This window comes from Enterobacter sp. 18A13 (assembly GCF_007035975.1).
GTDB lineage: Bacteria > Pseudomonadota > Gammaproteobacteria > Enterobacterales > Enterobacteriaceae > Enterobacter > Enterobacter vonholyi.
Genome location: NZ_AP019634.1, coordinates 1999853 through 2057523, shown reverse-complemented (window position 1 = coordinate 2057523; position 57671 = coordinate 1999853). Strand labels below are relative to the sequence as shown.

The 57671-nt window shown below is 57.1% G+C and carries 54 protein-coding genes (2 of these 54 running past the window's edge); 36 read left to right on the top strand and 18 right to left on the bottom strand.

Features of this window, described 5'->3' with window-relative positions; translation table 11 throughout:
* A protein-coding gene (locus FOY93_RS10140) for an LLM class flavin-dependent oxidoreductase (RefSeq protein ID WP_133294286.1) crosses the window boundary here: on the bottom strand, positions 1–681 show its 5' portion. Its footprint begins 345 nt before the window's first position; only the first 681 of its 1026 coding nucleotides appear in the window; the start codon lies at positions 679–681; its stop codon lies off the left edge, out of view.
* Positions 682–859: 178 nt separating this feature from the next.
* Between FOY93_RS10140 and yajD the strand changes: the two genes are divergently transcribed.
* Positions 860–1207 carry an HNH nuclease YajD gene (gene yajD / locus FOY93_RS10135; protein WP_023617218.1) on the top strand — a complete coding sequence of 116 codons (348 nt, stop codon included), beginning with the start codon at positions 860–862 and terminating at the stop codon, positions 1205–1207.
* Between the two features lie 37 nt (positions 1208–1244).
* Here the strand turns inward: yajD and FOY93_RS10130 are convergent, their stop codons facing one another.
* Positions 1245–2030: a MipA/OmpV family protein gene (locus FOY93_RS10130; RefSeq protein ID WP_133294285.1), complete on the bottom strand. Its 786-nt coding sequence runs from the start codon at positions 2028–2030 to the stop codon at positions 1245–1247.
* Between the two features lie 124 nt (positions 2031–2154).
* On the opposite strand from FOY93_RS10130, the gene FOY93_RS10125 reads away from it, so the two are divergent.
* From FOY93_RS10125 to FOY93_RS10110, 4 genes are all read left to right on the top strand, one after another.
* Complete coding sequence (locus tag FOY93_RS10125; protein ID WP_133294284.1) at positions 2155–2850, top strand: response regulator; 696 nt, start codon at positions 2155–2157, stop codon at positions 2848–2850.
* Positions 2847–4043: a sensor histidine kinase gene (locus FOY93_RS10120; RefSeq protein ID WP_133294283.1), complete on the top strand. Its 1197-nt coding sequence runs from the start codon at positions 2847–2849 to the stop codon at positions 4041–4043. The genes FOY93_RS10125 and FOY93_RS10120 overlap by 4 nt, the downstream gene beginning before the upstream one ends.
* 78 nt (positions 4044–4121) lie before the next feature.
* Complete coding sequence (locus FOY93_RS10115; protein ID WP_136194762.1) at positions 4122–5270, top strand: efflux RND transporter periplasmic adaptor subunit; 1149 nt, start codon at positions 4122–4124, stop codon at positions 5268–5270.
* Positions 5267–8344, top strand: a complete 3078-nt coding sequence (locus tag FOY93_RS10110) for an efflux RND transporter permease subunit (RefSeq protein ID WP_143345027.1) — start codon at positions 5267–5269, stop codon at positions 8342–8344. Before FOY93_RS10115 ends, FOY93_RS10110 begins: the two co-directional genes overlap by 4 nt.
* 22 nt (positions 8345–8366) lie before the next feature.
* Here the strand turns inward: FOY93_RS10110 and FOY93_RS10105 are convergent, their stop codons facing one another.
* The gene (locus FOY93_RS10105; protein WP_133294280.1) at positions 8367–9134 is read right to left on the bottom strand and encodes an arylamine N-acetyltransferase family protein; all 768 of its coding nucleotides are present in this window, start codon (positions 9132–9134) and stop codon (positions 8367–8369) included.
* 96 nt (positions 9135–9230) lie between these two features.
* Between FOY93_RS10105 and FOY93_RS10100 the strand changes: the two genes are divergently transcribed.
* Positions 9231–10685, top strand: coding sequence for an aminotransferase-like domain-containing protein (locus FOY93_RS10100; RefSeq protein WP_133294279.1), 1455 nt, complete (start codon positions 9231–9233; stop codon positions 10683–10685).
* On the opposite strand, the gene FOY93_RS10095 is transcribed toward FOY93_RS10100, so the two are convergent.
* Entirely contained in the window at positions 10657–11541 is an 885-nt protein-coding gene (locus tag FOY93_RS10095; protein WP_133294278.1) for a LysR family transcriptional regulator, read from the bottom strand. The two genes, FOY93_RS10100 and FOY93_RS10095, sit on opposite strands and share 29 nt — an antisense overlap.
* Positions 11542–11676: 135 nt before the next feature.
* On the opposite strand from FOY93_RS10095, the gene FOY93_RS10090 reads away from it, so the two are divergent.
* Entirely contained in the window at positions 11677–12657 is a 981-nt protein-coding gene (locus tag FOY93_RS10090; protein WP_133294277.1) for an NAD(P)H-dependent flavin oxidoreductase, read from the top strand.
* A gap of 40 nt (positions 12658–12697) precedes the next feature.
* On the opposite strand, the gene FOY93_RS10085 is transcribed toward FOY93_RS10090, so the two are convergent.
* Complete coding sequence (locus FOY93_RS10085; RefSeq protein ID WP_133294276.1) at positions 12698–13753, bottom strand: SDR family oxidoreductase; 1056 nt, start codon at positions 13751–13753, stop codon at positions 12698–12700.
* A gap of 97 nt (positions 13754–13850) precedes the next feature.
* Between FOY93_RS10085 and FOY93_RS10080 the strand changes: the two genes are divergently transcribed.
* Positions 13851–14738 carry a LysR family transcriptional regulator gene (locus FOY93_RS10080; RefSeq protein WP_136194758.1) on the top strand — a complete coding sequence of 296 codons (888 nt, stop codon included), beginning with the start codon at positions 13851–13853 and terminating at the stop codon, positions 14736–14738.
* Between the two features lie 83 nt (positions 14739–14821).
* Positions 14822–15091: a hypothetical protein gene (locus FOY93_RS10075; protein WP_126303207.1), complete on the top strand. Its 270-nt coding sequence runs from the start codon at positions 14822–14824 to the stop codon at positions 15089–15091.
* Between the two features lie 12 nt (positions 15092–15103).
* Here the strand turns inward: FOY93_RS10075 and umuC are convergent, their stop codons facing one another.
* The 3 genes from umuC to FOY93_RS10060 form a co-directional block, all read right to left on the bottom strand.
* Positions 15104–16366 carry a translesion error-prone DNA polymerase V subunit UmuC gene (gene umuC / locus FOY93_RS10070; RefSeq protein ID WP_136194757.1) on the bottom strand — a complete coding sequence of 421 codons (1263 nt, stop codon included), beginning with the start codon at positions 16364–16366 and terminating at the stop codon, positions 15104–15106.
* Positions 16350–16784, bottom strand: a complete 435-nt coding sequence (gene umuD, locus FOY93_RS10065) for a translesion error-prone DNA polymerase V autoproteolytic subunit (RefSeq protein ID WP_133294273.1) — start codon at positions 16782–16784, stop codon at positions 16350–16352. The genes umuC and umuD overlap by 17 nt, the downstream gene beginning before the upstream one ends.
* A gap of 159 nt (positions 16785–16943) precedes the next feature.
* Complete coding sequence (locus FOY93_RS10060) at positions 16944–17810, bottom strand: aldo/keto reductase family oxidoreductase (protein ID WP_136194756.1); 867 nt, start codon at positions 17808–17810, stop codon at positions 16944–16946.
* A gap of 144 nt (positions 17811–17954) precedes the next feature.
* On the opposite strand from FOY93_RS10060, the gene tcp reads away from it, so the two are divergent.
* A complete protein-coding gene (gene tcp / locus FOY93_RS10055) occupies positions 17955–19616 on the top strand; it encodes a methyl-accepting chemotaxis citrate transducer (protein ID WP_136194755.1) in 1662 nt (553 codons plus the stop codon).
* A gap of 27 nt (positions 19617–19643) precedes the next feature.
* Here tcp and smrA read toward each other — a convergent pair whose 3' ends face one another.
* Together smrA and FOY93_RS10045 are read right to left on the bottom strand one after the other, a co-directional pair.
* Positions 19644–20207, bottom strand: coding sequence for a DNA endonuclease SmrA (smrA, locus tag FOY93_RS10050; RefSeq protein WP_032640096.1), 564 nt, complete (start codon positions 20205–20207; stop codon positions 19644–19646).
* 354 nt (positions 20208–20561) lie between these two features.
* A complete protein-coding gene (locus FOY93_RS10045) occupies positions 20562–21473 on the bottom strand; it encodes a LysR family transcriptional regulator (protein WP_136194753.1) in 912 nt (303 codons plus the stop codon).
* Between the two features lie 175 nt (positions 21474–21648).
* Here FOY93_RS10045 and FOY93_RS10040 point away from each other — a divergent pair, with 175 nt between their 5' ends.
* The 7 genes from FOY93_RS10040 to uspE all read left to right on the top strand — a co-directional run bounded on the left by FOY93_RS10040 (position 21649) and on the right by uspE (position 28819).
* Entirely contained in the window at positions 21649–22959 is a 1311-nt protein-coding gene (locus FOY93_RS10040; protein ID WP_136194752.1) for a M20 family metallo-hydrolase, read from the top strand.
* On the top strand, positions 22959–24404 hold the full coding sequence (locus tag FOY93_RS10035; protein WP_143345026.1) for a M20 family metallopeptidase: 1446 nt from the start codon (positions 22959–22961) through the stop codon (positions 24402–24404). The genes FOY93_RS10040 and FOY93_RS10035 overlap by 1 nt, the downstream gene beginning before the upstream one ends.
* A gap of 36 nt (positions 24405–24440) precedes the next feature.
* Entirely contained in the window at positions 24441–25967 is a 1527-nt protein-coding gene (abgT, locus tag FOY93_RS10030) for a p-aminobenzoyl-glutamate transporter (RefSeq protein ID WP_143345025.1), read from the top strand.
* 10 nt (positions 25968–25977) lie between these two features.
* Positions 25978–26493: a methylated-DNA--[protein]-cysteine S-methyltransferase gene (gene ogt / locus FOY93_RS10025; protein ID WP_045401311.1), complete on the top strand. Its 516-nt coding sequence runs from the start codon at positions 25978–25980 to the stop codon at positions 26491–26493.
* A 183-nt stretch (positions 26494–26676) separates the two neighbouring features.
* On the top strand, positions 26677–27429 hold the full coding sequence (gene fnr / locus FOY93_RS10020; RefSeq protein WP_006174991.1) for a fumarate/nitrate reduction transcriptional regulator Fnr: 753 nt from the start codon (positions 26677–26679) through the stop codon (positions 27427–27429).
* A 147-nt stretch (positions 27430–27576) separates the two neighbouring features.
* Positions 27577–27759, top strand: a complete 183-nt coding sequence (locus FOY93_RS10015) for a hypothetical protein (RefSeq protein WP_014883604.1) — start codon at positions 27577–27579, stop codon at positions 27757–27759.
* Positions 27760–27868: 109 nt separating this feature from the next.
* Positions 27869–28819, top strand: a complete 951-nt coding sequence (uspE, locus tag FOY93_RS10010) for a universal stress protein UspE (protein ID WP_032640084.1) — start codon at positions 27869–27871, stop codon at positions 28817–28819.
* A 64-nt stretch (positions 28820–28883) separates the two neighbouring features.
* Here the strand turns inward: uspE and pntB are convergent, their stop codons facing one another.
* Both pntB and pntA read right to left on the bottom strand, forming a co-directional pair.
* A complete protein-coding gene (pntB, locus tag FOY93_RS10005; protein ID WP_133294266.1) occupies positions 28884–30272 on the bottom strand; it encodes a Re/Si-specific NAD(P)(+) transhydrogenase subunit beta in 1389 nt (462 codons plus the stop codon).
* Positions 30273–30282: 10 nt separating this feature from the next.
* Entirely contained in the window at positions 30283–31812 is a 1530-nt protein-coding gene (pntA, locus tag FOY93_RS10000; protein ID WP_133294265.1) for a Re/Si-specific NAD(P)(+) transhydrogenase subunit alpha, read from the bottom strand.
* Positions 31813–32347: 535 nt separating this feature from the next.
* On the opposite strand from pntA, the gene ydgH reads away from it, so the two are divergent.
* From ydgH to tus, 7 genes are all read left to right on the top strand, one after another.
* Positions 32348–33292: a DUF1471 family protein YdgH gene (ydgH, locus tag FOY93_RS09995; protein WP_111965689.1), complete on the top strand. Its 945-nt coding sequence runs from the start codon at positions 32348–32350 to the stop codon at positions 33290–33292.
* 185 nt (positions 33293–33477) lie between these two features.
* Entirely contained in the window at positions 33478–34860 is a 1383-nt protein-coding gene (locus FOY93_RS09990) for an amino acid permease (protein WP_115874886.1), read from the top strand.
* 39 nt (positions 34861–34899) lie between these two features.
* Positions 34900–35622, top strand: a complete 723-nt coding sequence (gene folM, locus FOY93_RS09985; protein WP_111965687.1) for a dihydromonapterin reductase — start codon at positions 34900–34902, stop codon at positions 35620–35622.
* Positions 35623–35732: 110 nt separating this feature from the next.
* Positions 35733–36449 (top strand): two-component system response regulator RstA, encoded by a 717-nt coding sequence (gene rstA / locus FOY93_RS09980; RefSeq protein WP_021241154.1) that lies wholly within the window; start codon positions 35733–35735, stop codon positions 36447–36449.
* A 237-nt stretch (positions 36450–36686) separates the two neighbouring features.
* A complete protein-coding gene (locus FOY93_RS09975; protein ID WP_111965686.1) occupies positions 36687–36947 on the top strand; it encodes a hypothetical protein in 261 nt (86 codons plus the stop codon).
* A 75-nt stretch (positions 36948–37022) separates the two neighbouring features.
* Positions 37023–38321: a two-component system sensor histidine kinase RstB gene (gene rstB, locus FOY93_RS09970; protein WP_045910344.1), complete on the top strand. Its 1299-nt coding sequence runs from the start codon at positions 37023–37025 to the stop codon at positions 38319–38321.
* A gap of 73 nt (positions 38322–38394) precedes the next feature.
* The gene (tus, locus tag FOY93_RS09965) at positions 38395–39324 is read left to right on the top strand and encodes a DNA replication terminus site-binding protein (protein ID WP_143345024.1); all 930 of its coding nucleotides are present in this window, start codon (positions 38395–38397) and stop codon (positions 39322–39324) included.
* On the opposite strand, the gene fumC is transcribed toward tus, so the two are convergent.
* Both fumC and fumA read right to left on the bottom strand, forming a co-directional pair.
* Complete coding sequence (fumC, locus tag FOY93_RS09960; RefSeq protein ID WP_115874882.1) at positions 39325–40719, bottom strand: class II fumarate hydratase; 1395 nt, start codon at positions 40717–40719, stop codon at positions 39325–39327.
* A gap of 182 nt (positions 40720–40901) precedes the next feature.
* Complete coding sequence (gene fumA / locus FOY93_RS09955) at positions 40902–42548, bottom strand: class I fumarate hydratase FumA (protein WP_024909338.1); 1647 nt, start codon at positions 42546–42548, stop codon at positions 40902–40904.
* A gap of 199 nt (positions 42549–42747) precedes the next feature.
* On the opposite strand from fumA, the gene manA reads away from it, so the two are divergent.
* Positions 42748–43923, top strand: coding sequence for a mannose-6-phosphate isomerase (gene manA / locus FOY93_RS09950; RefSeq protein ID WP_133294260.1), 1176 nt, complete (start codon positions 42748–42750; stop codon positions 43921–43923).
* Positions 43924–44022: 99 nt separating this feature from the next.
* Positions 44023–45555 (top strand): YdgA family protein, encoded by a 1533-nt coding sequence (locus FOY93_RS09945; protein ID WP_143345023.1) that lies wholly within the window; start codon positions 44023–44025, stop codon positions 45553–45555.
* A 38-nt stretch (positions 45556–45593) separates the two neighbouring features.
* Here the strand turns inward: FOY93_RS09945 and FOY93_RS09940 are convergent, their stop codons facing one another.
* Together FOY93_RS09940 and FOY93_RS09935 are read right to left on the bottom strand one after the other, a co-directional pair.
* The gene (locus tag FOY93_RS09940) at positions 45594–46448 is read right to left on the bottom strand and encodes an alpha/beta fold hydrolase (protein ID WP_143345022.1); all 855 of its coding nucleotides are present in this window, start codon (positions 46446–46448) and stop codon (positions 45594–45596) included.
* Positions 46449–46463: 15 nt separating this feature from the next.
* Complete coding sequence (locus FOY93_RS09935; RefSeq protein WP_133294257.1) at positions 46464–47444, bottom strand: MBL fold metallo-hydrolase; 981 nt, start codon at positions 47442–47444, stop codon at positions 46464–46466.
* 108 nt (positions 47445–47552) lie between these two features.
* Between FOY93_RS09935 and FOY93_RS09930 the strand changes: the two genes are divergently transcribed.
* Positions 47553–48449 (top strand): LysR family transcriptional regulator, encoded by an 897-nt coding sequence (locus tag FOY93_RS09930; protein WP_143345021.1) that lies wholly within the window; start codon positions 47553–47555, stop codon positions 48447–48449.
* A 2-nt stretch (positions 48450–48451) separates the two neighbouring features.
* Here FOY93_RS09930 and FOY93_RS09925 read toward each other — a convergent pair whose 3' ends face one another.
* On the bottom strand, positions 48452–49480 hold the full coding sequence (locus FOY93_RS09925) for a Mal regulon transcriptional regulator MalI (RefSeq protein WP_115874877.1): 1029 nt from the start codon (positions 49478–49480) through the stop codon (positions 48452–48454).
* Positions 49481–49658: 178 nt separating this feature from the next.
* On the opposite strand from FOY93_RS09925, the gene malX reads away from it, so the two are divergent.
* The 3 genes from malX (at position 49659) to add (ending at position 53570) form a co-directional block, all read left to right on the top strand.
* The gene (malX, locus tag FOY93_RS09920; RefSeq protein ID WP_133294255.1) at positions 49659–51251 is read left to right on the top strand and encodes a maltose/glucose-specific PTS transporter subunit IIBC; all 1593 of its coding nucleotides are present in this window, start codon (positions 49659–49661) and stop codon (positions 51249–51251) included.
* Positions 51252–51299: 48 nt separating this feature from the next.
* Positions 51300–52472 carry a MalY/PatB family protein gene (locus tag FOY93_RS09915; RefSeq protein ID WP_133294254.1) on the top strand — a complete coding sequence of 391 codons (1173 nt, stop codon included), beginning with the start codon at positions 51300–51302 and terminating at the stop codon, positions 52470–52472.
* Between the two features lie 96 nt (positions 52473–52568).
* Positions 52569–53570 (top strand): adenosine deaminase, encoded by a 1002-nt coding sequence (add, locus tag FOY93_RS09910; RefSeq protein WP_127730541.1) that lies wholly within the window; start codon positions 52569–52571, stop codon positions 53568–53570.
* Between the two features lie 52 nt (positions 53571–53622).
* Here the strand turns inward: add and FOY93_RS09905 are convergent, their stop codons facing one another.
* Positions 53623–54663, bottom strand: a complete 1041-nt coding sequence (locus FOY93_RS09905; protein ID WP_133294253.1) for an oxidoreductase — start codon at positions 54661–54663, stop codon at positions 53623–53625.
* Positions 54664–54906: 243 nt separating this feature from the next.
* On the opposite strand from FOY93_RS09905, the gene blr reads away from it, so the two are divergent.
* The 6 genes from blr to rsxC all read left to right on the top strand — a co-directional run.
* Positions 54907–55032: a division septum protein Blr gene (blr, locus tag FOY93_RS09900; RefSeq protein ID WP_168112406.1), complete on the top strand. Its 126-nt coding sequence runs from the start codon at positions 54907–54909 to the stop codon at positions 55030–55032.
* 231 nt (positions 55033–55263) lie between these two features.
* Positions 55264–55479, top strand: a complete 216-nt coding sequence (gene ydgT / locus FOY93_RS09895; protein ID WP_013096896.1) for a transcription modulator YdgT — start codon at positions 55264–55266, stop codon at positions 55477–55479.
* Between the two features lie 86 nt (positions 55480–55565).
* Positions 55566–56006 (top strand): DUF2569 domain-containing protein, encoded by a 441-nt coding sequence (locus FOY93_RS09890; protein ID WP_115874872.1) that lies wholly within the window; start codon positions 55566–55568, stop codon positions 56004–56006.
* A 76-nt stretch (positions 56007–56082) separates the two neighbouring features.
* Entirely contained in the window at positions 56083–56664 is a 582-nt protein-coding gene (rsxA, locus tag FOY93_RS09885) for an electron transport complex subunit RsxA (protein WP_008500564.1), read from the top strand.
* Complete coding sequence (gene rsxB, locus FOY93_RS09880) at positions 56664–57242, top strand: electron transport complex subunit RsxB (RefSeq protein ID WP_032657710.1); 579 nt, start codon at positions 56664–56666, stop codon at positions 57240–57242. The genes rsxA and rsxB overlap by 1 nt, the downstream gene beginning before the upstream one ends.
* Positions 57235–57671, top strand: partial view of an electron transport complex subunit RsxC gene (rsxC, locus tag FOY93_RS09875; RefSeq protein ID WP_136194742.1) — the start only. It continues 1585 nt past the right edge of the window; only the first 437 of its 2022 coding nucleotides appear in the window; the start codon lies at positions 57235–57237; the stop codon falls past the right edge of the window. Before rsxB ends, rsxC begins: the two co-directional genes overlap by 8 nt.

Genomic DNA, 57671 nt, shown 5'->3' with positions numbered 1-57671 from the left:
CGCGCGGATCTGTTTTGCCTGCTGAATATGGAACGGCTCACCGGTTTCATCGTCCTTCAGGGTTGAACTTTGCAGGTTCATGCCCAGTTTTGCCGCCCATACGGCCGTCGCATTGGAACCGGCGCCCCACCAGATACGCTCGCGCAGCCCTTCAGAATACGGCTCCAGGCGCAGCAGCCCCGGCGGATTAGGGAACATTGGCTGCGGGTTCGGTTTGGCAAACCCTTCCCCACGCAGCACCTCAAGCAGCACCTCGGTATGACGACGCGCCATGTCCGACTCGTTTTCCCCTTCCTGCGGGACATAGCCGAAATGACGCCAGCCATCAATAACCTGCTCCGGGGAGCCGCGGCTGATGCCGAGCTGCAGGCGACCGCCGGAAATCAAATCCGCCGCGCCCGCATCCTCGGCCATGTACATCGGGTTTTCGTAACGCATGTCGATCACGCCGGTGCCGATTTCGATGGTTTTCGTTTTTGCACCAATAGCGGCCAGCAGAGGGAACGGCGAGCTAAGCTGTCGGGCGAAGTGGTGCACGCGGAAATAGGCGCCGTCTGCCCCCAGCTCCTCAGCCGCCACGGCTAAATCAATGGACTGCAGCAGCGTGTCTGCCGCCGAGCGCGTGCCCGACTGCGGCGAAGGCGTCCAGTGACCAAAGGATAAAAATCCGATCTTTTTCATAACCATTTTTCCTGATAATACGTTGCGTTCTGTCCACTTTACGCATTACCCGATAAGAATAAATGCCGTTTATTTAACGGAAAGCATCAAATAAATTGACAGAATAGCGTGGTTCTTCATTCCGCCCCATAATGGGATATAATCTTCCCCACTCTTTTCATGGCAGGTAAAACCGGCAATGGCTTTGATCCCCAAAAACTACGCGCGGCTGGAAAGCGGCTATCGCGAAAAAGCATTAAAAATCTATCCATGGGTGTGTGGACGCTGCTCGCGCGAGTTTGTCTATTCCAATCTTCGCGAACTCACGGTTCACCATATCGATCACGACCATACCAACAACCCGGAAGATGGCAGCAACTGGGAGCTGTTGTGCCTGTTTTGCCACGATCACGAGCATTCGAAATACACCGAAGCGGATCGGTACGGCACCACCGTGGTCGCCGGGGAAGACGCGCAAAAAGACGTGGGCGTCGCCACGTTTAACCCGTTTGCCGATTTAAAGGCGATGATGGATAAGAAGAAGTAATCCTCTCGCCCCCTCGCTCACATCGTGATCCACGAATTTAGAATGTCCAGGTGATAGCGGCGGTTGCAGACCCCTCATTGCGCCGCATCACTATCGGGCTGTCATTGGCATGGTCGCCAAGCCAGGTATAGTCCGCGCTCAGGACCGTCCCCCAGTGGGCATCGAACTGGTGGCTCCAGGTCAGGCTGGTGTCGACGCCGTAAAATCCACCCGGCGCAGCATAGCGGCGATAGCCGGTGCGGCGGCTCTGCTGCTCGCTGACCCCATACCAGGTATTCAGATAACGGCTGTCGCCAAACAGGGCCGCAGACTGCAAGGCGATCGTGTCCTGGTTATTTTGTACAGGGATCAGCGTAACGGAGGCCTGATAGCTTGCCCCCTGGCTGTCGGTTAACGGCAGCGTCGTTTTGCCTTCCATACTCAGCCATGGCGCGGCCTGCCAGCCGACGGCAAGGCCGGTATTCAGGGTGGCATCAATGTCCCCCATTCCTTTCAGATTGTTTGCGCCCTCACGCCAGCCAGAATTTTTATCAGCCCTTCCGAAGTCGTAGCCCAGCGTGTGTTCGAAATACCAGCCGCTGTCATTTTGCAGGTCATACCCCACCCCTTTTTGCGCATCAACGAAGAAAGCGCCTTTGCGTCCCTGCAGCACAGGAACCACCTGCCACACCTGCTTGTCTGAGCCTGAGTAACGCGGGGCGTATTGCCCTCCCAGCCCGACGGTTAGGGAATCGGACGCGGTGCCATCATCCGCCTGCGCGCCGGAAGCCACGGCCATCAGAAGCGGGACGGACATATACAGGACTTTATTTATCGCTATCATACTGCTCTCCATACGGACGCTGGCGCCTCCTGATACGGGGGCGGCCACACAATGTTGGCGCAGTATGATTTGGCTGAATCAATGAATCGTCGGGATAGTGTTAAGAAATGGTCAAGGTGAACGGATGTTGTCCAGAAGAGTGCTTATTATTGAAGATGACGCCGATGCGGCCGGCGTGCTCGAAGCCTATTTACGGCGGGAAAATTACGACGTGACCATTACCGGGGACGGTCATTCCGGGCTGGATATAGCACAGCGGTGGAAGCCAGACCTCATTCTGCTGGACGTGATGCTGCCGGGGCTTAACGGCACCGAAGTGCTGGCTGGCCTGCGTCGTAAAAGCGATGTGCCGGTGATTATGGTCACGGCCATGGGGGATACTCCCGATCGCATTGGCGCCCTGCGGTACGGTGCCGATGATTACGTTGTGAAGCCTTATCATCCGGGCGAAGTGGTGGCTCGGGTGCAGGCGGTGCTGCGGCGCAGCAGTAAAAAAGAGGCTGACGAAGAGATCCTCCGCTGGCAAACGCTGGCGGTGGATGTCGCCGCCATTGTGGCGAGCGTAGACAACGGCGACGACGCGCCCGTGATGCTCGATCTTACGCCAACGGAATTCTCGCTTCTGGCAACGCTGCTGCGCTCTCCCGCACGCCCCTTTTCCCGTCAGTACCTGCTGGAACACTGTCTGCCGGAAAGCGAGGCGCTGGAGCGCGTGGTGGACACCCATATTTATAACCTGCGTAGAAAACTCGAAGCGGCGGGCATCTCCGGCGTGTTGATTAACGTTCGCGGCGTGGGTTACAGGTTCAGACAGCCATGATAAAAAACCGGCACTCCTCTCTGTGGCGCTGGATTTGCGCGCGCATCCTGGCGCTGGCTATCGGCAGCGTGATCGTCATTGCCACCTGCATGTGGCTGCGCTATGCGGTCCAGAACTACTGGATCATGGGCAGGATGCCACCGGCGGTCCGGCAGGAGTTTCTTACGCTCAGCCAGAACCCGCAGGCCAATCCGGCCCGCTTCCACTCGATTGTGGACACCTGGTGGGGCCTGAGCTATTCCACACCCTCCATCGCCTCTGCGGACTGGGTTACGGTGGCCCTGCTGGTGCTGGTGATGATCCCGTTTATCGTGGTGATGGGGCTCAAACACGCCCGACCGCTGGCACTGCAGTTCAGCCGCCTTCGCGATGCGGCAAAGGATGTCGCCGACGGGCAGTTTGGCCGTCAGGCTGAGCTCATCAAGGATGCACCGGCGGAAATGGTCAGCTTTGCGACCGACTTTAACTCCATGACGGGGCAACTCGCCCGCTATGAAAAAGAGCTCCGCGCCTCGCACGTCGCGATGGCGCACGAGCTGCGCTCGCCCCTGACGGCCGCCATTGGTCGTCTGCAGGGCATGTTGGACGGCGTGTTTGATGCCAGCCCGGCACAGCTGGGCATGGTGATGAAACAGCTTCAGCACCTCAACCGCCTCACCGATGAGCTTCACCTTCTCTCGCTCGCCGACGCGGGTAACCTCGTGCTGGAGGACCAGCCGTTTTGCCTCGATGAGCTGATTCAGGAGCGAGCTGCCTGGATCATGCCCGAGGCTGACGCGCATCATTTTCGGATAACGTTTCGCAACCCGCGCACCAGCCCCTTCAGAGGCGATGCGTTCCGTCTTGGACAGGTCGTTACCATCCTCATGGAAAATGCGCTACGTTACGGGCGCGATGGCGGCCACCTTGAGGTGGCGCTGCACTACGCCAGCGGTCATTACATCCTCGAATTTACCGATGACGGGCCGGGCGTGTCGCCCCAGTTCTTACCGGAAATGTTTAAACGCTTTAGCCGCGAGGAGCAGTCCCGCGCGCGGCATTCCGGCGGCAGCGGCCTCGGTTTGTCCATCGCCCGGGCGATTTGCCAGGCGCATGGGGGTGAGATTAGCGCGTCATTATCCAAAACGGGCGGCCTCGCCGTGCGCATTTTTTTGCCCTGGCACCCGTCCGGTAATGAAAATATCCACTCTTGATAAAGCCTTGACAGAACGTCGAATCTTTCTCGACGTAGCGCGCATTTAATAACGCCATTCCCTTTATGGAGCGGCGTTATGTCAGACGAATTTTTTCTCTCCCTCCGCCACTGCCTGCATCATTTGTACGGCGTGGCGCGCAACCTTTCCTGGCTGCATTTTCTTCCCCTGGCCCTGCTTGCGCTGGCGATTTTTCCGCTGACCGGCTGCGGTGATAAACACGAAAACAAACCTGACCCAGTGCGTAAGGTACGCTACGTCGTCGTTGGCTCCGCCCAATCCCCTCCCGCGCTGGAAAGAACCGGTGAGATCCATGCCCATGATGAAACGACCCTGAGCTTTCGTACCGGAGGCCGGATACTGACGCGCAGCGTTGATATTGGCGACCGGATCACTGCCGGACAGCTACTGGCCACGCTTGATAATACGACCGGGAAAAACCAGCTCGACAGCGCCGCGGCCGACTATGAAGGTGCCAAAGCCTCTGCTCAGGTCGCCGCGATTAACGTCAGTCGCATGCAAAAGCTTATGCCAACGGGTGCGATAGCCCGCACGCAGCTCGACAGCGCCCGTGCGGACTGGCTTGTCGCCCGCGCGCGCTTAAAAAGCAGCGAGGCCGCCTGGCGAAATGCTCGCGAAAGCCTCGGCTGGACGCGCCTGATCGCGCCACAAGCGGGCGTCATCACGGCCGTGAGCGCCTCAGCGGGGCAGGTTGTCAGCGACGGCCAGTCCGTGCTGACGCTGGCGACCGGAGAAGGTCGCGACGTGGCGTTTGATATTGCTACTCCGGATGCGATTCCGCCTCTGGATAAGACAGAATTGCGGGTTTCCCTCCTCAGCGACCCGTCGGTACAGGCCTCTGCCGTACTGCGGGATATTACCCCGCAGGCCGATCCTCAGACCCGCACCTGGCGCGTCAGAGCGACCCTGCAAAACCCGCCGGAGGCCATGGCGCTGGGTGCCAGCGTCACCGTGACGTTGCCCTCCGCCGCCCCGCACGGGTACCCCCTTCCCGCGTCGGCGCTGACCCGCGTCGGCGACAAACCGGCCGTTTTTGTCATTACCCCGCGGTCGCAGGCGCAGCTGCGCGCGGTAGTGCCCGCGAGCTATACGGCCTCCTCCGTCATGATTGCCTCCGGCCTTGAGCCCGGCGACAGGGTGATTACGGCGGGCGTGAGCACATTACGATCCGGCGAGCCGGTGGTGCCAGGGGAGGTTCAGCCATGAGTACCGGAGCGGAAGCCAAATTTAACCTCTCCGCCTGGGCGCTTAAGAACCAGCAGATGGTCAGCTTTTTCATGCTGCTGGTGATTGCGATGGGCGTGTTCTGCTATGAGAAGCTGCCGCGTAACGAAGATCCGGCGTTCACCATTAAAACGGCCGTCGTCTCCGCGCAGTGGCCGGGAGCCTCCGTGACGGATACCACCCGCCTGCTGACCGATACGCTTGAAAAAAAGCTGCAGGAAACGCCCTGGCTGGACTATCTCGAAAGTGAAACCCGTGCCGGACGCACCGTTATCCACGTCAACCTCCGTGACGATACGCCCCCGCAACGCGTGCCCGATATCTGGTATCAGGTTCGCAAAAAAATGCAGGACATCGCGCCGTCCCTGCCTGACGGGGTGCAGGGCCCTGCCGTGGACGACGAGTTTGACGACACGTTCGGCACTATTTATGCCTTTATTCCCGACGGTTTTACCCTGCGGGAGGTGCGGGATCGCGCAGAGACAATACGTCGCGAGCTCATGTCCCTGCCGGATATGGGTAAGACCACCCTGCTGGGCGAACAGCAGGAGCAGTGGGTCCTCGCCTTTTCTCCGGCACGTCTGGCCGGTATGGGGCTCGATATTCAGGAAGTTGCCGACGCCCTCCGGGCGCAAAACGCGGTTGTCCCGGCTGGCGTTATGCGAACCGGGCAGGAGAACATGGCGATAAAGGTCAGCGGAGCGCTCACCACCGAAGAGAGCTTACGCGCCGTCACGCTGCACGTTAACAATCGCTATATTCCGCTGACCGATATTGCCACCGTCACCCGTGAAATCGCCGAGCCACCGGCTCCGGCCTACCGGGTGAACGGCAAGCCGGCTATCGGGCTGGCGGTGTCGATGGCGCCGACAGGCAACATGCTGCGTTTCGGCGCTGCGCTGAATGCCAGAATGGCGACCCTCAGCGCCGGGCTGCCGCACGGTATCGAGATGGTGAAAGTCGCCGATCAGTCCGCGGTGGTGAGTGACGCGGTAAGCGGGTTTATCCGGGTGCTTATCGAAGCCGTTGTTATCGTGCTGGCGGTTTCATTTGTCTCGCTGGGTTTACGGGCCGGACTGGTGGTGGCGACGGCCATTCCGCTGGTGCTCGCCATGACGTTTGCCGGCATGATGCTCGCAGGTATTGGCCTTCAGCGTATCTCGCTCGGGGCGCTGATCATCGCCCTGGGCCTGCTGGTGGATGACGCCATAATCGCCGTCGAAACGATGGTCTCCCGGCTGGAAGCGGGGGATTCCCGTCGGCACGCGGCCACCCATGCATTCAAAACGACGGCCTTCCCGATGCTCACCGGGACTCTGGTAATGATTGCCGGTTTTATTCCCGTTGGTTTTGCGGCCTCCAGCGCCGGTGAATACTGTTTTTCCCTCTTTGCGGTGGTGCTCATTGCCCTGCTCTGCTCCTGGATTGTCGCGATCTTGTTTTCGCCGCTAACGGGTACGTGGATGCTGCCGGAAACAGTCAGACATCACGCGGCAGAACCCGGAAGGATCGCGCGCGGGTACGGACGGCTTTTACGCCTGGCATTGCGTCACCGGGTCGCTACCGTGCTGCTCGCCCTTTCCGCGCTGGGGCTGTCAGCGTACGGCACGACGTTTATGCAGGGCGAGTTTTTCCCCGCCTCGGACCGGCCCGAGCTGCTGGTCAGCCTGACGCTTCCGGCTAACGCGTCGCAGCCGGAAACGCTCAGAGAGGTGGAAAAGCTGGAAAAGGCGCTGGCCGACAACAGCAATATCGATCGCTTTTCGACGTACGTTGGCTCAGGCGCCATCCGTTTTTACCTGCCGATGGACGTGCTGCTGGAAAATGAAAATATCGCCCAGATGGTTGTGGTCGCGAAGGATCTTGCGGCGCGGGATCGTCTGCACGCACAGCTCAACACGATCCTGGCGACGCAATTTAGCGACATCATCACGCGCGTGTCGCCCCTTGAGCTGGGGCCGCCCGTCGGCTGGCCCATCAAATACCGGGTGAGCGGGCCAGATTATCTGCAGGTCCGGGCGTTTGCGAACCGTCTCACGGACGCGATTGGCCGGTCTTCGTTCTCACGCGACGTTAACCAGACGGCCGGAGAGCCTGAAAGGGTCATCACCCTTAAGGTGAATCAGACGGCGGCCAGGGCGGCGGGAATATCGTCAGAAAGCCTCGCCCGCACGCTGAATACCGTCTGGTCCGGCAGCGTTGTCACCTCCATCAGGGATAACGACCGCCTTGTCGACGTGGTGCTGCGGGCCACGGACGATGCACGTCACAGCACCGCTACCCTCTCCTCGCTCACGATTCAGGGGAATGACGGTAAAAAAATTCCGCTCAGCGCCGTCGCGACGCCGGTCTGGGGCGTGGACGATCCGGTCATCTGGCGCCGCCAGCGCGTGCCCTTTATCACGGTGCAAACCGACCTTGCCCCGGGGCTGAAGGCTGAAGCGGTATCCGCCGCGCTGCGTCCGACGGTGGATAAACTGCGCGCGAGCCTGCCGGCAGGTTACAGCATTGAAGAAGGCGGCGCGGTCGCCGAATCGGATAAGGGGAACAGCTCCGTCTTTACCGTTCTTCCGGTGACGCTGGTCATCATGCTGTTGCTGCTGATGCTCCAGCTGCGGAGATACTCCCGGATGCTGCTGGCGCTCCTGATGGCCCCGTTTGGTTTACCGGGGATCGTGCTGGCTATGCTGCCCGGCGGCACGCCGATGGGGTTTGTCGCGCTGCTGGGCGTCATCGCCCTCGCGGGGATGATCGTACGTAACGCGGTGATACTGATTAGCGAGGTTGACAGCAATCTGGCTCAGGGGATGGCAAATGATGCCGCAATTATGGCAGCGGCGGAGCACCGGGCCAGACCCATCTGTCTGACCGCCTGCGCCGCCATTCTGGGCATGATCCCGATCTCTCACCAGGTTTTCTGGGGCCCAATGGCCTATGCCATTATCGGCGGGCTGCTGGCTGCGACGCTGGTGACGCTGACCGTGTTACCCGCGTCGTTTAGCCTGCTGTTACAGCGGGGAGCTCAGCGCAAAGCCGCAGAAAACGGACCGCGCTGAGGCCCTACCGTTCACCGGCAGATTACGCAGCGGTTAGCGCAAAACGGTCTTTCAGGACATGGCGGATTTCATCCTCCGCCAGTTTCCGCGTTTCAGTGCCGTTCGCCGTAATGGTTTTCAGCATATCGCCCAGTAAAATCTGGCGTCCCTCCGGGCTGTGCTGCACCACCACCCGCTTCTGCACAAAGATGGCATCCGGGTGCGTGGAGTTAAGGTAGTTGGCCGGAACGAAGTCAATCCATTCCTGAGGGGTGAGATCAAAGCCATACTGCCGGGCCCACTCTCCCTCAACCTTCGCCTCAAGCAAATACGCTCCCTCCGCGCTGCGGCTCAGGCGAAACGTGTCGAAATCCTGGGTGATTTCCACGTCAAGCGTGTCCAGCGCCATTGGCGCGCGGATGCCGTAGCTGCCGAACCCGAGATCGCAAAGCCACTGGCGGCTCTCCACCTCGGCGATGAGCGCCATATGGGTTTTCGGCCGCCGCGCGGGGTAGAACATCGGGCGCGCCGCCACGAAGCGGTAAGGTATCCCTAACGCCTCCAGCGCCATCGCAAAAAGCCCGTTAACCTCATAGCAGTAGCCGCCGCGCCCTTTCTTTAACACCTTATCGGCAATCTCGTCTGGCGCCAGCGAGACAATTTTGCCCGCCTGCACGTCCAGATTTTCGAAGGGAACGGAAAAGAGCTGATGGCGCATCAGCGCATGCAGGGTGGCCGTATCGGCAGCCGCCGGTCCGGTGTAGTTTATGCGCTTGAAATAGGTGGAAATGTTGAAATTATCGCTGTGCATAATGCCTCCTTGTCCTGAACATGCCGGACACTATAGATGGCACACATCATTGGCTGTATAGTCAGTTTCATCGAAAATTAGCCTGAACAGTTATCCATGTCTGCGCCGTACCACTCCTCTCCTCACTATCGCCGTATTGCGGATATGCTGCGTCTTACCATTACGTCCGGCGCGCTGCGCGCCGGTGACAGGATGATCTCCGCGCGCAAACTGGCCGAACGCGAGCGCGTTAGCCTTCCGACGGCGCTGGAGGCCCTTCGCTGCCTTGAGGCTGAAGGGCTGATCGTTGCGCGTCCGCGTTCAGGCTATTACATCCGCCAGACCAGCCTCCCTCCGCGCGTGGAGCCCGCGCGTTCCTCACCCGGCCCGGTCCCCGTCACGATGTCCGCCGTGGCCCGGTCGCTGTTCAGCAGTGCAGAAGCCCGGCTGATCCCGCTGGGCGCCGCCCTGCCCGATCCCGCGTGGCTGCCGGGAGATGCGCTGCAGCGGGCGTTACACTCTGCGGGCCGTCGTCTGGACGCACATGGACAGAGCTACAGCCTGCCTCCGGGAAGGCGGGATTTGCGAAGTAAAATTGCCGCGCGCTCTGCGCAGTGGGGAGCCCGTTTCAGCGCGGACGATCTCATTATCACCGCAGGCGCGACGCAGGCGCTGCGCCTGGCCCTGCGGGCCGTATGCCAGCCGGGAGATGTGGTGGCGATTGAGCAGCCCGCCTACTTTGGTACGCTCCTGCTGCTGGAGGATTTAGGCCTGAAGGCCTTAGCGGTCCCCACCGACCCTGCAGAAGGCCTGCTGCTGGAACCGCTGGCGGACGCCATCCGCTGCCACCGCCCCGCGGCCGTTCTGGCCTCGCCCACCGTGCAAAACCCGTTGGGTGCCAGCATGCCCGTCGCGCGCAAGCAGGAACTGGTTTCTCTGCTTGAAGAAGCCGGTATTCCTCTGATTGAGGACGACGTTTACGGTGACCTGGTCGGCGAGGGGCAACGCCCTCCGGCCTGCAAGGCATTCGACCAGAGCGGAAATGTGATCTACTGCAGCTCCCTGTCTAAAACGCTTGCGCCGGGATGGCGAATCGGCTGGATTGCCGCCGGACGCTACTCCCCGCAGGTCTTGCAGGCCCGCATGGCCGGAGACTGGGCCGGTGCGCCGCTGCTGGAAGCGGCGACGAGCGACGTCCTGGCAAGCGGCGACTACGATCGTCACCTGCGGCGGCTGAAGCGGCGGATCGCAGAGGGCGTTCGCGCCGTCGTGGCACAGGTCAAGGCGAGCTTTCCACCCGGTACACACGTTAACGTGCCCGCTGCCGGTTTCCTGCTGTGGGTCGAACTTCCTCCGCAGGTCAACGCGCTGGAGGTGCATCGTCGCGCGCTGGCGCTGGGTATAGGCGTCAGCCCTGGCCCCCTGTTTTCCCCTGCCGCCGAATTAACGCACTTTCTGCGGCTGAACTGCGCAAACGAACCCACGCCCCGCCTGCTGAACGCCGTGGAACAAATTGGTGCGCTGTGCCACGAGCTGGCCGTTTTCACACAAGACTCTCCAGCCACTCGGTAAAAACCCGCACCTTGCGGGAGAGGTGACGGTGTGGATAGAGCAGTGACAGCTTGCGGTCCGGCGAGCGATAGCCTGGCAAGACTTCAACCAGAAGACCGCGGTCTATGTAAGGCTGGAGAAAAAGATTCATCCCCTGCATTAACCCCAGCCCGGCCAGGCCTGCCGCGATGTAGGCCTCGGAGTTATCCACGACAAGCTTACCGGGTAGGGTAATCTCCGCGACGCCTTCTGGCATGGTAAACGTCCACGGATGAATGTGTCTGCTGCTGGTGTTAATCCAGTTGATGGCCTGATGCTTGCGTAAATCATCCGGCGTTTCTGGCACACCGTGTTTTGCCAGCCAGGCCGGGCTGGCGCAGGTCGTGATTTTGATGTTCCCGATTTTACGCGCAATATAATCGCCGTCCTCCAGCTCACCCACCCGCAGCACGCAGTCCAGTCCATCCCGCAGCATATCCCGACGGCGGTCAGAGCTGCTCAGAATGATGTCGATCCCGGGATGCTGACGATAAAAGTCAGGCAGATTGGGTATCACCCGCAGCGTTGCAAACGAGACCGGCATATCGACTCTAAGCTGGCCATGTATTGCCCGATCCGTACCAAACGACTCCAGTAATTCGTCCGCCTGCGCCAGCAGGGGTTTACTGCGGCGATAAAAGGCTTCTCCATCCGGCGTCATGCTAATCCGACGCGTGGTGCGCTGCAGGAGCCGCGTGCCGCTGTGTTGCTCAAGAAGCTGCAGCGCTTTGGTGACCGCCGGGCGATGGATCTGCAGATTCTCCGCCGCCTGGGTAAGACTGCCTGACTCGACAATTTCAATAAAAATCCGAATAGATTCAAAGAGGTTTATTTGCATAAGGGATGTTTTTGCCGCGAGCAGGATAAAGTTATTGTTATTAATCTTATAACAGTGATGAATATTTTTGGCTATTTTTCCTAACAATACTGCGCCCTACACTCTTCCCCATTCAAACGTAAGGGAGAGTCTGCTATGAAAAATAACCGTATTTGTCAGATCCTGGGTATCGAAAAACCTGTTATTCAGGGGCCATTGTCCTGGCTTACTGACGCCCGCCTGGTCGCTGCGGTCAGCAATGCCGGAGGGCTCGGCGTGCTGGGGCCCAACGCTGGGTTAACAGCCGATACCGCGGTTTCCACGCCGGAAGAGACCGCCGAAAAAATGCGTGAAGAAATTCGAAAAACCAAACGGCTGACCGAAAAACCGTTTGGTGTGAACCTGATCCCTACCGCCGTTAATGACGTCTGGACAGGGCCTATCCTTCAGGTGGTAAAAGAGGAAGGCGTCAGGGTCGTGGTGTATACGGGCTACGGGGAAGGCAGCATTATTCCCGCGCTGTTCAATGAGTTAAAAGAGGCAGGTATCGCCATTATCTACCGCGACATCAATCCCACGCCGGAAAACACCCTTCTGGCTGAAGAGATGGGGGCAGACATTATCGTCGCCACCGGTTTTGACGAGGGCGGAACGTTGCCCGCGACGGCGCTGGGGACCTTTTCCATCGTGCCGCTGATTGCCGACGCCGTGAAGCATATTCCGGTGATGGCCGCGGGCGGCATTACCGATAATCGCACCGCTAGAGCGGCGCATGCGTTAGGCGCTGAAGGCGTGTTTGCCGGTTCGGTCTTTATCAGCAGCGAAGAAAGCCGCGTGCCGCAGGGAGTCAAAGAGAAAATTGTTGCCGCCAACGGCCTGGACCTGCTGCTTTTCCGGACCGTGCCCCATTACTACCGCTCTCTACCCGGCAAGCTGGCGGAAAAACTGGCGGCGATGGATAAAGCAGGCGCAAGCAACGAAGCGCTGGGCAAGGCGATGGGAGGATTACGGGGCCTGCGCCTGGGCATGCTGGAAGATAACACCGATGAAGGCTATATCGCGCTCGGCACGGGGATTGGGAACATCCACAGCGTGAAAAGCGTGGCCGAGATCGTCAATATGTTAGCGGTTGAGTAAGCCCCTGGCGTCCTGACGGTTATCAGGACGCCCTGTGTTCTCAGGGAATAATCCGCGCGGCTCTCATCTGCGCGAACAGGCTGAAAAACATCTCATCGGTCGCCTGCATTTGCGTAAAACCCGCCCTGCGCAGCTTGCTCCCGTCACCGAACATGTCGTAATCCCAGCTAAAGACAAAATCGGCAAACCGCCCGTCGCTCAGCTGCAGAATATCCGCTTCCACCAGCCGCTCTTCGGCAAGTTCGCGCCATACGCCGCGATAGTCGTTAAACAGCTGATGAAATGACAGCCTCACCGGCGGCGCAGAGTCCAGTTCAAACCAGCGTGCGATGCGCGGCCACAGCTCGCTCCAGCGCCAGATATCGCCATTGTTTACGTTGAAGGCCTGATTCTGTGCCGCAGGTGACGCGGCGGCCCACAGCGTGGCCTCGGCCAGCAGCCCGGCGTCGGTATGATCCACAATGCTGTGCCAGGTCTGTTCTGAACCGGGAAAACGCAGCGGTAAACCCAACGCCTTGCACAGGGAGGCGTACAGGGCGATGCTCAGCGCAAGGTTCATGGCATTGCCCGGCACCGCGCTCCCCACCACGCCCGGCCTGATGGCATTCCAGTGCCAGCGTTTTCCCCGCTGAAACTGGCTGAGCCACGTGAGCTGTGCGGCGTTAAACTCGGCCCCCGGCACGCCGGGATCGCTTTCCCGCGCCGGGGTTTTAAACGGCCCCAGATGCGCGCCGTAGACCTTGTACCCCTGCATCAGGCTTATCGTCTGCAAAGGTGCCGCTGTTTCGAGGGTGCTGACCAGATTGCGCAGCATGGTGACGTTCGGCTCAACCATGTCCGTCCAGTTCGCCGCGTTCGCCCAGGCGCTGTAAAAGATGTGGGTGACACCGTTCAGGGAGCGCAGCGCCCGGGCGCTGTCCTGTTCATCCAGTAAATCGACCTTGACCATCGGAATGCCGTCAGGATGCGATCCGGCATGACGGCTGAGGCCAATCACCTCCCACTGATGGTTCAGGAGCGTGTTGACCAGCTGCCTGCCGACAATGCCGCTGGCGCCCGCGACCAGGGCGACGTTGTGTTGCTGCCTCTTACTCATGGTGTTTCTCCGGAAAGGGTGACAGACGCAGTGTGGTATATTATTTTTTCTGGAGATATCCCATGAAACTGATGGCACTTATAAGCAAAATCATTAAATGAATAATAAGCTCAATGCCATTTCTACCTTTCTGCGCGTCGCTGAAGCGGGCTCGTTTTCAGCGGCTGCCCGTCAGACCGGTATTAAGCAGTCCGCCGTCAGTCAACAGATCGCGGCGCTTGAGGAATCGCTGGGTGTGGTACTGCTGCACCGTACGACGCGTACGATGAAGCTGACCGAACAAGGGGAACGTTACCGGCGTGATATGCAACTCGTGCTGGACGCCATGGGGGAAGCGGAGAGGCGTTTACATCCTGCCGATCATAGCGTTCAGGGACGCGTCCATGTCCAGTTACCGAGCGGCCTGGGTCAGATCTTTTTACCGCATCTGCTGGCGCTGCAGCGCCTGCATCCCGAACTGCAGCTGATGATTTCTCTCGATGACCGCCTTGCCGATCTGGTGACGGAGGGCGTGGATATCGCGATACGGCTGGGCAGCGAGCCTCCGCAGGCGCATGCGGCTCGCGTGCTGGGGCGTATTGAGGCGGCGCTGTTTGCCGCTCCCGATTTTCAGGCGGTACACGCCGTCAGCGAGCTGGCGACGCTCCCACACGTGCGGTTCAGCGGCATTCCGCAGGATGCCCCCCTGCGCCTGATTTCTGACGAGGAAACGGTCGAGGTCAACGTGAATACCGTTTTCCGTGCCAACACCAGCGACGCGCTGCTGCAGGCGCTGGAATCCGGCATGGGTATCGGCGGCATGCAGCGACCGCTCGTGGCCAGAGCGCTGCAGGTGGGCACGCTGGTACCGGTGCTGCCCGACTGGCGGTTACCCGATCGCTTCCTCTATGCCGTTTATCCTGATGCCCGCTTTATTCCGCAGCGCGTCAGAAAGGTCGTCAGCGTGATTGAGCAGTTACTGCCTGAAATAATAAAGAAATGCTGATGATTCCCCCCCGTAAATTACGTGCATTTTTCAACCGCCAGGAATAGAGTATTTTTACCGTATCCCCTTTTTCTGGAGCACTTATGCCGGAGTACTGTTTTTTCCAAAAAGGCCCAAACCTCATAGCAATCGAAAGCGCAAACACCGATGCGGCTGCACAGCTCATCGCCCAGGGGTTCGAAAAACAGTTCGAGGAGATCGGCGCCGCGGATGAAAAAGAGGCGCTTACTCGCCTTACCGATATCCGTAAAAATAGTGAGATCGATCGTCATAACTTCCTGGCCGGTGCGGGCGAAATGCCGCTGATCGGCGTGCTGGCGGCTGCGGCAACCTGGTTGATTCAAAAGAAATAACGCAACGATACTCTACCTCGCCACCGGCAAATCGGCGTACCGCGTTGTATAGGCCGGTGACAACATTTCCCGCTTCATCGCCCACGGTTTCTCAATACCCTGCCCGGCAAACCATATCTTCCCTTTGCCGGAATGATTCAGGCTGTCGATCGTTTCCATCAGCGCCGCGCTGTTGGCGCGCAGGCGATTATCGTCAAACAGGTTAAGCTGGGCGACACCGCTGCTGAAAAAGTCCGCCAGCATGACCCCGGCCTTCATATAGCGATACCCGTCGAGCCATATCCGCCCCAGCGCTTCCGTGGCGGCGCGGATGATATCGCGCGAGTCATTGGTGGGCGTCATCAGGGTGACCGAAGCCTGATTGCCGTAATAAATTTCGTTGTCCGCATGCGGGCTGGTGCGCACAAACACGCTGATAAAACGACAGTATTGATGCTCGCCGCGCAATTTCTCTGCGGCGCGTTCCGCGTAGGCGCAAATCGCCTGGTGCATTTCCTCGTACTGCATAATACGGTGTCCAAACGAACGGCTACAGATAATTTGCTGCTTCGTGGGGGTGAACTCCTCCAGGTCAAGGCAAGGCTCACCGCGAAGCTCGCGGGCCGTACGCTCCAGCACCACGTTAAAATGTTTGCGAATGACCCACGAGGAGGCCTCCGCCAGCTCCAGCGCCGTGGTGATCCCCATCGCGTTGAGCTTTTTCGTGATGCGTCGGCCTACCCCCCACACCTCCTCTACCGGAACCTTTTCCAGCAGTTTACGCTGCCGCTCGCGGCCTGAGAGATCGACCACGCCGCCGGTGCCGGACCACCGTTTCGCCGCATAGTTGGCCAGCTTCGCCAGCGTTTTGGTCGGGGCAATACCGACGCCAACGGTTAATCCCGTATTTTTAAAGACCTGCGAGCGCATCTGGTGACCAAACGCTTCCAGTGACAGGCAGTGACTGACTCCTGAAACGTTCACGAACGCCTCATCAATGGAGTAAATCTCTATTGCCGGGGCGAGATCGGTCAGCGTCTGCATTACCCGACTGCTGAGATCGGCATACAGCGCATAATTCGAGCTAAAGACGTAAACTTTTGACGGATATAGTTTTTGTTTGAATTTAAAATACGGCTCACCCATTTTTATGCCGAACTGCTTTGCCTCCCGCGACAGTGAAATAATGCAGCCGTCGTTATTGGAAACCACCACGATGGGCTTCCCCTCCAGATCGGGGCGGAAGACCCGCTCGCAGGAGGCATAGAAGCTGTTCACATCAACCAGCGCGAACATGTCTATGCGTTTTAAGCGTGTGGGTGACGACGCCGAAGATCTGCAGCTCCTCTTCGGACTGAAAGGTAATCGGCTGATAGCGGACATTATGTGGCAACAACCTCAGAACCGGGCGCGTCTGTAGCTCCTTCACCGTAAACTCACCGGCGACCGACGCCACGACGATATCTCCGTGTTCGGCATTTAACGAGCGGTCAACCACCAGCAGATCGCCATCGCCGATCCCCGCCCCAATCATGGAGTCTCCACTCACCTTAATAAAATAGGTCGCACTGGGGTGCCTTACTGCCAGCCGGTTAAGATCGAGACGATCCTCCACATAATCCTGTGCCGGGCTGGGGAACCCACAGGCAACACGTTCTAAAAACAAAGGTAATTCAATGATTTGTTTTGGTTGATAAGAAAAGAGAGTGTCCATAATGCCTTTCTCGCCGAATGCTGTATATAAATACAGTATTACGGATTATGGACAAGGATCAAGGTCATTTCCGGAAGCGAACCCAAACGCGTTGAAGTGTCAGAAGATTTAAAACGCGCAAAGCCCGGAAGCGCATGTCGGGCTTTGCGCCTGTGACGATCAGTCCATCAGCGTATTCAATGTTTCCAGCGCGTCAGGCGGCAGCTGCAGTTCCCCCGCCGCGAGGTTTTGCCGCAGATGCGCCACGGAAGAGGTGCCCGGGATCAGCAGAATATTCGGAGAACGCTGCAGCAGCCATGCCAGCGCAACCTGCATTGCCGTGACGCCCAGTGAATCCGCGACAGCCTTAAGCCCGGAAGATTGCAGCGGCGTAAAGCCGCCCAGCGGGAAGAACGGTACATACGCGATCCCTTGCTGCGCGAGCAGATCCACCAGCGCATCATCACCCCGGTTAACAATGTTGTACATGTTCTGCACGCACACCACCGGCACCATCTTCTGCGCTTCCGCAACCTGGGTGGCCGTGACGTTGCTCAGGCCAATATGCCGCACCAGCCCCTGCCGCTGTAATTCTGCCAGGGTGGAGAGCGGTTCAGCAATCGACCCTTCCGCAGGCCCGTGTGCGCTAAACATGATCCGCAGATTCACCACGTCCAGCACGTCCAGCTGCAGATTACGCAGGTTGTCATGCACCGCCTGCGTCAGTTCCTGTGCGGAAAAGGCCGGCAGCCAGGCGCCTTTGTCGTTGCGACGGGCGCCAATCTTGGTGACGATCGTCAGATCGTCCCGGTAAGGATGAAGCGCCTCGCGGATCAGCTGGTTGGTGACATGAGGACCATAAAAATCACTGGTATCAATATGGTTCACCCCCGCCGTCACCGCCTCGCGCAGCACGTCCAGCGCGGCCTGCTTATCCTTCGGTGGGCCAAAGACGCCCGGCCCGGCGAGCTGCATCGCACCGTAGCCCAGTCTTTTAACCGTCCGCGTCCCGAGCGCGTACGTCCCGCTTTTATCAATGCTGCTCATGTTAACCTTCCTCATAAAAATGATCCGGATTTACAACAGGTTCCTCACCGGAGCCCTTAGTTAAGCGCGAGTTAAATTAAAGTTTAAATTCTATACGACGATAGTATTGGTGTACCTCTGCATCCTTTCTAACGGACGACCGCTATGCTGAAAAATTTGCACGTGATTACCGGTATTATCTTTGCTCTCACCATATTCTGTCTGCTGCAAGTTGTCACGGGAGGGTTGTTCTACTCTGCCGTCAGCAACGATCGCCATAACTTCCAGAATTCCGGCGTGCTCAATGCCCAGCAGGAAAGCCTGAGCGACAGCGTGAACACGCTGGTGAAAACGCGCGTCACCGTCACCCGCGTGGCGATCCGCTACCTGAAAAACCAGCGTGACCCGGCTTCCCTGGCAGCGATCAACAAACTGCTTGGCACCGCAGGCGACTCGCTGGCAAAAGCCGAAGCCTATAACAAAGAGTGGCAGAAGCTGCCGCAGGTTAAGGGCCAGGAGGCGGCATTGACCGACGAGATGCAGAAATCCTGGAACCAGATGCATGAAGTCATGCGTTTATCGATTGAGTATCTGCGCGCCGACAACTATCAGGCCTATGGCGATCTGGATGCGCAGCAGGCGCAGGACGATATGGAAGCGGTCTATAACCGCTGGCGCGCCGAAAACAACACCCTGCTGAAGGCCGCAACCGAAGAGAACCAGAGCAGCTTCACGCAGATGCAGTGGACGCTGGCGGCAATTCTGCTGGCCGTGATCGCGGTTCTGGTGGTCATCTGGCAGGGTTTACAACATCTGCTGTTAAAACCACTCCACTCCATTATGAACCATATTCGCGCCATTGCAGGGGGCGACCTGACGCAGGAGATCGCTATCTCGGGTCGCAATGAGATGGGTCAGCTGGCCGCCGGCCTGCATGAGATGCAGCAGTCGCTGGTAACCACCGTCAGCGCCGTACGCGGAAGTACCGATTCCATCTACACCGGCGCAGGTGAAATTGCCGCGGGGAGCAACGATCTTTCCGCCCGCACCGAGCAGCAGGCCGCCTCGCTCGAAGAGACCGCTGCCAGCATGGAAGAGCTGACCGCGACGGTTAAACAGAACTCCGATAACGCCCGTCAGGCCACGCTGCTGGCGAAAAACGCCTCTGAAACGGCCGCGCGCGGCGGTCACGTCGTGGATAACGTGGTTCGCACCATGAACGAAATCGCCGACAGTTCGCAGCAAATTGCGCATATTACCGGCGTGATCGACAGCATTGCGTTCCAGACCAACATTCTGGCGCTTAACGCCGCGGTGGAAGCGGCACGCGCCGGGGAACAGGGCCGTGGTTTTGCGGTTGTTGCAGGCGAAGTCCGTACGCTGGCGAGCCGCAGCGCGCAGGCGGCGAAAGAGATCAAAGGGCTTATCGAGAACTCTGTCAGCCGGGTGAATACCGGTTCTGAGCAGGTTAGCGAGGCCGGCACCACCATGAAGGAAATTGTCGCCGCCGTCACCCGCGTGACCGATATCATGGGTGAGATTTCATCTGCCTCTGACGAGCAGAGCCGCGGTATTGAGCAGGTGAGCCTGGCCGTTTCGCAGATGGACAGCGTGACGCAGCAAAACGCCGCGCTGGTGCAGGAGTCCGCCACGGCGGCTGCGGCGCTGGAAGATCAGTCCGAGCAGCTGCGCCAGGCGGTGGCCGCGTTTCGCTTGAACGGCAAAGAAAAAGCGGTCGCCCCGCGCCCGGCCAGTCTGAAAACGCCACAGCTGCTGCGCCCGGCGACAACTACCGCCTCTACCGACAGCAACTGGGAAACGTTCTGAGTCATCGGCGGGCGAGGAGATCGCCTGCTAGCGGCTGCGCTTGGCGTGCCGCTCCCAGTTTTCCTGTTTTGCTTCATCCGATTTTCGCAGTGAAACATAACATGCCCCGCTGCCGCCGTGATGCGGCAGCGCCACGCAGAAAGCCTGCACTTCCTCAAACTCGGTTAACCAGCGCGCCAGATAGCTGCGCACCACATTGGGATGCGAGTTCTGCTCGCGCCCTTTCCCGTGAATGATAATCAGATTGCGTAACCCGTCGCGTCCGGCCTGACGAATAAAAGAATAGAGCATCTGACGGCAGCGTTCGGCGGGCTGGCGCAGGAGGTTTAAGCTGGCCTGGCGGGCATATTTACCCGCGCGCAGCTTATCAATAACGCCCTGCTGTACCCCTTCGCGCTGGAACGCCAGCGGTTCTTCCAGGGGAAGCACGTCGAGAAAATCCAGCGTCAGGAAGTTATCCAGCTGTTCGCTATCCACCTCCTCGCGCGCCCGCGTATTGCGGCTGGGCTGCCAGTGAATATCCGCGCAGCGCTTCAGTGGCTGGACATCTTCCATGGCGTCAAGAAAAAATGATTTGTCGTCAGGGTTCATGGATATCCTCCGGCTACAACTGAGGACGGTACTATACCTGCGCCCGAGACAGGCCTCAATCACCGTTACAGGGCGATACGTGGCAATAATATTAACCTGATGAATATATATAGTCATTATTAAAGAAAGTTAAACCACACTTAACTAAAACTTCAGCAAAGTTAAATTACGTGATTTATGTTAAAAATTCATTAAATCAATTACTCGCCTGCCTTTCATTTTTCGGAAAAGGTGTTATACCTAAATATACCTGCCTCATGGATATAATACTCAGGATTGGCGAAAGGACGCACTGCTGTGTGTACTATAGGGTCTGTTTGATGTCGGACAGATCCTGTTTTTTTTATATGCATTTCAGGCGATGACTATTTTCCTCACCTCCCTTCTGAACTGCGTAATTAATGACTCAGCAAGGGGAGTCTGACGTGAATCACGGCGCTGAATTAAATAATAGGTTGCTTTAGGAAGCGATTCGACAACCGGCAGCATGACCAGCCGGTGCGCCAGCAGCGGGTCACACCCTAGCTCCTGCGGCAATATGCTTAAAAAGTCACTTTGCGCAACCAGGCTAATACAGGAAGAAAATGTTTCGCAAACCACACCAATTCGCGGTATTTGCGAACGATCGCTAAATACCTCCTCTAATTGCTTATAATAACTTCCCCGCGGCGTCGGCATTGTCCAGTTATAATGCAGGAGTTCATTAATTGACGTTGCTCCCATTGCCGGGTGACCTTCACGACAAAATACCGCAAACGGTTTTTCGAAGAGCTTTTCAAACGTAAACTCCTGGTCGTAAGGCCCCTGATAATAAGTGTTGATGGTGAAGTCCAGTTCGCCCTGGCGTAATTCATTGATCATCGACACCAGCTGCCCTTCCATAATCCTCACCTTGACCTGCGGATGCTGCGCATGGAAGCGGGTGATAACGGCGGGCATAAGCGTGCGTGAAACGCTGGCCCCCATCCCGATGTTGATCTGCCCGGCCAGCTCCCCCTGCCGCTGACGGATGTCATCCTGCGCCGCGCGCAGCTCTTCCAGAATCAACCTGGCGCGCTGGTAAAAGCCCTCACCGCATTCGGTCAACGCGACGCCCTTACTCCTGCGCACGAAAAGCTGCGCCGCCATGCCCTCCTCCAGTTCTTTAATGGATTTGGTCAGCGCCGGCTGCGAAAGATTCAGCGTCCTGCTGGCACCGCGAATGCTGCCCTGACGCGCAACCTCAACAAACGCCCGGATTTGATGAAATTTAATCTGGAATGTCATAGCCCAACCGATAACCGTTGTTTATCAGAGTAAAGAAACTGTCATCTACTTTAATGGAAAGCGATGTGCGAGGGTAATTCCTGAACGGTTGAAACTGTGAAAAATCGGTTAGTGATAAGTAAAAACTATCACAGCGTGAAGCAGTTCACATATTTTAATGATGACAGGAACAGATATGGACACACTGGCGCAGTACATCCAGACGTTAACGCCGCAGCTGAGCGCGTGGCGTCGCGATTTTCACCATTTTGCGGAATCCGGCTGGGTAGAGTTTCGTACCGCCGCGAAAGTCGCGGAAATACTGGACTCGCTGGGTTACGCACTGGCGATGGGCCGCGACGTGGTCGATGCCGAAAGCCGGATGGGGTTACCCGATGACACAACCCTGGCGCGAGAGTTTGCCCGCGCGCGCGCGCAGGGCGCGCCTGAGAAATGGCTGGCGCCGTTTGAAGGCGGGTTTACCGGCATTGTCGCCACCCTGAATACCGGCCGCCCGGGCCCAACCCTGGCGTTTCGCGTCGACATGGACGCCCTTGATTTAAGCGAAGCGCTTGACGACAGCCATCGCCCGTTCCGCGACGGGTTTGCCTCCTGCAATCCGGACATGATGCACGCCTGCGCGCACGACGGCCACACCACGATTGGTCTGGGACTGGCACAGGTGCTAAAGCAGAATGAAGCCCGGCTCAACGGCACCATCAAGCTGATCTTCCAGCCTGCCGAAGAAGGAACGCGCGGCGCGCGCGCCATGGTTGCCGCCGGGGCGCTGGATGACGTGGACTATTTCACGGCTATCCATATTGGCACCGGCGTACCTGCCGGGACGGTAATCTGCGGCAGCGATAACTTTATGGCCACCACCAAGTTCGACGTGAGCTTCACCGGCGTGGCCGCGCACGCGGGCGGTAAGCCGGAGGACGGTCGTAACGCCCTGCTCGCCGCCGCGCAGGCCGCCCTCGCCCTGCACAGCATCGCCCCGCACAGCGACGGCGCATCCCGGGTGAACGTCGGGGTGATGCAGGCGGGCAGCGGGCGCAACGTGGTCCCCGCGAATGCGCTGATTAAGGTTGAAACCCGCGGCGAAAGCGAAGCGATTAATCAGTACGTCTTTGAACGCGCGAAGGCGGTGATTACCGGCGCGGCGGCGCTCTACGGCGTGAGCGCGGAGATGCGCCTGATGGGGGCTGCCACCTCCAGCGCGCCGACATCGGCGTGGGTGGATTATCTGCGCGAACAGGCGAGCCGGGTTTCCGGGGTTGTTCACGCCATCGATAAGGTGAAAGCGCCAGCGGGCTCCGAAGACGCCACGCTGATGATGGCCCGCGTGCAGCAGAACGGCGGCATGGCGTCCTATATGGTGTTTGGCACGGATTTGAGCGCCGGGCATCACAACGAAAAATTCGACTTCGATGAGCAGGTGATGCCTGTCGCCATCGAAACGCTGGCGCGAACTGCGCTTAATTTCCCGTGGACGCGAGGTGTGTAATGCAGGAGAACTACGCTTTTATTGCCGATGCGATCGACACGCGATGTCGGACGTTAGCCGATATTGCCGACGCGATCTGGGATCGTCCCGAAACCCGCTTTGAAGAGTTCTGGTCCGCCGAACGGCTGGCCAGCGAGCTGGAAGCAGAAGGCTTCACGCTGACCCGCGAGGCAGGCGGTATTCCAAATGCCTTTATCGCCAGCTTCGGCAGCGGAAAACCGGTTATCGCCCTGCTGGGCGAGTACGACGCGCTGGCCGGGTTAAGCCAGCAGGCACACTGCGCGACCGCGCAAACCGCCACGCCGGGGGCTAACGGCCACGGCTGCGGGCATAACCTCTTAGGCACCGCGGCGCTTGCGGGCGCGGTGGCGGTGAAAAGCTGGCTGGAGCAGCACGGCGGCAGCGGAACGGTGCGTTTTTACGGCTGTCCCGGCGAGGAAGGCGGCTCCGGGAAAACCTTTATGGTGCGCGAAGGGCTGTTTGATGACGTCGATGCCGCCGTCACCTGGCACCCGGAAGCCTTTGCCGGGATGTTTAACGTCAGCACGCTGGCGAATATTCAGGCCGCCTGGCGTTTTCACGGCGTGGCGGCGCACGCGGCCAACTCCCCCCATTTGGGACGCAGCGCTCTGGACGCCGTGACGCTGATGACCACCGGCACCAACTTCCTCAACGAACACATCATTGAGAAAGCGCGCGTCCATTACGCCATCACCGACACCGGCGGGATTTCCCCCAACGTGGTACAGGCGCAGGCCGAAGTGCTGTACCTGATCCGCGCCCCGGAGATGGCCGATGCGCAGCAGATCTACGAACGCATCGAGAAAATTGCCCAGGGCGCGGCGATGATGACCGAAACCACCGTCGAGTGTCGCTTTGATAAAGCCTGCTCAAGCTACCTGCCGAACCGCACGCTCGAGGCGGCGATGTATCGCGCCCTGCAGCACTACGGCACGCCGCAGTGGACCGAAGAAGAGCGAAAATTTGCCCGCGAGATCCGCGCCACGCTGACGCCCAACGATCTGCAAAACAGCCTGAAAAATATTGCCGCCACGGGTGGCGACGCGGGTAAAGCCTTTGCCCGTCGTCATCAGGCGACGCTGCTGGTAGATGAAGTCGCGCCTTACGCCGTCACCGACAACGTGCTGGCGGGTTCAACCGACGTGGGCGACGTCAGCTGGAAAATGCCGGTGGCCCAGTGCTTCAGCCCCTGCTTTACCGTCGGCACGCCGCTGCACACCTGGCAGCTGGTGTCTCAGGGGCGAACCTCTATTGCCCACAAAGGCATGCTGCTGGCCGGAAAAGTGATGGGCGCAACCGCGCTCAATCTGCTGCAGGACGCATCGCTGCTGAAAAAATGCCGTGAAGAGTTTGAACAGCAAATACAAGAAAAACCGTACGCGTGTCCGATCCCACGGGGCGTGACACCGTCACCTTTAAAATAAAAAAACATAACACAACAACACTCCCGAGGAACGCCCATGAGTATGTCATCCATACCTTCGCATTCCCCATCCGGTAAGCTCTATGGCTGGGTTGAAAGGATCGGCAATAAAGTGCCGCACCCTTTCCTGCTGTTTATCTATCTGATTGTGATTTTGATGGTCGCCACTGCCGTGCTCTCCGCCTTTGACGTCAGCGTGCGCAGTCCGGCCGACGGCAGCCTGGTGGCGGTGAAAAACCTGCTCAGCGTTGAGGGGCTGCACTGGTTTTTACCCAACGTGATTAAAAACTTCAGCGGCTTCGCCCCGCTGGGCGCCATTCTGGCGCTGGTGCTGGGTGCCGGACTGGCCGAACGCGTGGGCCTGCTGCCCGCATTGATGGTAAAGATGGCTTCTCACGTCAGCGCGCGGTACGCCAGCTACATGGTGCTGTTTATCGCCTTCTTTAGCCATATCTCCTCCGACGCCGCGCTGGTGATCATGCCGCCGATGGGGGCGCTGATCTTCCTCGCCGTCGGGCGCCACCCCGTGGCGGGCCTGCTGTCGGCGATTGCGGGCGTGGGCTGTGGATTCACCGCCAATCTGCTGATCGTCACCACCGACGTGCTGCTCTCGGGCATCAGTACGGAGGCGGCGAAAACCATTGATGCGGCCATGCACGTCAGCGTGATCGACAACTGGTACTTTATGGCAAGCTCGGTCATTGTCCTGACGATTGTCGGCGGGCTGATTACCGATAAGATCGTCGAGCCGCGCCTGGGCAAATGGGAAGGCCGCAGTGATGAAAAGCTGGAGACGCTGAGCGAAACGCAGAGCTTTGGCCTGCGCGTGGCGGGGATTGTCTCGCTGACCTTTATCGCCGCGGTGGCGCTGATGGTGGTGCCGGAAAACGGCATACTGCGCGATCCGGTTAAACATACGGTCCTGCCTTCGCCGTTTATCCAGGGCATCGTGCCGCTGATTATTCTGTTTTTCTTTGTCGTCTCGCTCGCCTACGGTATCGCCACCGGTAAAATCCGCCGCCAGGGCGATCTGCCGCAGCTGATGATCGAGCCGATGAAGGAGATGGCGGGTTTTATCGTGATGGTGTTCCCGCTGGCCCAGTTTGTGGCGATGTTTAACTGTAGCAACATGGGCAAGTTTATGGCCGTGGGCCTGACCGACGCGCTGGAGGCTGCCGGGCTAAGCGGCGTACCGGCGTTTGTCGGCCTGGCGCTGCTGTCATCCCTGCTGTGCATGTTTATCGCCAGCGGCTCCGCCATCTGGTCGATTCTGGCCCCGATCTTCGTGCCGATGTTTATGATGCTGGGTTTTCACCCGGCGTTTGCCCAGATCCTGTTCCGTATCGCGGACTCCTCGGTGATACCGCTGGCGCCGGTCTCGCCGTTTGTTCCGCTGTTTTTAGGCTTCCTCCAGCGCTATAAACCCGAGGCCAAACTGGGTACCTACTATTCGCTGGTTTTACCCTACCCGCTTATCTTTTTAGGGGTATGGCTGGTGATGCTGGTGGCATGGTATCTTGTCGGCCTGCCGATTGGGCCGGGAATATACCCGAGGCTGAACTGAAGGAATGAGGATGCTGAGATTACTCGAAGATAAGATTGCGACGCCGCTTGGACCGCTGTGGGTTATCGCGGATGAGACGTTCAATCTGCGCGCCGTTGAGTGGGAAGAGCACAGCGACCGCATGGAAGAGCTGCTCAATATTCATTACCGCTTGCAGGGTTATGAACGTATCAGCGCAACCAACCCGGGTGGGCTGAGCGACAAGCTTGCGGCGTACTTCGAAGGCGATCTCAGCATCATTGATACTCTGCCGACCGCCACGGCTGGCACGCCTTTTCAGCGCGAAGTGTGGCAGGCGCTGCGGTCGATTCCGTGCGGGCAGGTCATGCATTACGGCCAGCTCGCGGAGCAGTTAGGTCGCGCAGGCGCTGCACGCGCGGTGGGTGCCGCTAACGGCTCTAACCCGGTCAGCATAGTGGTGCCCTGCCATCGCGTCATTGGCCGCAACGGTACCATGACAGGCTATGCCGGTGGCGTGCAGCGAAAAGAGTGGTTGCTGCGTCACGAAGGGTATCTCTTGCTCTAGTTCCCAGGCTTTTTGTGCTTAATTTTCTACCGGTTAGGCTAAAAATCCATAATCAAGCTGTGGAATTTCAAGAAGATGGCGACGCATTGTCGTCTCTTGTCCTTATTGAGGGTTTGTCAGGCTTACGTACTTACCAAAAAGATGTTAAAATTGACCAATATCAATTAAGGCTTGAGCAAACCTATGATCCCGGAAAAGCGAATTATACGACGCATTCAGTCTGGCGGTTGTGCTATCCATTGCCAGGATTGCAGCATCAGCCAGCTCTGTATCCCGTTTACCCTGAATGAGCATGAACTCGATCAGCTTGATAATATTATCGAGCGTAAGAAGCCTATTCAGAAAGGGCAGACGCTGTTTAAAGCGGGAGACGAACTGAAATCGCTCTATGCTATCCGTTCTGGCACCATCAAGAGCTACACCATCACCGAACAGGGCGATGAGCAGATCACCGGCTTCCATCTGGCGGGTGACCTGGTAGGCTTTGATGCCATCGGTACGGGCCACCACCCGAGCTTTGCTCAGGCACTCGAAACCTCGATGGTTTGCGAAATTCCGTTTGAAACCCTGGACGATCTGTCCGGCAAGATGCCTAACCTGCGTCAGCAGATGATGCGTCTGATGAGCGGTGAGATCAAAGGCGATCAGGACATGATCCTGCTGCTTTCTAAAAAGAATGCCGAAGAGCGCCTGGCCGCGTTTATCTACAACCTCTCCCGCCGCTTCGCCGAGCGTGGCTTCTCGCCGCGTGAATTCCGTCTGACGATGACGCGTGGCGATATCGGCAACTACCTGGGTCTGACCGTGGAAACCATCAGCCGTCTGCTGGGTCGTTTCCAGAAAAGCGGGATGCTGGCCGTTAAGGGTAAATATATCACTATCGAAAACGGTGAAGCGCTGGCCGTTCTTGCCGGGCACGCCCGTAACGTGGCGTAAACGCCATACGTATACTGCCAGACCGATAAATTTTCCTGATTCATTGGTCTGGCATATTACCCCGTCATTTATCTGACCTTTTCACCGTAGCACACCCCCACACAGCGCCCGAAAGGTTCTCGTTGAGGTTATGAATTGAGAGAAAGTTTGTTTTTCGTTTCAGTCGTGATTGCCTCAGTGACCTTTATCTTCATCTGGATCATGCTTGTCGGCCCAATGAAGGGGGAAGAAAAAACCTACGTCCAGGACTCCACGACCTTTGCGATAGCAGTGATGGTGCTGCTGTTTATTGCGTTTATCGCGGTGACGACGACGGTACTTTTCCTCTGATAAATTTTCATGAAATATTGATCTGGCAAAACCTCCCCTCTGTTTCATTCAGGATATATAGGTTACTCTTTTAATTACAGACTGTGGTGACAGTAGTAAGGAGACCTGTATGGCCAAGTATCAAAACATGCTGGTAGCTATCGATCCGAACCAGGACGATCAGCCGGCATTACGACGTGCTGTGTATTTACATCAACGGATTGGTGGCAAAATCAAAGCGTTTTTGCCGATCTATGACTTCTCGTATGAGATGACCACCCTTCTGTCGCCTGACGAGCGAACCGCTATGCGTCAGGGCGTCATCAGCCAGCGTACCGCGTGGATCCGAGAACAGGCGAAGTATTACCTGGAAGCGGGTGTTCCCATTGATATTAAAGTGGTCTGGCACAACCGACCTTTCGAAGCCATCATCCAGGAAGTTGTCGCCGGTGGGCACGATCTGCTGCTGAAGATGGCGCACCAGCACGACAAGCTGGAATCCGTGATCTTCACCCCGACCGACTGGCACCTGCTGCGCAAATGCCCTTGCCCGGTCTGGATGGTTAAAGACCAGCCGTGGCCTGAAGGCGGGAAAGCCGTTGTGGCGGTAAACCTCGCTAGCGAAGAGGATTACCACAACTCCCTGAACGAGAAGCTGGTGAAGGAGACCATCCAGCTTGCCGACCAGGTCAATCATACTGAAGTGCACCTGGTAGGTGCCTATCCGGTCACCCCTATTAACATTGCCATTGAGCTACCTGAATTTGACCCGAGCGTGTACAACGACGCGATCCGTGGTCAGCATCTGCTGGCCATGAAAGCGCTGCGCCAGAAATTCAGCATTGATGAGAAAATGACCCACGTGGAAAAAGGGTTGCCTGAAGAGGTGATCCCGGACCTGGCGGAACACCTGCAGGCGGGGATTGTGGTGCTGGGTACTATCGGCCGGACCGGTATTTCTGCCGCCTTCCTCGGCAATACCGCCGAACAGGTGATCGACCATCTGCGCTGCGACCTGCTGGTCATTAAGCCGGATGAGTACCAGACGCCGGTTGAGCTGGACGATCCGGAAGACGATTAACACCTGACGCCGCCCGACAATAAAAAAACCGCCAAATTCGGCGGTTTTTTCGTTTCAGCGCAACTTACAGCGCTTTCAGAATCGCATCCACGCTGGCTTTAGCATCGCCAAACAGCATGTGGGTATTCTCTTTGAAGAACAGCGGGTTCTGCACCCCGGCATAACCGGTATTCATAGAACGTTTGAAGACGATTACGTTCTGCGCCTTCCACACTTCCAGAACCGGCATACCGGCGATTGGGCTACCCGGATCGTCCTGTGCAGCAGGGTTAACGGTATCGTTGGCACCAATGACCAGCACGGTGTCGGTGTCGGCGAAATCATCGTTGATCTCATCCATTTCCAGCACGATGTCGTAAGGCACTTTCGCTTCCGCCAGCAGCACGTTCATGTGGCCAGGCAGACGCCCTGCCACCGGGTGAATACCAAAGCGAACCTTGATGCCCCGCGCGCGCAGCTTCTCGGTGATTTCCGCAACCGGATACTGCGCCTGCGCCACCGCCATGCCGTAGCCGGGGGTGATGATCACAGAATGCGAGTTTTTCAGCATGTCTGCGGTATCTTCCGCAGAAATTTCACGGTGCTCACCCACTTCTTCATCAGCACTGGAAGAAGAGCCATCTGTCCCGAAACCACCGGCGATTACGCTAATGAACGAACGGTTCATCGCCTTACACATGATATAAGACAGGATCGCGCCGGAAGAACCCACCAGCGCACCGGTGACGATCAGCAGGTCGTTGCTCAGCATAAAGCCTGCCGCCGCTGCCGCCCAACCGGAGTAGGAGTTCAGCATCGAGACAACTACCGGCATATCCGCACCACCGATGGATGCCACCAGGTGCCAGCCGAATGCCAGCGCGATGATGGTCATTACCAGCAACGCCAGCACCTGCAGACCGACGCTTTCGGTACGCACGAAGATCACCAGCAGAACAAATGACACCACCAGCGCCGCCAGGTTCAGCTTATGACGGTTTGGCAGCATCAGCGGTTTAGAGGAGATCTTCCCGCGCAGTTTACCGAACGCGACAATGGAGCCCGTGAAGGTCACCGCACCGATGAAGATACCCAGGAACACTTCAGTCAGGTGGATGTTGACCAGAATCGGTTCCAGACCCGGTTCGTGATACAGGTAGCTGTTGAAGCCCACCAGCACCGCGGCCAGACCCACAAAGCTGTGCAGAATGGCAACCAGCTCCGGCATCTCGGTCATTTCAACGCGTTTTGCCAGACGAATACCAATCGCGCCACCGATGATCATCGCCACCAGGATCCACGCTACGTTGCCGGTATCCGGCCCGAAGATGGTGGCAATCAGCGCAATCGCCATCCCGGCGATACCAAAGTTATTCCCCTGCTGAGACGTTTCGTGTTTGGAAAGCCCCGCCAGACTGAAAATAAACAGGATTGCAGCAACAATGTATGCGGCTGTCACTAATCCTCCAGACATATGCTACCCCTTAGCCTTTACGAAACATTTTCAGCATGCGCTGAGTCACGGTGAAACCACCGAAAATATTGATACTGGCGATCAGTACCGCGATAAAGCTCAGGAAGCTGATCCAGCCGCCGTGACCAATCTGCAGTAACGCCCCCACCACGATGATCCCGGAGATGGCGTTGGTTACCGACATCAGCGGCGTGTGCAGCGCATGGGAGACGTTCCACACCACGTAGTAACCTACGACGCAGGAGAGCGCGAAGACGGTAAAATGGCCGAGGAACTCTTTTGGCGCGACGTCAGCCAGCCAGCCGAACAGAATAATCACCAGCGCCATGATCGCGTATTTACGCCACGGTGAAGCCGGTTTAGCAGATTCTTTTGGCTCAGGCGCCGCTTTCGGTGCCGCCTGAGGCTGAGCAGATACCTGAATAGGCGGCGCAGGCCAGGTAATTTCACCTTCACGGACCACGGTCACACCGCGCACCACCACATCGTCGAAATCAACGGTGACGTTGCCGTCTTTCTCTTTGCAGAGCAGCTTAAGCAGGTTGACGAGGTTAGTGCCGTACAGCTGAGAAGACTGCGTTGGCAGACGGCCCGGCAGATCGGTATAGCCGATCACCTTCACGCCGTTAGCGGTCGTGGTCACCTGATTCGGTACGGTATATTCACAGTTACCGCCGTTTTGGGCGGCCAGGTCGACAATCACGCTGCCCGGCTTCATGGAATCAACCATCTCACGGGTAATCAGCTTCGGCGCAGGTTTACCCGGGATAAGCGCGGTGGTGACAATAATGTCGACATCTTTCGCCTGAGCGGCGAAGAGTTCCATTTCGGCTTTGATAAAGGCTTCGGACATCACCTTCGCGTAACCGTCGCCGCTGCCGGCTTCTTCCTTGAAGTCCAGCTCAAGGAATTCGGCGCCCATACTCTGGACCTGTTCCTTTACTTCAGGACGGGTGTCAAAGGCGCGTACGATAGCGCCCAGGCTATTTGCCGCACCGATTGCGGCAAGGCCCGCCACGCCCGCGCCAATCACCATGACTTTCGCCGGAGGGACTTTACCCGCGGCGGTGATTTGACCGGTAAAGAAGCGACCAAATTCGTGGGCTGCTTCAACAATGGCGCGGTAGCCAGCAATGTTTGCCATGGAGCTTAAGGCATCCAGCGACTGCGCGCGCGAAATGCGCGGCACGGAGTCCATCGCCATTACGGTCACGCCACGGGCCGCCAGCTTCTCCATTAGCTCCGGGTTTTGCGCAGGCCAGATGAAGCTCACCAGGGTTGTCCCCGGATTCAGCAGCGCAATCTCACCCTCTTCCGGTGCGTTGACCTTCAGAATCACCTGCGACTGCCAGACGTCAGCACCGTCGACCACTTCCGCGCCAGCCTGGATAAAGGCCTCGTCATCGAAACTCGCCAGTTTGCCCGCGCCGCTTTCAACCGCGACCGTAAAACCCAGCTTAAGCAGTTGCTCCACCGTTTTCGGTGTTGCCGCTACGCGGGTTTCATTGGCTAACCGTTCTTTTGGTACCCCAATACGCATAGTTTTCCCTTCCATCGGTTCTTGATGATGGTTTATCGATAAATGCCCGCGGTTTGTATCAATTTTCACCATCGCACCAGCGACGAGATATGATTAACCCCGGAAAATAAAACAGTAACAAACTGTCTATAACCTACTGAAAATAGCGCCCGTGATCTACCGCCAGAAAACACTATTTCTTACTTTATCTGTGAAAAATAAGCGATCGGCGTCACTGACAGTGATATTTACCTTAAATTCATCGCCGGAACCGATAAATCGCGCAAGCGAAGCGGTAAAAACATGATATAGCGCCGTAAGAGAACAACTTATTAACATTAAATTAACTTGCAAAAGTCATATGCTTTATCAGTTTTACTTGTCAAACGCGTGTTTTTTCAACATATCACTAAATGTTATCGAATAAGGTGATTCAGTGAGCACAGGCAGTGAAAAATGGCGCAGACAGCGACGGGTTTTAAATGCAATAATCGGGACCGTCTTAAATTAACAACAATACCAGTACATGGTTTGCGCAAGGCGAAGGATCATTTTTATGAAGCTTAAGAACACACTCCTGGCGTCCGCACTTCTTTCCGCGACCGCCCTGTCTGCGAATGCCGCAACAGAGTTAACGCCGGAGCAAGCGGCAGCGTTAAAACCTTTTGACCATACGGTCATTGTGGGTCGTTATAATTCTATTGGCGACGCCGTCGCCGCTGCATCAAAAGCTGCTGATAAAAACGGGGCGGCCTCGTTTTATGTCGTTGACCAGTCCGATTACGGCAACAGCGGTAACCTGCGCGTGACCATCGCGCTATTCAAAGACAATGCGCCAAAAGCTGACGCACCGAAAAACCGCGTGATCAACGGTGTTGTTGAACTGCCGAAAGATCAGGCGATTGAGCTGGAACCCTACGACACCGTCACCGTTCAGGGCTTTTACCGCAGCCAGCCTGAAGTGAACGATGCCATCACCAAAGCCGCGAAAGAGAAAGGAGCTTATTCTTTCTACATCGTGCGTCAGGTCGATGCTAACCAGGGTGGCAACCAGCGCATTACCGCGTTCATCTATAAAAAAGATGCGAAAAAACGTGTTCTGCAAAGCCCGGATGCCATCCCGGCGAATTCAGAAGCGGGTCGCGCGGCGATAGCGAAAGGTGGCGAAGCCGCGAAGAAAGTTGAAATTCCAGGCGTCGCAACGACGGCGGCCCCAAGCGCTGAAGTGGGTCGTTTCTTTGAAACGCAGTCCACGAAAGGTGGCCGTTACTCCGTTACGCTGCCGGACGGTACCAAAATTGAAGAGTTGAACAACGCCACTGCAGCGCAGATGGTGCCGTTCGACAGCATCAAATTTACCGGCAACTACGGCAACATGACGGAAGTCTCTTACCAGGTCGCGAAGCGTGCGGCGAAGAAAGGGGCGAAGTACTACCACATCACCCGCCAGTGGCAGGAACGTGGTAACAACGTGACCATCAGCGCCGATCTGTACAAGTAACAAAAGTCGTTTACGAAAGGCGGCGCAATGCCGCCTTTTTTGTTACTTTTTTTGAATTTCTGCCTCACGTCATTGCATGCTTTCGTTACACTCCGTAAAATCCCGCGCCTTAGTGTGATCCACCATTTTTATGCGCCTGAGCGAAATAATTATTCTGGATTTTGACCTTTCATAACAGGAAGCCAATGGAAAAGAAACTTGGCCTGAGTGCTCTGACTGCACTCGTTTTAAGCTCAATGCTGGGTGCGGGCGTATTCAGTTTGCCGCAAAATATGGCGGCAGTCGCGAGCCCTTCTGCGCTCATCATTGGCTGGGGCATTACGGGTGTCGGAATATTGCTGCTGGCCTTCGCTATGCTGCTGCTCACCCGCATTCGCCCGGATCTGGACGGCGGCATTTTCACCTATGCGCGTGAAGGTTTCGGCGAGCTGATTGGCTTCTGTTCCGCGTGGGGATACTGGCTGTGTGCCGTTATCGCCAACGTCTCCTATCTGGTAATCGTCTTCTCGGCGCTCAGTTTCTTTACCGATACGCCTGAGCTGCGCCTCTTTGGCGACGGAAATACCTGGCAGTCTATTGTGGGCGCCTCGGTGTTATTGTGGTTCGTCCACTGGCTGGTGTTACGTGGCGTACAAACGGCCGCCAGCATCAACCTGGTAGCGACGCTCGCGAAGCTGGTTCCGCTCGGCCTGTTTATCGTTCTGGCCTTCATTGCGTTCCGTATGGACGTGTTTAAGCTTGATTTCAGCGGTGTTGCGCTGGGCGTCCCCGTCTGGGAGCAGGTGAAAAACACGATGCTGATTACCCTGTGGGTGTTCATCGGTGTAGAAGGCGCGGTCGTGGTTTCTGCCCGAGCCCGAAATAAACGCGATGTGGGCCGCGCCACGCTGCTGGCCGTACTCGCTGCGCTCGGGGTCTATCTGCTGGTAACGCTGCTGTCGCTGGGCGTGGTGGCGCGTCCTGAACTGGCTGAAATGCGTAACCCGTCAATGGCAGGGCTGATGGTGAAAATGCTCGGCCCCTGGGGCGACGTGGTGATTGCGGCTGGCCTTATCATCTCCGTCTGCGGCGCGTACCTGAGCTGGACCATCATGGCGGCTGAAGTTCCTTTCCTGGCCGCGACGCACAAAGCGTTTCCACGCCTTTTCGCCCGTCAAAACCAAAACAGCGCGCCGTCGGCATCGCTCTGGCTGACCAACATCAGCGTTCAGGTCTGTCTGGTGCTGATCTGGCTCACAGGTTCAGACTATAACACCCTGCTGACCATCGCCTCGGAGATGATTCTGGTACCCTATTTCTTAGTGGGTGCGTATCTGTTAAAAATTGCCACACGCCCGGCGCATTATGTTGTGGGTGTCGGAGCCTGTATTTACGGCCTGTGGTTGTTGTATGCTTCCGGTCCTATGCATCTGCTGCTGTCGGTGGTGCTGTACGCACCGGGTCTGCTGGTGTTTATCTATGCCCGCCGCACGCATCAGTTGGAGAACGCGCTGAAACGCCGTGAGATGGCATTGATTGGACTGTTACTGGTTGCTGCCCTACCGGCAACCTGGATGTTAATGGGATAGCATCGCCTTTCCCATTGTTGAACTGTAAAGGAGAATACGATGGGAAATGCACCGCTTCGCCCAATACTGATTACCGGTGGAGGCCGCCGTATCGGCCTCGCCCTCGCCCATCACTTTCTCAACCTTCGCCATCCGGTCATTGTCAGCTACCGTACGGAATACCCGTCGATTGAAGGGTTACGCAAAGCGGGGGCGGTCTGCATTCAGGCTGATTTTTCAACCGATGAAGGCATTCTGGCTTTCGCGGAAACGGTAAAAGCCACCACGACGGGGCTGCGCGCCGTGATCCATAACGCCAGCGCATGGCGTGCCGAAAAACCCGGTACGTCACTTAGCGAAACGCTCTCCTCCATGCTGCAGATCCACGTCAATGCCCCTTATCTGCTTAACCACGCTCTGCAGGACCTGCTGCGCGGCCACGGGCACGCTGCGGGCGACATCATTCACTTCACCGATTATGTAGTGGAGCGCGGCAGCGACAAGCACATCGCCTACGCGGCCAGTAAAGCCGCGCTGGATAACATGACCCGCTCGTTTGCCCGCAAGCTCGCCCCCGAGGTGAAGGTGAATGCCATCGCCCCGGCGATGATTTTGTTTAACGAAAACGATGATGCAGAGTATCGCCAGCAGGCGCTGAATAAGTCGCTCATGAAAATCGCCCCCGGCGAGAAAGAGGTCATCGACCTCGTGGATTACCTGCTCACCAGCTGCTACGTCACCGGCAGAACCTTTGCCGTGGACGGTGGCCGTCCGCTGCGCTAGTGAAAGCGAATAACAGCCAGAATTACGGAACCGGCGTTAATTTTGAAAGATTAATGGAAGGTTAAGGTTTCGCGGTGTATGTTGGCTTTTTTCACGAAAACAGACGCTGTATGAATAAGATTGTTTATGTTGAAGACGAACCCGAAGTCGGGCAGCTGATCGCCGCCTATCTGGGTAAACATGATATGGACGTCATTGTTGAACCTCGCGGCGATCGTGCCGAAGAGGTGGTCGTCCGTGAAAACCCGGATCTGGTGCTGCTGGATATCATGTTGCCAGGCAAAGACGGCATGACGCTCTGCCGTGACCTGCGCGCCCGGTGGGAGGGCCCTATTGTCCTGCTCACCTCACTGGACAGCGATATGAACCACATTTTGTCGCTGGAGATGGGCGCAAATGACTACATTCTGAAAACCACACCGCCTGCCGTCCTGCTTGCCCGCCTGCGCCTGCATTTGCGCCAGCACGCCAGCATCGAACGCGAAGCGCCCGCGCCTTCTCTGACGCCGCACAAAGCGATGCGCTTCGGTACGCTGTCTATTGACCCCATTAACCGCCAGGTGCTGCTCTCCGGCGAGCTTATCGCCCTCTCCACCGCAGACTTTGACCTGCTGTGGGAGCTGGCAACGCATGCCGGACAGATTATGGACCGTGACGCGCTGCTGAAAAACCTGCGTGGCGTGAGCTATGACGGAATGGACCGCAGCGTTGACGTGGCGATTTCGCGCCTGCGCAAAAAACTGCAGGATAACGCCACCGAGCCCTACCGCATTAAAACCGTGCGTAATAAGGGTTATCTGTTTGCCCCACATGCATGGGAAACCTGAGAAGATAACCTGACATAAATGAAGGCATTGCGCGACGATGCCTTCTCTTTCGCACGTTTATTTTTACGTTTGCGCAACAATTTACTTGCTAAGCACGCGAACTATTTCATAATTACCTTCTCGACTCTCCTTTCTTCAGCTCGCCCCGCTCTTGCGATCGTTTTACTCATTTTCGCCGTGAAGCTTTCACGACATCACTCCAACAAATCTTGAAGTGAGGATTTAAGCCCATGACATATGTATAGCTACGGTCAGGTAGAAGCGATAAAAACGAATCTTGAGTGGATTGTTAATCAGGCAACCCTTAACCACGTCACCCCCTCACGAACCGATCAAAAAGCGCTCTTTGACCTGCTGGAACTCATCCAGTCTTACGAAATACTGCTGGACCTCATCAGCGAATACGGGACGGATGTGATTGATACGCATATTGCTGAAGGACTGGCGATGACCGAAAAACTCATCGCCAAGGTAAAAAACAGCGCGAAAGCCATATAACACGCTCGACAGACGTGAAAAACTCGAAGGGTTTTCATGTATATTCTGCACATAGCGTTTTTGCGGTGAGATCCAATGAAAAAGCTGTTTGTGCAGTTTTATCTTTTACTGTTTGTCTGCTTCCTGGTGATGACCATGCTGGTCGGGCTGGTTTATAAATTTACCGCCGAACGTGCTGGCAGGCAGTCGCTGGACGATCTGATGAAAAGCTCGCTCTATCTGATGCGCAGCGAGCTAAGAGAGATCCCGCCACACGACTGGGCGAAAACCCTGAAAGAGCTGGATCTGAATCTGTCATTCGATTTACGCATCGAGCCGTTGAAAGATTTCGATCTGGACCCACCCGCCATGCAGCGTCTGCGCGACGGGGACATCGTCGCGCTGGATGAGAAATACACCTTTATCCAGCGTATTCCTCGCAGCCATTACGTGCTTGCCGTCGGGCCGGTGCCCTATCTCTATTATCTGCACCAGATGCGTCTGCTGGACATGGCGCTGATGGCCTTTATCGCCATTTCGCTCGCGTTTCCGGTCTTTATCTGGATGCGCCCCCACTGGCAGGACATGCTGAAACTGGAATCCGCCGCGCAGCGTTTTGGCGAAGGGCATTTCACCGAACGCATTCACTTCGACAGCGGTTCCAGCTTTGAACGCCTTGGCGTGGCCTTTAACCAGATGGCCGATAACATTAATGCCCTGATAGCCAGTAAGAAGCAGCTGATCGACGGGATTGCACATGAGCTGCGCACGCCGCTGGTTCGCCTGCGCTATCGTCTGGAGATGAGCGAGAATCTGACGGAAGCGGAATCTCAGGCCCTGAACCGCGATATTGGCCAGCTTGAAGCGCTGATTGAAGAGCTGCTGACCTATGCGCGCCTCGATCGCCCGCAAAACGAACTGAACCTCAGCACGCCGGATCTGCCCGCGTGGCTGCAAACCCATATTGACGATGTTCAGAGCGTAAACCCGCAGCGCACGCTGTTGACGCGCGTCACGCCGGGTGATTACGGCGCGCTTGATATGCGCCTGATGGAGCGCGTGCTGGACAACCTGATGAACAACGCCATGCGCTACAGCGAAAGTACGCTGCAGATTGGGCTGGATTTGCAGGGAAACCAGGCCAGCCTGACGGTAGAGGATGACGGACCGGGGATTGCCCCGGAGGCACGCGAAACCGTGTTTGAACCGTTTGTCCGCCTCGATCCCAGCCGCGATCGCGCCACCGGAGGATGTGGCCTGGGGCTGGCCATTGTCTACTCTATCGCCCAGGCCATGGGCGGTACGGTGCATTGCGAGGAGAGCGAGCTCGGCGGCGCGCGCTTCTGCTTTAGCTGGCCGGTGTACCATAACATCGCCCTTCCCGTCCCTGCCTGACTTCAAGCGCACGCTGGCCTGACCCGGCGTGCTGTGCTATATGATAAGTATGTTGTAACTAATGAGAGTATTTATGGCGACCTACGATCTCATCGAACGGCTGAACAGCACGTTCCGGGAAATAGAACACGAGCTGCTAACCCTGACAGAACGTTTGCAGACCTGCCGCCTGCTGGCCGCGCGCGTCTTTACCCTGCCCGAGGTGGTCAAAGGGGCCGAGCACGATCCGCTGGACACCATCGACGTGAAGCAGCACATCGGCAAGGCCGCACTGGAGCTGGCGATGAAGCACTATCGCCATCTTTTTATCCAGCAGCAGTCTGAACAGCGCAGCAGCAAGGCGGCGGTGCGGCTGCCCGGCGTGATCTGCCTGCAAACCGATGCCGCAGCGCGCGAAGCGCTGGAAAGCCAGATTACTCATATAAACAGCCTGAAAGCGGCATTTGAGAAAATCGTTACCGAAGAGTCGGGCCTGACCCCCGCCGCCCGGTTTGAGTGGGTGCACCGTCAGCTTCCGGGGTTAATTACCCTGAATGCCTATCGCACGCTAACGGTACTGCGTCATCCCGCCACGCTGCGCTTCGGCTGGGCGAATAAGCACATCATTAAAAACTTCACCCGGGATGAAATTCTGGCGCAGCTGGAAAAAAGCCTGAAGACGCCGCGCACCGTCGCGCCGTGGTCGCGTGAGCAGTGGATTGAGCGCCTCGAACAGGAGTACCACAGCATCGCCTCGCTGCCGGCGGATACGCGCCTCAAAATTAAGCGCCCGGTGAAGGTTCAGCCTATCGCCCGCGTCTGGTATTCCGGCCAGCAAAAACAGGTGCAGTATGCCTGCCCAACGCCGCTGATTGCGCTCTATGATGACGATCGGGGGGCAATAGTGCCGGATATTGGTGAATTGCTGAATTACGATGCTGAAAATGTCCAGCACCGTTACCGACCTCAGGCGCAGCCGCTTCAGCTGATTATTCCGCGGCTGCACCTGTACGTAGCGAGTTGATTATTTCAGGCTGCCAACCATCGCCTCGGGACGTACCCAGGCATCGAACTCCGCCTCCGTCAGATAGCCCAGCGCCAGGGCGGAGTCTTTCAGCGTCAGCCCCTCCTTATGCGCTTTTTTGGCGATCTCGGCGGCTTTGTCGTAGCCAATATGGGTATTGAGCGCGGTCACCAGCATCAGCGATTCGTTCAACAGCTGGCTGATGCGCTCGCGGTTTGGCTCGATCCCCACCGCGCAGTGTTCGTTAAAGCTCTCCATGCCGTCCGCCAGCAGACGAATCGATTGCAGAACGTTGTGGATCACCATCGGGCGATAGACGTTCAGCTCGAAGTTGCCGGACGCACCGCCCAGGTTGACGGCCACGTCGTTGCCCAATACCTGGCAGCAGAGCATGGTCATGGCTTCGCACTGGGTCGGGTTGACTTTACCCGGCATGATGGAGCTGCCCGGCTCGTTTTCCGGAATGCTGATTTCACCGATGCCGCAGCGCGGGCCCGAGGCCAGCCAGCGCACGTCGTTGGCGATTTTCATCAGCGAGGCCGCCAGCCCTTTCAGCGCGCCGTGGGTGTGGACCAGCGCATCGCAGGTCGCCAGCGCCTCGAACTTGTTGGGCGCCGTGACGAACGGCTGCCCGGTGATGTTTGCCAGCTCCTCCGCCACGCGCACCGCATACTCCGGATGGGTGTTCAACCCGGTCCCAACCGCCGTCCCGCCGAGCGCCAGCTCCGCCAGATGCGGCAGGCTGTTCTCAATATGCTTCAGGTTGTGTTCCAGCATCGCCACCCAGCCGGAAATCTCCTGGCCGAGCGTCAGCGGCGTGGCGTCCTGCAGGTGCGTACGGCCAATTTTGACGATGTCGCGGAAGGCCTGCGCCTTCTCGTTGAGCGTAGACTTCAGGACGTTGAGCTGCGGGATAAGCTGCTCGCGGATAGCAATCACCGCCGCCACGTGCATGGCCGTCGGGAAGACGTCGTTAGAACTCTGGCTTTTGTTGACGTCATCGTTCGGGTGAACCTTGCGCTCCATGCCGCGCACGCCGCCCAGCAGTTCGCTTGCCCGGTTCGCCAGCACTTCGTTCATGTTCATATTGCTCTGGGTGCCGGAACCGGTCTGCCAGATAGCGAGGGGAAATTCATCGGGATGCTTGCCCGCCAGCACTTCGTCGGCGGCGTTGATGATGGCGGTCGCTTTGTCTGCCGTCAGCAGGCCTAAATCCTGGTTCACTTTCGCGGCTGCACGTTTGGTGAGCGCCAGCGCCTGAATCAGCGAGACGGGCATTTTTTCAGTCGAGATACGGAAATGCTCCAGCGAACGCTGGGTTTGCGCGCCCCATAGCTTGTCGGCCGGGACGTCGATGGCGCCCATCGAGTCTTTCTCATGGCGTACCGTGGTCATTACTTTCTCCTTGATAACAAAAGAGGGATTGCTCACATGCTTAAGGGATAAGTATTGATGACTTCTGAGAAACGTTATGGCGCTTTGTGCGCTCTTTTTGATGTCGGGTGTCGGCTACGCCTTACCCGACCTACGAGAATCCAGGCCGGGTAAGCGTCAGCGCCACCCGGCAATTTACAGATTTACTTCACACACGCCGAACACTGGGACGACTGGATCTGCTTGAAGAAATCGTTGCCTTTGTCATCCACGAGGATGAACGCCGGGAAATCTTCCACCTCAATTTTCCAGATCGCTTCCATACCCAGTTCCGGGTATTCCACGCACTCCAGGCTCTTGATGCTGCCCTGCGCCAGAACCGCAGCCGGGCCGCCGATGCTGCCGAGGTAGAAGCCGCCGTGCTTGTGGCAGGCGTCCGTCACCTGCTGGCTGCGGTTGCCTTTCGCGAGCATGATCATGCTGCCGCCGTTGGCCTGCAGCTGGTCAACGTACGAGTCCATACGGCCCGCCGTGGTTGGGCCTAACGAGCCAGAGGCGTAGCCTTCAGGCGTTTTCGCCGGGCCGGCGTAGTAGATCGGGTGATCTTTAATGTACTGCGGCAGCCCTTCGCCGTTGTCCAGACGCTCTTTCAGCTTCGCGTGCGCGATGTCGCGGCCCACGATAATCGTGCCGTTCAGGGAGAGACGGGTCGAGACCGGATACTGCGAAAGCTGCGCCAGAATCTCTTTCATCGGACGGTTCAGGTCAACGCGGACCGCTTCCCCCTCGCCCGCTTTGCGCAGCTCTTCCGGGATATATTTGCCCGGGTTGTTTTCCAGTTTTTCGATCCACACGCCTTCGCGGTTGATCTTCGCCTTGATGTTGCGATCCGCAGAGCAGGAGACGCCCATCCCGACCGGACAGGAAGCACCGTGACGCGGCAGACGGATCACGCGCACGTCGTGGGCAAAGTATTTGCCGCCAAACTGCGCGCCAAGACCCAGGTTACGCGCTTCTTCCAGAAGCTCCTGCTCAAGCTGAACGTCGCGGAACGCCTGGCCGTGCTCGTTACCTTCGGTTGGCAGGCCGTCGTAGTATTTGGTTGAGGCTAGCTTCACAGTCTTCAGCGTGCTTTCAGCCGACGTGCCGCCAATCACAAACGCGATATGGTACGGCGGGCACGCCGCGGTGCCGAGGGTGCGCATCTTCTCAACCAGGTAGTTCTTCAGCTTACCCGGGGTGAGCAGCGCTTTGGTTTCCTGATAGAGATAGGTTTTGTTGGCCGAACCGCCGCCTTTGGCGATACAGAGGAATTTGTACTCGTCCCCGTCGACGCTGTAGAGGTCTATCTGTGCAGGCAGGTTGGTGCCGGTGTTGACCTCTTTATACATGTCCAGCGCCGCGTTTTGCGAATAGCGCAGGTTGTCTTCGGTGTAGGTGTTATAAACGCCGTGTGCCAGCGCCGCTTCGTCACCGCCGCCGGTCCAGACGCGCTGCCCTTTTTTACCGACGATGATCGCCGTGCCGGTATCCTGACAGGTTGGCAGAATGCCTTTCGCCGCGATATCGGAGTTACGCAGGAACTGCAGGGCAACGTACTTATCGTTTTCGCTGGCTTCCGGGTCGCTCAGAATATCGGCCACCTGCTGCTGATGCGCAGGACGGAGCATAAACGAGGCGTCGTGGAAAGCGTGCTGCGCCAGCAGCGTCAGCGCCTGCGGATCCACCTTGAGGATCTCTTGTCCTTCAAATTCAGAGACGGAGACGTGATCGCGGGTTAACAGGTAATACTCGGTCTGATCCTTACTGAGGGGGAAAGGATCCTGATAATGGAAGGGTTTATTCGACATTGGTCTCTCACTTACTGCTTCGGTCTGTTTATTCAGGGCAGATGTTCCGCTGCCCGGCTTAAAAGCGAGTCAGCTTATCCTACACAATTTTTTAACAAAAACTGAGACTAGTACGACTTTTTACATCCACAGGTTACTTCCATGAGGTTTATTGCTTTAATACCCGGAGTTAATTCCACAATTGAATCAGGGCTTGATAATGCAAAAACTCATTAACTCAGTGCAAAACTACGCCTGGGGAAGTAAAACTGCGTTAACGGATCTCTACGGTATCGCGAACCCGAACAACCTGCCGATGGCGGAACTGTGGATGGGTGCGCACCCGAAGAGCAGCTCAAAAATTGAAGACGCCAGCGGCCAGGTACGCAGCCTGCGCGACGTGATTAATGCCGATAAAGCCGCGCTGCTGGGTGACAAAGTCGCTCAGCGCTTTGGCGAACTGCCGTTCCTGTTTAAAGTTTTGTGCGCTGACCAGCCGCTCTCCATCCAGGTTCACCCGAACAAGAAAGCCTCAGAAATCGGGTTTGCGAAAGAGAACGCGGCGGGTATTCCGTTAGATGCTGCCGAGCGTAATTACAAAGATCCTAACCACAAGCCTGAGCTGGTGTTCGCGCTGACGCCGTTCCTGGCGATGAACGCGTTCCGCGAGTTTTCAGAAATTATCTCCCTGCTGCAGCCGGTCGCGGGTGCCCATAAAGCCATCGCGCATTTCCTTGAAAACCCGAACGCCGATGCGCTGAGCCAGCTGTTTGCCAGCCTGCTGAATATGCAGGATGAAGAGAAAACCCACGCCCTGGCGGTGCTGAAAGCCGCCCTGGACAGCCAGCAAGGTGAACCGTGGGAGACCATCCGTCTGATTTCCGAATTCTATCCGGACGACAGCGGCCTGTTCTCCCCTCTGCTGCTGAACGTGGTGAAGCTCAATCCGGGTGAAGCGATGTTCCTCTTCGCGGAAACCCCGCACGCCTACCTTCAGGGCGTGGCGCTGGAGGTGATGGCCAACTCCGATAACGTGTTGCGCGCGGGCCTGACGCCAAAATACATCGACATCCCTGAACTGGTAGCCAACGTGAAGTTCGTGGCGAAACCTGCCGCGGAGCTGCTGACTCAGCCGGTGAAAAACGGCGCAGAGCTGGACTTCCCGATTCCGGTTGAAGATTTTGCCTTTTCCCTGCACGACCTGAGCCAGGCCGAAACCACCATCGCGCAGGAGAGCGCGGCGATCCTGTTCTGCGCCGAGGGCGAAGCGACACTGCGCAAAGGCGAACAGCGTCTGGTGCTTAAGCCCGGTGAGTCAGCCTTCGTTGCAGCCAATGAGTCTCCGGTTAGCGTAAGCGGCACCGGTCGTCTGGCGCGCGTTTTCAATAAGCTTTAACCACTTACTGAATTTTTTAACAACTCTTGCTAAGCTAGTTGCAGGCTTAATATCTCCAGGCGGTTTTTACCGCCTGGTTTCATTTTAGGGATAGTCGCAATGAAAAAATCGGTCGTAGCGGTTGGAGTGATTGTAGCGTTAGGCGTGGTCTGGACGGGTGCCTCCTGGTTTACCGGGAAACAGTTGGAAGGCCGTCTGGCTGAGATGGTGGCGCAGGCTAACGGAGAGATTAAGCGCAGCGCGCCGGAAGCCGGTCTGGAACTGAGCTACCAGAATTATCATCGCGGCGTGTTTACCAGCCGCATGCAGCTGGTAGTGAAGCCGGTTGCCGGTGCTGCAAACGGCTGGCTGAAACCGGGCCAGAGCGTGGTGCTGGACGAGGTGGTGAGCCACGGTCCCCTGCCGCTGGCGCAGCTGAAGTCCTTTAACCTGATCCCGTCGATGGCGTCCGTCCATACCGTGCTGGTGAATAATGACGTCACCAAACCGCTTTTTGACCTGGCGAAGAATGAATCGCCTTTCGACATTAATACCCGCATTAGCTATTCCGGTGACACGAGTTCCGATATTGCTCTGAAAGCGCTGAACTACGAGAAAGAGAATGAGAAAGTCGCCTTCAGCGGCGGTCACTTCAAACTCGATGCTGACCGCGATGGAAACGTGTTCTCCCTGACGGGTGAAGCGGAAAGCGGCCTGGTCAATGCCGTGAACGAATATAACCAAAAAGTTCAGCTCACCTTCAATAACCTGAAAGCCGACGGCAACAGCCGCATGACCGATTTCCAGGAGCGTATCGGCGATCAGAAACTGTCTCTCGACAAAGTCGCCATTGCTGTTGAAGGAAAAGAGATGGCCGTGCTGGAAGGCATGGACGTCAACGGAAAATCCGACGTTTCTAAAGACGGTAAGAGCATCAATACCCAGCTGGATTACACGCTGAAGAGCCTGAAAGTGCAGAATCAGGATCTGGGCACCGGCAAACTCTCGCTCAAGATCGGCAATATCGACGGTCAGGCGTGGCACGAGTTTAGCCAGAAATACAGCAAAGAGAGCCAGGCGCTGCTGACCGATGCCGCACTGCAGCAAAACCCGGAAGTCTACCAGCAGCAGGCGATGGCGGTGCTGTTCAACAACCTGCCGATCCTGCTGAAAGGTGAGCCGGTGGTCACCGTTGCGCCGCTGAGCTGGAAAAACAGCAAAGGCGAAACCAGCTTCAACCTGTCGCTGTTCCTGAAAGATCCGGCCACCGCAACGGGTGAACCGCAGACGCTGGCGCAGGAAGTGGATCGCAGCGTGAAGTCGCTCGACAGCAAGCTGACCATCCCGATGGATATGGCGACCGAGTTTATGACCCAGATTGCGAAGCTGGAAGGCTACGGCGATGAAGACGCCGGCAAGCTGGCGAACCAGCAGGTGAAGGGTCTGGCGGCCATGGGCCAGATGTTCCGCATCACCAAAGTGGAAAACAACACGATTTCCACCAGCCTGCAGTACGCCAACGGCCAGGTCACGCTCAACGGCGACAAAATGCCGCTGGAGGATTTTGTCGGCATGTTTGGTATGCCTACTCTGGGAATGCCGGAACCGGCTGAACCGGCAGCGCCAGCCGAACCGGCTGCACCGCAGCAGTAAACAGCAAAACCCCTCGCATGAGGGGTTTTTATTGCCTGCTAGCTTTTCCATCCCGCCAGGAAATCCAGCAGAAGCGCGTTTACTTTCTCTGGCTGCTCCTCCTGCGGAAGGTGGCCGCACTCATCGATACCATGCGCCCGCAGGTTCTCCGCCATTTCGGCCCAGACGCTTTCCATATCGAAAAGCTTGCCGACCGCATGAAAATCATTACCCCACAGCGACATTACCGGGCAGGTGATTTTCACCTCAGCGTCTGCCATATCCTGCGCCACATCCTCTGCGTTGGCGCGATAGTCAGCCATAGCGCCTCGCACGGCACCCGGTGCCTGATACGCCCGAACATAGGTATCAAACGCCTCGCCGCTGATGGTCGACGGATCGTAGGTCCAGTCCGAGAAAAAGTGGCGTAGCCAGATATTCTCCCGACCCGCAATCAGCGCTTCCGGCAGGTCTGGCACAAGATGAAACAGAAAGAACCAGTATGCACGCGCAATCGACGCATTCAGATCGCGCGCCACAATACGCGTTGGCACGTTATCCATCACCACCAGTCGATCCACCAGCTCAGGGTAATCTTTTGCAAACCGCGTCGCGACGCGCGCCCCGCGATCGTGCCCCACCAGTACCACTTTCTGTAAACCCAGGACACGCATCAGTTCCCGGATGTCCCGCGCCATGTTGCGCTTATCATAGCCAGAAGCAGGTTTATCCGTTTCGCCATACCCGCGTAAATCCGGCGCAATCACGCGATAGTGCCGGGACAGTACGGGTATCTGGTAGCGCCAGGCATAGTTTGTTTCAGGAAAACCATGCAGGAGAATAACCGGTGCGCCTTCACCCTCTTCGACCACAAACTGACGGATACCGTTTGCCGTTACGGTGTAACTTTTCATGCTCGTCACCTCACTTTATTTCAGCAGAGGCACGTTGGCCGCACGTTGATAAGGACCGTAATTTACCGGGTTCCAGCTAAAGCCCTGCTGCCAGGCGGTGATATGCCCGATACCGGGGAAAGGCAGATGCGCTGCGGCCATCCACTCACCGTCTTTCGCCAGCGCGTTAAACTCCTGCGCCCGGGATGAGATGGCTTTTTTCGGATCGACATCAAAGCGAATAGACACTTCAGGGTGCGGGAACTGGACGGCAGGAGCATGAATCAAATCCCCAATGAAGTTGATAGCCGTCCCCTGCGACGCGAAGCGATAAACGGTACTGCCAGGCGTATGACCAGTGGCATATGCCGTCTGGACTTCCGGGATGGGCGAAGCTGGCGGGACAAAGGTTTTGAGGTGACCGGTGGCTTTATACGCAGACAGCGCATTCCTGGCGATAGCGAAATACTCCTTCGCGTTAACCGGCGCGCTCGCTTCTTTTGCAGGGTCAAGCCAGTAGTCGGCCTCCCCCTGCGGTACGTAGACGGTGGCATTGGGGAACAGCGCCTTACCGTCTGCATCGCTCAGGCCGCACACGTGGTCAAGATGCAGGTGGGTCAGGAAAATGGTATCGACCTGCTCAGGACGATACCCTGATGCGTTTATATTGCTGACCAGCTGGCCGGCCGTTTCCGACATGCAGTGGCCTCCTCCGCTGTCAATCATCACAAGGTGTTTACCGGTATTGACCAAAAACGCGTTGAAGGCGGTAGGCATGCGTTCGGCATCAATTTTGTGTTGAGCCAACAGTTCGCGAACCTTGTCGCCTGAGAGCCCGTGCAGTAGGGAAGGCGAAAGATCGTTATAGCCGTCGAACAGCGCCGTCACCTCATATTCCCCTATCGCCAGACGATAATAACCGGGGACCTGCTGTTTCACCTGCGCGGGGGCATCTGCCCATGATGTGCTTGCAAAGAGCAGGCCGCTGAACGCCAGAACCGTTTTCAACTTTTTCATCTTCACTCCAGACTGATATTTTTTCAGGTTGTGAAGAGACTATGGCAGCGTAACGATTAATAATGTAGACATGTACTTTGATAGGCCAGCATAACGAAAAGCGATACAATGAAACTGGAAGACGTTGAAGTGTTTATCGAAGCCGTCAAGGCGGGTAGCCTGGCGGGTGCCGCGCGTCGGCTCTCTGTGAGCCCTATGGCGGCATCACGGTCTCTTAATAATCTTGAGGCGGAACTGGGGGTCAGGCTGGTGCATCGCACCACGCGTTCCCTCTCACCCACCAGCGATGGGGATGTTTTTTTGCCGCATGCGCAGGCGCTGCTGGAAGATAAAAATAATGCGCTGGCCGATCTGTTTCCCGAGGGGACGCATCTTACCGGACGCCTGCGCATTACCGCCTCAGCAGGGTTTGGCCGTAAGATCGTTGCTCCTATGCTGACCCGGTTCATGCAGCAGCATCCCGCCCTGCAGGTCGATTTACTCGCCACCGACGAACAGGTTGATATTGTCGGCAAAGGCATTGACGTGGCGTTACGCATTGCGCCGCTGCGCGATAACCGGCTGGTTGCCCATCGCCTGTGTCACAACCCTCGAGACCTTTGCGCCAGCCCGGCGTATCTGGTCGCACACGGCTATCCAAAATCGTTTAACGATCTGGCGGCACACAGCTGTCTGACCACCTCAGATACCGTCCACTGGTCATTCGAACAGGGCGAACAGCGCTACAGGCAAAAGGTCTCGGGCCGATTCTCCGCGAACTCTGTTGAGGCCATTTTCGAAGCCTGCCTTGGAGGGTTGGGCATCGCCAATTTATCTCGCTGGTACGTAGAACCGGCCTTCAGAGAGGGTAAACTCGAGCGGATCGTCCTGGAGGATGCCCGGCCGGAATCGCTGGCCGTTTGGGCGGTTTATCCGACCTCCAGGCTGATCCCGGCAAAAGTACGAAAATTTGTGGAGGCACTGGAAGCCGAACTGTTGCTCAATCCGCTAACGCAACTCGCCTGATACTATTTTACCGGCACCAGGCGCGCCGCCACAATCTGGTGCCCGGCCTGCACATCCGTATTTTCGATACGCTGCATGATTCTGTCCGCCAGGGTGTAACCCATCTCCCGCGCGGGGGTAGTGGCCCAGACGATCGGCAGATCGTCCAGCGCGTTTTCACCGACGTCGGCGAACGCCCCCAGCGCCACCTGGTGGCCGAAGAAGGTTTCCACCCCGCCCTCGCCGCTCTGACGCCCGGCGCGGATCAGGCCAAACCAGGCCCCCATAGCGATCACATCGTTATAGCAAATCACGGCGCTGATCGTCGGGCTGCTTCGCAGCAGCGCGCCTATCGCTTCCGCCGCCATCTTCTGGCTGGACTCACACTCCACGACCCACTCGCTGTGGAACGGCAGGCCGTATTTAATCAGCGTCGCACAGTAGCCGCCGACCCGCTCGGCGCGGGTCAGGGACGAGCTTTTCCCGCCCAGCCAGGCAATGCGCTGATGACCGCGACGAATAAGATGCTCGGTCAGCATTTGCGCGGCCTGCATGTTATCCGGACGCAGCGTATCGGCTTCGTCGAGGTAGCTGGCGCGCGAGGCAAACACCAGCGGCACGCCTTTTTCGGCGGCACGCTCGCACAGCTCGCTGCCCACGCCCGACGCCCCTGCGACGATCACCCCGTCCACCCCCTGGTTCAGCAGCATATCGAGCCGGGAAAGCAGCTGATCGGCTTCGCGGCCGCCGTGAAGCAGAAAGACCATCCGCCCCTGCGCTTCAAGCGCTTCGGTTAACCCGGCCGTCAACTCCGCATAGAAAGGTGACGTCAGGTCACGAACGATCAGGCCAATCACCCCGCTTTGCCCCCCGCGCAGCGCCGACGCCTGGCGGTTACGCACAAAGCCCAACTGTTCAACCGCCTCGTTCACCCGCTGACCGGTCGCGGGAGAGATGCGCCCTTTTCCGCTCAGTACCAGAGAAACGGTGCTGACGGAAACCCCCGCCGCCAGCGCGACATCGTTGATGGTGACTTTTTTCGCTACGGCCATGTGTTGGCGTGACTCCCTGAAAATGAGATCGGTAAAACGTTTTATCAATACGTTATCTTTATACTACCAGTCAAAGCCTGAGAATGTGATTTAGCGCGCACTAAACTTTGATAAAACGTTTTATCTTCTCGCAGCATTGAGGCAGACAAACTGATTTTAACAATAAAGGAGTCGTTTTATGACGGCGAAAGCAGCACAAAAAATATCGCTGTGGGAATTTTTCCAGCAACTGGGTAAAACCTTCATGCTGCCCGTGGCACTTCTCTCGTTCTGCGGGATCATGCTGGGGATCGGCAGTTCACTCAGCAGTAAAGACGTCATTACGCTGATCCCGTTCCTCGGCACCCCCGTGCTGCAGGCGATCTTTATCTGGATGAGTAAAGTCGGCTCCTTTGCATTTAGTTTCCTGCCCGTGATGTTCTGTATCGCTATCCCGCTAGGCCTGGCCCGCGAGAACAAAGGCGTCGCGGCGTTTGCCGGTTTTGTGGGTTACGCGGTGATGAACCTGGCGGTTAACTTCTGGCTGACCGCGAAAGGCATTCTGCCGACAACCGACGCTGCCGTGCTGAAAGCTAACAACATTCAAAGCGTGATCGGTATCCAGTCTATTGATACCGGGATCCTCGGTGCAGTGATCGCGGGCGTGATTATCTGGATGCTTCACGAGCGCTTCCACAATATTCGTCTGCCGGATGCCCTGGCCTTCTTCGGCGGTACCCGCTTTGTGCCGATTGTGACCCTGGTGGTCATGGGTCTGTTTGGTTTGATCATTCCGCTGATCTGGCCGGTCTTTGCGATGGGCATTAACGGTATTGGCCGCATCATCAACGGCGCGGGAGATTTTGGTCCGATGATCTTCGGCACCGGCGAGCGTCTGCTCCTGCCGTTTGGCCTGCAGCATATCCTGGTGGCTCTGATTCGCTTCACCGAAGCGGGCGGCACCATGGAGGTGTGCGGTCACGATGTGAGCGGAGCGCTGACCATCTTCCAGGCGCAGCTGAGCTGCCCGACCACCCACGGCTTCTCCGAAAGCGCAACCCGCTTCCTGTCTCAGGGTAAAATGCCTGCCTTCCTCGGCGGCCTGCCGGGTGCCGCGCTGGCGATGTATCACTGCGCGCGCCCGGAAAACCGTCATAAAATAAAAGGCCTGCTGATTTCCGGCGTGATCGCCTGCGTCGTGGGCGGTACCACCGAGCCAATCGAATTCCTGTTCCTGTTCGTCGCGCCAGTGCTGTATCTGATTCACGCGGTGCTGACCGGTCTGGGCTTTACCGTGATGGCGGTGCTGGGCGTTACCATCGGCAACACCGACGGCAACGTGATCGACTTCGTGGTGTTCGGGATCCTGCACGGCCTCTCCACCAAGTGGTATCTGGTGCCGGTCGTGGCGGCGATCTGGTTCGTGGTGTACTACGGCATCTTCCGCTTCGCCATCACCCGCTTTAACCTGAAAACGCCTGGCCGCGATACCGATACGGCCACCAGCGTTGAGCAGGCGGTAGCCGGTACCGTGGGCAAATCCGGCTATAACACCCCAGCAATTCTGGCAGCGCTGGGCGGTGCAGATAACATTACCTCGCTGGATAACTGCATTACCCGCCTGCGTTTGTCGGTGGCGGATATGTCAAAAGTCGACACCAACGCCCTGAAAGCCAACCGGGCCATCGGCGTGGTACAGTTAAATCAGCACAATTTACAGGTGGTTATCGGCCCGCAGGTACAGTCAGTGAAAGATGAGCTGGCTACCCTGATGCGAACAGTAGAAGCCTGATGCCTCAGCCCCCTCTCCATGAGGGGGTTTTACGTTAAGGATTAAAGCATGTTTGATTTCTCAACCGTCGTGGATCGACACGGCACCTGGTGTACGCAGTGGGACTACGTCGCCGACCGTTTTGGCGCGGACGATCTGCTGCCCTTCACCATCTCGGATATGGATTTCGCCACCGCCCCCTGCATAATCGACGCGCTGCATCAGCGCATTCATCACGGCGTGTTTGGCTATAGCCGCTGGAAAAACGACGAGTTTCTCGCAGCCGTCGCGCACTGGTTCCAGCAGCGCTTTAACAACCAGATTGATACGGAAACCGTGGTTTATGGCCCCTCCGTCATCTACATGGTCTCTGAACTGATACGCCTCTGGTCAAACCCCGGCGACGGCGTGGTGGTACACACCCCGGCATACGATGCGTTTTATAAGGCCATAGAGGGTAACGCGCGTCGTGTTGTGGCGGTTGAGATGGAAAAGCAGGCGGCAGGCTGGCAGGGCAATATGGCGGCCCTCGAAGCGGCGCTGGCGAAACCGGAAAACAAAATTTTGCTGCTGTGCAGCCCGCAGAATCCGACCGGTAAGGTCTGGACGCGGGATGAGCTGACGCACATGGCGGAACTGTGCGCACGCTATGACGTGGCGGTGATCAGCGATGAAATTCATATGGATATGGTGTGGGGAGAGCATCGTCACACGCCGTGGATCGCGGTGGCGCGCTGGAAATGGGCGCTTCTCACTTCCGGCTCGAAAAGCTTTAATATTCCAGCTCTTACGGGCGCTTACGGCTTGATTGGCGATGAAGAGAGCCGTAACGGTTATCTCAGCGCGCTAAAAGGACGGGACGGACTCTCTTCCCCTTCCGTGCTGGCGCTTACGGCCCATATCGCGGCCTATCAGCAGGGGGAGCCGTGGCTGGATGCCCTGCGGGGTTATCTCGAAGGGAATTTGTCGTATATCGCGCAGGAAGTAAACCACGCTTTTCCGAAACTAAACTGGCAGCCGCCGGAAGCGACCTATCTGGCCTGGATCGATCTGCGCCCGCTGAACATTGACGATCGGGCGCTGCAAAAAGTGCTGATCGAGCAGCAAAAGGTCGCCATCATGCCGGGATATACCTATGGAATAGAGGGAAATGGCTTCGTACGCCTGAATGCGGGCTGCCCGCGAAGCAAGCTTGAGCAAGGGGTTCAACGCCTGATTGCCGGGATTAATACGCTCCTGTAATCAATTTGCGCAACGGAATATTCCCTTGCGCAAATAGCTTTTTACCCCGTTTTGTTTTTATAATATGGCGCACTTTAACCAGAAAAGAGTGCGACCATGATTGATACACGCCTGCCTTTAACTGATATTCATCGTCACCTTGACGGTAACATTCGTGCCCAAACCATCCTCGATCTTGGCCGCCAGTTCAATTTAACGCTTCCTGCTCAGACCCTTGAGTCCCTGATCCCTCACGTACAGGTGACCTCTAATGAACCGGACCTGGTCAGCTTCCTGAGCAAACTCGACTGGGGTGTGAAGATGCTGGCGTCGCTGGAGGCCTGCCGCCGCGTGGCGTTTGAGAACATCGAAGATGCCGCCCGCAACGGCCTGCACTACGTCGAGCTGCGCTTCTCGCCGGGCTATATGGCAATGACCCACAGCCTGCCCGTTGCAGGCGTCGTGGAAGCCGTCATTGAAGGCGTGCGCGAAGGATGTAAAACCTTCGACGTTCAGGCTCGCCTGATCGGCATCATGAGCCGTACGTTCGGTGAAGCCGCCTGCCTGCAGGAGCTGGAGGCGCTGCTGGCCCATCGCGATGCCATCACCGCCGTCGATCTCGCCGGTGACGAGCTGGGCTTCCCGGGCAGCCTGTTCCTCTCCCACTTCAACCGCGCGCGCGATGCCGGCTGGCACATTACCGTACATGCGGGTGAAGCGGCTGGCCCGGAAAGCATCTGGCAGGCCATCCGCGAGCTGGGCGCCGAGCGTATCGGTCACGGCGTGAAGGCGGTCGAAGATCGCGCGCTGATGGATTTCCTGGCGGAGCAGCGTATCGGGATTGAGTCGTGCCTGACGTCTAACATTCAGACCAGCACCGTGGCAACGCTGGCGCAGCACCCGCTGAAAACGTTCCTTGAGCACGGCGTACTGGCCTCTCTGAACACTGACGATCCGGCGGTACAGGGCGTGGATATCATCCATGAGTACAACATCGCCGCACCTCAGGCGGGTCTGAGCCGCGAGCAGATCCGTCAGGCGCAGATCAACGGGCTGGAGAGTGCCTTCCTGACGCCTGCAGAGAAGCAGGCGCTGAAAGATAAAGTGGCTCGCGGTTAACTCCGCTGCCGGGTGGCGCTAACGCTTACCCGGCCTACTAAAATATTTAAAATTATGCCAGACAGAGCGTCGCGCGATGTTTGGCAGATTCAATACCCAGCTCAATCAGCTCCATAATCTGTATCGCCTGGCTGGCCGGAACCGGATTTTCGCCCGTACCGTTCAGCGCATCGCGGATGCCCGCATAATAGGCCGGATAGTTACCCGGTATCGTCAGAAAGGTCTCCTCGACCAGCTCCTCGCCTTCCACCCGCGTCACTACGCCGTCGCGCATATCATAGCCCCAGTCTTCCTGCGGTAAACGTTCACCGCTTTTCAGCCGGTCTTCCTGCGGGTCGAGACCAAACTTCACGTAGCTCCCGCGCGTGCCGTGCATAATATAGCGGGCCGATTCCGCGGCCGCGACCATCGTACCGTGGAGCACAATCCGCCGCTGCGGGTAACTCAGCACCGCGTGGAAGTAATCGGTCGTCTGTGCTCCGGGCCTGAGCTGGGCCAGATCGACCGTCATGCTCACCGGCAGACCAAAAAGATTGACGGCCTGATCCAGCAGATGCGGGGCTAAATCGTACCAGATGCCGCTGCCCGGACCGGCCTGCTCGCGCCAGCGGTTTCGTACCTGCGGACGGAAGCGGTCAAAGTGCGATTCAAAAAAGAGGATCTCCCCTAATGTGCCCTCACTGAGAAGCCTTTTTACCGTTAAAAAGTCGCTGTCCCAGCGGCGGTTATGGAACACCGACAGCAACCTGCCCAGACTCTTTGCCAGCGCATCCAACTCGCGCGCCTGAGACAACGTAACGGTAAAGGGCTTATCGACAACCACGTGCTTGCCGGCTTCCAGCGCGGCCTTTGCCAGTGGAAAGTGGGTGTCGTTCGGCGTGGGGATAACGATTAAATCAATATTCGGATCGTTGAAAAGGTGTTTTGGCTCAGAGACAACCGGCACGGAAGGCCAGTCTGTATGGACTTTAGCGGCATCGCTGCTGGTTACCGCTGCCAGCGCCATTCCCGGCGTCCCGGCTATCAGAGGCGCATGAAACGTTTTGCTTGCATACCCGTAGCCGATAAGCCCAACGCGGATATTATCACTCATAGTGCCATCCTCTTTTATGACGTTCTTATTTCACACTGGCTAGCCTGGCATTGCCACAGATTAATAATGTGCCATATGACTTAAAATAGCAGGTCGTACGGGTTGTTTTTGTTACATAGTATTAACCTACTGATTTTGTTTAAGGGAACCGTTCCCAAAGCGCTTGCGGCCGGGGAAACGTCGCTGTAACATTTGCACCCTGTATTTAAGGATAAAGTACAACTACGAATCATGACGTCAATTATTAATCGAATCATTGAATTAGCGGGATGGATTGTCCTTGGGGTTTCGGTCATTTTGCTGGGTGTTGCCAGCCATATCGATAACTACCAGCCGCCGGAGCCTGTCACAGTCGCCCAACCCAAGTAACCGGTTACCGCAATAAAGAGTGACATAATATGTCAGTTACTTATTGCCAGCCCTGGTGAACACGGTTAACCTTCTCTTCCAGGCATCGTCTGATGCCTGAATTTCAGCAAAGAAAACTCCTAATTTCGTCGCGTTACCTGAGTGGGCTGTTTACGTCTTTATTAATCCGTTTATTATTCGAACGAATTACCTTAACTGGTATTACTCACTTTTATATGGAAACTTATTAATATGACAGTTCAGGACTATTTATTAAAATTTCGCAAGATCAATTCGCTTGAGAGCCTGGAAAAACTGTTTGACCATCTGAACTACACCCTGTCTGATAATCAGGACATCATTAATATGTATCGTGCCGCTGACCATCGCCGTGCGGAGCTGGTTTCCGGCGGTCGTTTGTTCAACGTGGGTGAAGTGCCTAAGTCCGTATGGCGCTACGTTTTATAAGAAAGTAGCCATCCGCGCGAAATGTTATATACTCTCCGCCCTGCCAACTGGCTGTAAAACATTTCGCGCAGATTATGGGAGAGTTCATGACCGCAACGCCTGGAGAACGCATTGGAGGCTGGTTAATCGCCCCACTGGCATGGCTGCTGGTTGCCTTATTAAGCGCATCACTTGCGCTGCTGCTTTATACCACCGCACTGATTACCCCTCACGCCATCCAGACCCTGATGTCGCAAAACGTGCTGAATATTGCTTTGTGGTTTGTGTCATTCGTTTTCGCGATCGGGATGTGGTACTACACGCTGTGGCTGACCATCGCCTTCTTTAAGCGCCGTAAGAATGTGCCTAAGCACTACATTATCTGGCTGCTGGTTTCGGTCCTGCTGGCGGTTAAGGCGTTTGCTTTTTCGCCCGTTTCAGACGCGCTGGCCGTTCGTCAGCTGCTTTTCCCGTTGCTGGCCGCGGCGCTGCTGGTACCCTACTTCAAGCGTTCGACGCGGGTGAAAAACACCTTCGTGAACCCGTAATAACCCTACAGATAACCTGTTGTCGCCTGCGTGTGTTTGTCCGATAATAGGCGGCTTTTTTATTTCAGGCTAAATAATGACCGATTACTTACTGCTCTTTGTCGGCACCGTGCTGGTTAACAACTTCGTTCTGGTGAAGTTCCTTGGCCTGTGTCCGTTTATGGGCGTTTCCAAAAAGCTGGAAACGGCAATGGGCATGGGGCTAGCGACGACCTTCGTCATGACGCTGGCGTCCATCTGCGCGTGGTGGATTGATACCTGGATCCTCATTCCGCTGGGGTTAACCTATCTCCGGACGCTGGCCTTTATTCTGGTTATCGCGGTGGTAGTGCAATTTACCGAAATGGTGGTGCGCAAAACCAGCCCGGCGCTCTATCGCCTGCTGGGTATCTTCCTGCCGCTGATCACTACCAACTGCGCCGTTCTCGGCGTGGCGCTGCTGAACATCAACCTTGGCCATAATTTTATGCAGTCGGCGCTGTATGGCTTTTCTGCGGCCGTCGGTTTCTCGCTGGTCATGGTGCTGTTTGCCTCTATTCGCGAGCGCCTGGCAGCAGCGGATATCCCCGCCCCCTTCCGCGGTAACGCGATTGCGCTGGTGACCGCAGGTTTAATGTCTCTGGCCTTTATGGGCTTTAGTGGTCTGGTGAAGTTGTAATGAATGCTATCTGGATTGCCATCGCCTCTATCAGCGTTCTGGGGTTGGTGTTTGGCCTTATCCTGGGCTACGCCTCCCGCCGTTTCGCGGTAGAGGACGATCCCGTTGTTGAGAAAATTGATGAGCTTCTGCCGCAAAGCCAGTGCGGGCAGTGCGGCTACCCGGGCTGTCGCCCCTATGCCGAAGCGGTAGGGATTCAGGGTGAAAAAATTAACCGCTGTGCGCCCGGTGGCGAAGCGGTGATGCTGAAAATCGCGACCCTGCTTAACGTTGACCCGCAGCCCGTTGACGGCGACGCGGACGTGCAGGAGCCGGTCCGTGCCCTGGCCGTGATCGACGAGGCCAACTGCATCGGCTGCACCAAATGTATTCAGGCCTGCCCGGTCGACGCCATTGTTGGCGCAACGCGCGCCATGCACACCGTGGTGGCGGACCTGTGCACCGGCTGTAACCTCTGCGTAGCACCCTGCCCGACGCAATGTATCGAGCTGCGCCCGGTTGAAACGACTACCGAAAGCTGGAAGTGGGATCTTCAAACCATTCCGGTTCGCAATATTCCTGTGGAACAACATGCTTAAGTTATTTTCTGCTTTCAGAAAAGAGAAGATTTGGGATTTTGACGGGGGTATTCACCCACCGGAGATGAAAACCCAGTCTAGCGGCACGCCGCTGCGTCAAATTCCGCTGGCGACCCGTTTCGTTATGCCGCTCAAGCAGCACATCGGCGCTGAGGGTGAGCTGTGCGTCAAAGAAGGCGATACGGTCCTTCGCGGTCAGCCGCTGACCTTTGGCCGCGGACGTATGCTGCCGGTGCACGCTCCCACCTCCGGTAAGGTGGTCGCCATCGCACCCCATACGGTGGCCCATCCGTCAGCGCTTTCAGAGCTGAGCGTGATTATTGAAGCCGACGGTGAAGACCGCTGGATCGACCGTGATGGCTGGAGCGATTACCGCAGCCAGAGCCGCGAAGTACTCATCGAACGTATTCATCAGTTCGGCGTTGCCGG

Coding starts and splice junctions, on each gene's coding strand:
- tus (WP_143345024.1), top strand. CDS start 38,395: ATGGCGACCTACGATCTCATCGAACGGCTGAACAGCACGTTCCGGGAA.
- FOY93_RS10100 (WP_133294279.1), top strand. CDS start 9,231: ATGTCTGCGCCGTACCACTCCTCTCCTCACTATCGCCGTATTGCGGAT.
- folM (WP_111965687.1), top strand. CDS start 34,900: ATGGGAAATGCACCGCTTCGCCCAATACTGATTACCGGTGGAGGCCGC.
- rsxA (WP_008500564.1), top strand. CDS start 56,083: ATGACCGATTACTTACTGCTCTTTGTCGGCACCGTGCTGGTTAACAAC.
- fnr (WP_006174991.1), top strand. CDS start 26,677: ATGATCCCGGAAAAGCGAATTATACGACGCATTCAGTCTGGCGGTTGT.
- FOY93_RS09930 (WP_143345021.1), top strand. CDS start 47,553: ATGAAACTGGAAGACGTTGAAGTGTTTATCGAAGCCGTCAAGGCGGGT.
- FOY93_RS10105 (WP_133294280.1), bottom strand. CDS start 9,134: ATGCACAGCGATAATTTCAACATTTCCACCTATTTCAAGCGCATAAAC.
- FOY93_RS09935 (WP_133294257.1), bottom strand. CDS start 47,444: ATGAAAAAGTTGAAAACGGTTCTGGCGTTCAGCGGCCTGCTCTTTGCA.
- fumC (WP_115874882.1), bottom strand. CDS start 40,719: ATGACCACGGTACGCCATGAGAAAGACTCGATGGGCGCCATCGACGTC.
- add (WP_127730541.1), top strand. CDS start 52,569: ATGATTGATACACGCCTGCCTTTAACTGATATTCATCGTCACCTTGAC.
- uspE (WP_032640084.1), top strand. CDS start 27,869: ATGGCCAAGTATCAAAACATGCTGGTAGCTATCGATCCGAACCAGGAC.
- FOY93_RS10085 (WP_133294276.1), bottom strand. CDS start 13,753: ATGAGTAAGAGGCAGCAACACAACGTCGCCCTGGTCGCGGGCGCCAGC.
- FOY93_RS10110 (WP_143345027.1), top strand. CDS start 5,267: ATGAGTACCGGAGCGGAAGCCAAATTTAACCTCTCCGCCTGGGCGCTT.
- FOY93_RS10040 (WP_136194752.1), top strand. CDS start 21,649: ATGGACACACTGGCGCAGTACATCCAGACGTTAACGCCGCAGCTGAGC.
- ydgT (WP_013096896.1), top strand. CDS start 55,264: ATGACAGTTCAGGACTATTTATTAAAATTTCGCAAGATCAATTCGCTT.
- FOY93_RS10060 (WP_136194756.1), bottom strand. CDS start 17,810: ATGAGCAGCATTGATAAAAGCGGGACGTACGCGCTCGGGACGCGGACG.
- manA (WP_133294260.1), top strand. CDS start 42,748: ATGCAAAAACTCATTAACTCAGTGCAAAACTACGCCTGGGGAAGTAAA.
- FOY93_RS09945 (WP_143345023.1), top strand. CDS start 44,023: ATGAAAAAATCGGTCGTAGCGGTTGGAGTGATTGTAGCGTTAGGCGTG.
- yajD (WP_023617218.1), top strand. CDS start 860: ATGGCTTTGATCCCCAAAAACTACGCGCGGCTGGAAAGCGGCTATCGC.
- ydgH (WP_111965689.1), top strand. CDS start 32,348: ATGAAGCTTAAGAACACACTCCTGGCGTCCGCACTTCTTTCCGCGACC.
- ogt (WP_045401311.1), top strand. CDS start 25,978: ATGCTGAGATTACTCGAAGATAAGATTGCGACGCCGCTTGGACCGCTG.
- FOY93_RS10045 (WP_136194753.1), bottom strand. CDS start 21,473: ATGACATTCCAGATTAAATTTCATCAAATCCGGGCGTTTGTTGAGGTT.
- rstB (WP_045910344.1), top strand. CDS start 37,023: ATGAAAAAGCTGTTTGTGCAGTTTTATCTTTTACTGTTTGTCTGCTTC.
- FOY93_RS10075 (WP_126303207.1), top strand. CDS start 14,822: ATGCCGGAGTACTGTTTTTTCCAAAAAGGCCCAAACCTCATAGCAATC.
- FOY93_RS09940 (WP_143345022.1), bottom strand. CDS start 46,448: ATGAAAAGTTACACCGTAACGGCAAACGGTATCCGTCAGTTTGTGGTC.
- umuD (WP_133294273.1), bottom strand. CDS start 16,784: ATGGACACTCTCTTTTCTTATCAACCAAAACAAATCATTGAATTACCT.
- FOY93_RS09915 (WP_133294254.1), top strand. CDS start 51,300: ATGTTTGATTTCTCAACCGTCGTGGATCGACACGGCACCTGGTGTACG.
- tcp (WP_136194755.1), top strand. CDS start 17,955: ATGCTGAAAAATTTGCACGTGATTACCGGTATTATCTTTGCTCTCACC.
- smrA (WP_032640096.1), bottom strand. CDS start 20,207: ATGAACCCTGACGACAAATCATTTTTTCTTGACGCCATGGAAGATGTC.
- umuC (WP_136194757.1), bottom strand. CDS start 16,366: ATGTTCGCGCTGGTTGATGTGAACAGCTTCTATGCCTCCTGCGAGCGG.
- rsxB (WP_032657710.1), top strand. CDS start 56,664: ATGAATGCTATCTGGATTGCCATCGCCTCTATCAGCGTTCTGGGGTTG.
- FOY93_RS10125 (WP_133294284.1), top strand. CDS start 2,155: ATGTTGTCCAGAAGAGTGCTTATTATTGAAGATGACGCCGATGCGGCC.
- FOY93_RS09990 (WP_115874886.1), top strand. CDS start 33,478: ATGGAAAAGAAACTTGGCCTGAGTGCTCTGACTGCACTCGTTTTAAGC.
- pntA (WP_133294265.1), bottom strand. CDS start 31,812: ATGCGTATTGGGGTACCAAAAGAACGGTTAGCCAATGAAACCCGCGTA.
- pntB (WP_133294266.1), bottom strand. CDS start 30,272: ATGTCTGGAGGATTAGTGACAGCCGCATACATTGTTGCTGCAATCCTG.
- FOY93_RS10130 (WP_133294285.1), bottom strand. CDS start 2,030: ATGATAGCGATAAATAAAGTCCTGTATATGTCCGTCCCGCTTCTGATG.
- FOY93_RS10120 (WP_133294283.1), top strand. CDS start 2,847: ATGATAAAAAACCGGCACTCCTCTCTGTGGCGCTGGATTTGCGCGCGC.
- FOY93_RS10035 (WP_143345026.1), top strand. CDS start 22,959: ATGCAGGAGAACTACGCTTTTATTGCCGATGCGATCGACACGCGATGT.
- abgT (WP_143345025.1), top strand. CDS start 24,441: ATGAGTATGTCATCCATACCTTCGCATTCCCCATCCGGTAAGCTCTAT.
- FOY93_RS09975 (WP_111965686.1), top strand. CDS start 36,687: ATGTATAGCTACGGTCAGGTAGAAGCGATAAAAACGAATCTTGAGTGG.
- FOY93_RS09905 (WP_133294253.1), bottom strand. CDS start 54,663: ATGAGTGATAATATCCGCGTTGGGCTTATCGGCTACGGGTATGCAAGC.
- FOY93_RS10080 (WP_136194758.1), top strand. CDS start 13,851: ATGAATAATAAGCTCAATGCCATTTCTACCTTTCTGCGCGTCGCTGAA.
- FOY93_RS10115 (WP_136194762.1), top strand. CDS start 4,122: ATGTCAGACGAATTTTTTCTCTCCCTCCGCCACTGCCTGCATCATTTG.
- FOY93_RS09890 (WP_115874872.1), top strand. CDS start 55,566: ATGACCGCAACGCCTGGAGAACGCATTGGAGGCTGGTTAATCGCCCCA.
- fumA (WP_024909338.1), bottom strand. CDS start 42,548: ATGTCGAATAAACCCTTCCATTATCAGGATCCTTTCCCCCTCAGTAAG.
- FOY93_RS09925 (WP_115874877.1), bottom strand. CDS start 49,480: ATGGCCGTAGCGAAAAAAGTCACCATCAACGATGTCGCGCTGGCGGCG.
- malX (WP_133294255.1), top strand. CDS start 49,659: ATGACGGCGAAAGCAGCACAAAAAATATCGCTGTGGGAATTTTTCCAG.
- FOY93_RS10090 (WP_133294277.1), top strand. CDS start 11,677: ATGAAAAATAACCGTATTTGTCAGATCCTGGGTATCGAAAAACCTGTT.
- rstA (WP_021241154.1), top strand. CDS start 35,733: ATGAATAAGATTGTTTATGTTGAAGACGAACCCGAAGTCGGGCAGCTG.
- FOY93_RS10095 (WP_133294278.1), bottom strand. CDS start 11,541: ATGCAAATAAACCTCTTTGAATCTATTCGGATTTTTATTGAAATTGTC.